Here is a 56,590-nt window from a genome sequence, read left to right as displayed (position 1 = left end):
GACCTCCGTTGTCTGGCGTGACGAGTGCGGCGCGGCATGGCGCCGACAACCCTGAGAATGGGCACCGACGCACCGTCTTTCAAGGGGTCTGGCACCGTCTCGCAAGGCCTTCTTGATCAGGGACAAATGACCACGGGCCGCTCCGCAGGCCGAGCGCCGCGGCATGATGGCGCCATGACCTCCTTTGCCCTCACCCCCGATGGCACCCAACTGGCTTTCGACGACACCGGCGGCCCGGGCGAGCCCGTGCTGCTCGTGTGCGGCCAGGGCCAGGACCGCCACTTCTGGCGAGGCTTCGCGCAGGCCCTGACGGACACGGCCCCCGGTCGCTGGCGCCCGATCGCGCTCGACCCACGCGGCATCGGCGACAGCGACGCGCTGCCGCCCGCCGACGCCGGCCCCTGGCAGACCCGCGACATGGCACACGACCTGGTCGCGGTGCTGGACGCTCTCGGCCTGCCACGGGCCCATCTGATCGGGTTCTCGCTCGGAGGCCGCGTGGCACAGTGGTTTGCCGTCGACCATGGCGACCGGCTGGGGGCCCTGGTGCTGGCTGGCACCACACCGGGCAACGCGCACGGCGTGGCCCGCGACCCGGCCGTGAGCGCGCTGCTGGCGCGGGGCGACCTGAGCGCGCTGGCCGCCACCATGGTGCCGCCCGACTGGGCCGCCGCCCATGCCGATGCCCTGCCCGGCCTGATGCGCAGCCGCACCATCGCCCAGCCCGTGCTGCGCCGTTACTTCGAGGCCAGCGAGGCGCACGACGCCTGGGCCGGTCTGGCCTGCGTACAGGCGCCGAGCCTGGTGCTGCACGGCACCCGGGACCCGGTGAACGTTCCCGACAACGCGCGGCGCCTGGCCGAGCGCCTGCCCCATGCCGAACTGGCCTGGATCGAGGGCGCCCACCACGCGCCGTTCTGGAGCCATCTGCCCGACACCGTGCAGGCCGTGTCCGCCTTCCTGGCCCGGCACCCCCTGCCCCGCTGAGGACCCCGCCATGACCCTCGACGCCCTGCCCCTGTTCCCCCTCCACACCGTGCTGTTTCCCGGCGGGCTGCTGCCACTGCAGATCTTCGAGGTGCGCTACCTCGACCTGATGCGGCGCTGCGAGGCCAGCGGGGAACCGTTCGGGGTCGTGAGCCTGGTGCGGGGTCACGAGGTGCGGCGTGCGCCGCAGCCTGGCGAGACCGCGTCGCCCGCAGAAGCGCTGGCCGACGTGGGCACATTGGCCACGCTGGAGCAGGTCGAGCACCCCCAGCCTGGTCTGATGCTGGTGCGCTGCCGTGGCGGCCAGCGCTTTCGGCTCGGCGCCCATGCCCAGCAAGCCCACGGACTGTGGACCGGACAGGCCACGCTCTTGCCCGACGACCCGCCGGTTCCCGTCCCCGACGAGCTCGCCAGCCTGGCGCCCCGGCTGCAGGACGCCCTGCGGGCCCTCGGCGAAGACCTGCCGGCCGCCATCGTGCGCGCCACCGACCCACGCTGGCAGGACGCCGGCTGGCTGGCCAACCGCTGGAGCGAGCTGCTGCCCATCCCCGCCGAGGCCCGCCAGCGGCTGATGACGCTCGACAACCCCGTGTGGCGCCTCGAGCTGGTGTCCGAATGGCTGGAGCGCCTGGGCCGGCAGGCGGACGCCGCGCGCTGATCCCGGGTTTTGCCGAGGGTCGGAAGCTGCCCAACCCCACCCGAAATGCCTACACTGGTCAGCCCGATGCGCCGCCAGCCGCTTGAGCCCGGGCCGCGCCGACACCACACGAGTCCAGGTGCTGTACCGACCACGGACCCCGATCCGAGGAGCAGGCCATGCCAGAGCCGACGGGCAACGAATCCGGCGCCCCCCCCTTAGCCGCCACCGACCTGGGCGAAGCCCCCACCTGGCGTCCCGTGAACCGCCGATCCCTGCCGGCCGGCATCTCGCCATCGATGGCCGATGATGCCGATCGGCTTCTCGAAGAACTGCACCAGCGCCAGGACGCCTTCGAGCAACAGGGTCAGATGCTGCGCCAGCTCCAGGCGGCGCTGGCCCGGGCGCAGGCGACCAACCAGGAGCTCGCCCTCGTGGCGGATCGCGTCACGGACGCCATCGTCATCTGTGACGCGCGCCGCTGCATCACCTGGGTCAACCCGGCCTTCACGCGGCTGACCGGCTTCAGCCTGACCGAGAGCCACGGCCAGCAGCCGGAAGAGCTGCTGAGCGGCCCGCACACCGACACCGCCACCATCACCCGCATCAACCAGATGCTGGCGCAGGGCGCGACCGTCGAGCGGCTGGAGGTGTGCCACCACCGCAAGGACGGCGAACCCTTCTGGGTCAGCCGCTCGGTGCAGCCCCTGCACGGACCGGACGGCCAGGTGAACCGCTACATCGAGGTGCTGCACGACGTCAGCGAGCACCGCCGTGCCGAGAACGAGCACAACCGCCGCCTGGAAGCCGAGGTCGCGCTGGCCACCAAAGCCGAGTTCCTGAGCCGCATGAGCCACAGCATGCGCTCGCCGCTGAACGCCATCCTGGGCTTCACGCAGCTGCTCGACATGCACGACACCGGCCACCTGCCCGAGGCCCAGCGCCGGCAGATCGGCCACATCCACACGGCCGGACAGCAACTGCTGTCACTGCTGGACCAGGCGCTGGAATACGCCCGGCTGGAGGAGCGCCCGCTGGGCATCCGCCCGCAGCGCGTGGACATGAGCATGATGCTGCGCGAGGTCCGCGCCGCGCTCGAAGACGAGGCCCGGGCGCAGGACGTGACCGTGGTGGTGGACAGCCAGTGCCCGCCGCTGTGGGCCGACCCGCAGCACACCCGCTCCATCCTGCTCAACCTGATGAGCAACGCCATCAAGTTCAGCCCGCGCGGGGCCACCGTCTGGCTGCAGGGGCGCGTGGCGCAGGACGAGCGCGTGGGCATCGTCGAGGTGCGCGACCAGGGCTTCGGCATCGAACAGCACGACCTGCCCAGGCTGTTCCAGCCCTTTACGCGGCTGGACACCGCACCGGGCAAGCCGACCGGTAATGGCCTGGGCCTGGCCGTCTCCCAGCGTCTGGCCGAGCTGATGCACGGCCACATCGCCGTCAGCTCGACCCTGGGCAAGGGCAGCACCTTCAGCCTGCACCTGCCTCTGGCAGAAGGTCCGGGTGCCCTGCGCTCCAGCCAGTTGCGCAATGCCGGCGAGCCGGCCGTGATGCTGCCACCTCTGCGCGTCGTCCACATCGAGGACAACGCCCTGAACCGCAGCCTGGTCGAGGCCTTGTTCTCGCCCTACCCTCAGGTGCGGCTGTACTCGGCCGAAACCGCGGCCGAGGGGCTGGCGAGCATCGAGGCCACCCACCCGGACGTGGCCCTGGTCGACATCAACCTGCCGGACGGCAGCGGCCTGGACCTGTGCCGCCGCGTGCGGGGGCAGGCTGCGTTCAAGAAGCTCCCGCTGATCGCACTGAGCGCCGACGCCCTTCCCGAACACATCGCCCGCGCCTTGCAGACCGGGTTCAACCACTACCTGGTCAAGCCGCTGCAGATCAACAGGCTGCTGACCATCCTGTCGCAGCTGCCCAGCACCCAGGCCGCACCGCCGCAGTGATCCACAGCGCCCTCATGAGTCGGCCGGCAGTGCCGCACACTGGCCCATGAGGGCCTGACGGATCAAGGGAGCCACCAGCGCGATCTTCGGCGACATCTGGTCGCAGGGAACCGCGGCGTACGACAGGATCAACCCGCTGGACGGGTTGCCCACGCAGTACACCGACAGGGGCATCAGCGTCACCCCGAGACAGGCCGTGGCACGCGAGATGCCACGGTCGTCCACGCCAGGCGGCAACAGCAGGGTCAGATGCATGCCCATGGCGCCGCCCGACATCGTGATGCGGCCGTCCGCCAGCTCAGGGCCCAGGTGCTCGCGCAGCGCGCTGAGCAGCGCCTCGCGTCGCAAACCGTACTCCCGCCGCGTCGCACGCACGTGCGCCGCGTAATGCCCCTCGCGGATGAAGTCGGCCAGCACGCGCTGCTGAACCACGTCACCGTCCCGATAGAAGTCGGACGAGGCCGTGGCAAAAACGTGCTGCAGGTGAGGCGGCACCACGAGGTAGGCCATGCGAATCCCCGGGTACAGCGTCTTGCTGAAGGTGCCCAGGTAGATCACCCGACCCGTGTCCTGCATGCCTTGCAGCGACGGGAACGGCTTGCCGGTGTAGCGGAACTCGCTGTCGTAATCGTCCTCCAGCAGGATGGCGTCGTGGGCTTCCGCATACCGCAACCAGGCCAGCCTGCGCGCCAGCGTCATCACATGCCCCATCGGGAACTGATGCGAAGGTGTGACATACACCAGGCGCGGCGGCCCTGGCAACTGACCGGGCTGGGGCACCGGCAGCCCTTCCGGGTCGACGTCGAGGGAGCAGGTCTGCAGCCCATGGTCGCCCAGCACATGGCTTGCGCCCCAGTAGCACGGGTTCTCCATCAGCGCGACATCGCCGGGGTCGGCCAGCAGGCGGGTCACCAGCTCAAGCGATTCGACGGTGCCGTCCGTCAGGATGACCTGCTCGGGCTGACAACGCACCCCTCGCATGGTGCGGATGTGGTCGGCAATCGCCCGGCGCAACGCCATGTCTCCGCCCGGCTCACCCTGCTCCAGACAGGCCGCACCGCCTTCGCTCAGATGCTTGCGCTGCAGCCGGTTCCACGTGGCCAACGGGAAGAGCTTGAGGTCGAGCTGGCCGGAGCAGAAAGCCTGCGGGCGCCAGAACTGGTGAACGGGATGGCGCTGATAGCTCAGGCCTCGCCGAGACAGCGACAGGGGCCGGACCGCCTGGCTGCCCGTCACAGCAGGCGCGTCGGCAGGCTCATTCGATGAGCCGGCCCCTGCCACATCGGCAAGGCCGCGGGTCTGCGCCACCAGGGCATCCTGCACACGGCAAACAAACGTACCCGATCCGTGGCCCGCCACCAGCATGCCCTCGCTCTTGAGCTGGTCGTAGATGGCCACGATGGTGTTGCGTGCCACCCCCAGTTCTCGAGCCAGTTCACGCGAAGAAGGCACCCTGACACCCGGAATCAGCACCCCCTCGAGCACGGCGCGGCGCACCAACTGGAGGATCAACGCCCCGGGCTGGAGCGCGCGGCCGGCCGGCTGGGCGCGTTGCAACTCCTGCTGGAGCCATTCGTGAAGAGCCGCTGTCTGCATAACGCGTGAGGACTGCAAAGCGCCGGGCACGAGCGCACCGACATGGGGATTCAGGGTTATCCCGCAGCAAATTCAAGCAAAAAGTGGACCACTGAAGTCGCGTCAAGTGGCCCTTCCCGCTGGTCCACTGCCCGGCTATCGTGGCGTCACATCGTCCCCACAGACAATCATGGTCTCCCCTGACGTCGCCCCGATCAACAGCCCGCTTCCACGCCACGCACCGCGGGTTCTGGTCCCGGCCTGCAACCGCCCCCTGGGCCACCACCCCTTCCACATGGTGGGCCAGAAGTACATCGACGCCGTGCGACTGGCAGGTTGCCTGCCGATCGTCGTGCCGGCTGCACACCCCGATGAACTGGCCGACTGGCTCGACCTGGCAGACGGGATTCTGCTCACCGGCTCACCTTCCAATGTGCACCCCCGGCACTTCGATGAAGACGTGCACGATCCCGGCCTGCCGCTCGACCCGCTGCGTGACCTGTGGACATTGCCGCTGATCCGTCAGGCCGTCGAGCGCGGTCTGCCGCTGCTGGCCATCTGCCGCGGCTTCCAGGAAACCAATGTCGCGCTGGGTGGCACGCTGCATCAGGCTGTTCACGAGCAGCAGGGGCTGGCCGACCATCGCGCCCCATCCGACGATGAGCCCGTCGAGAAACAGTATGGACTCGCTCACCCGGTGAGCGTCGTGCCTGGCGGCGTGCTGGCCTCGCTGCTCGACAAGGAAGAAGTCCTGGTCAACAGCCTGCATGGTCAGGGCGTGGCCCGCCTGGCGCCCGGCCTGCGCGTCGAAGCCACCGCACCCGATGGGCTGGTGGAAGCGTTTTCCGTCTCGCAAAGCACCGGCTTCAGCCTGTGCGTGCAATGGCACCCCGAGTGGCAGGCCGCCACCAACCCCGTCTCCATGGCGATCCTCCAGGCCTTCGGTGCGGCCTGCCAGTCGTGGCGCGACCTGCACCGCCCACCGGGCCGCTGACGCCGCCCGGATCACGCCTTCCGTTCTGGAAGGCGTGCCCTCCCCTGACAAACCCCTGACGCCCATGGGCCGCCCGAAGCGCCCATGCCCGGCCACGCCTGCGTCCGCCCGTGTTCCCGCGGTTGCGACCAGGACGAGGTCGTCCATCCGATCCCCGTATGAACGCGCAAACCGCCATCTCTTCCTTCTCAGAACTCGAACAGTGGTTCATCGACCAGCGTGTGACAGAAGTCGAATGCCTGGTTCCAGACCTGACCGGCGTGGCCCGCGGCAAGATCCTGCCACGCGACCGCTTCACCGAAGACCGTGGCATGCGGCTGCCCGAAATCGTCGTGGCCACCAGCGTCACCGGCGAACAGCCCGAAGCAGGCCCGTACTACGAGGTCATCAGCGCCACCGACCACGACATGCACCTGCGGCCCGACCCCACCACGGCCCGCATCGTGCCGTGGGCGACCGACCCCACCGCCCAGGTCATCCACGACTGCTACGACCGCCACGGTCGGTTGGTACCCTTTGCCCCCCGCTCGGTGCTCAAGCGCGTGTGCGAGCTGTTCGACGCCAAAGGCTGGAACCCGGTCGTCGCGCCCGAACTGGAGTTCTACCTGGTCGAGCGCAACCTCGACCCCGACCTGCCTCTCAAGCCGCCCAAGGGACGCAGCGGGCGCGCGGAGACCTCGCGCCAGGCTTACTCGATCGACGCGGTCAACGAGTTCGACCCGCTGTTCGAAGACATCTACGCCTACTGCGAGGCGATGCAGCTCAACGTCGACACGCTGATCCACGAGATCGGGGCCGGCCAGATGGAGATCAACTTCTTCCACGACCACCCGCTGCAGCTGGCCGACGAGGTGTTCTTCTTCAAGCGCACCGTGCGCGAGGCCGCCCTGCGCCACGACATGTACGCCACCTTCATGGCCAAGCCGATCGCGGGCGAACCGGGCAGCGCCATGCACGTTCACCAGAGCATCGTCGACAAGCTCACGGGGCGCAACCTCTTCAGCAACCCGGACGGCTCGGCCTCCGACGCCTTTCGCTGGTACATCGGCGGCCTGCAGCGCTACATCCCCTCCGCCATGGCGCTGCTCGCCCCCTATGTCAACAGCTACCGCCGCCTGGTCCGCGCCACAGCGGCGCCCATCAACATTCAGTGGGGCACGGACAACCGCACTGTGGGCTTCCGCTCACCGGTCGCGACGCCGGCGGCCCGCCGCATCGAGAACCGCGTGATCGGTGCCGACGCCAATCCCTACGTGGCGCTGGCAGCCACGCTGGCGTGCGGCTACCTCGGCATCGTCAAGCAGATCGAGCCCACCCCGGAGTGCAAGGGCGACGCCTATTTGGGCGACTACGGTCTGCCGCGCAGCCTGGGTGAAGCCATTGCCCTGCTGCGCGACGAGGCCGATCTGGCCGAGGTGCTGGGCCACGAGTTCGTCACGGTCTACACCGAGGTGAAGGAAGCGGAACACGCCGAGTTCATGAAAGTGATCTCGCCGTGGGAGCGCGAACACCTGCTGCTGCACGTCTGATCCGTCTTGAGAAGGAACCACCCCATGTCCCGATTCCGATCCCTGCGCTCGCTCCCCTCCCTGCTGGCCGCAACCACCCTGGCGCTGCTGTGTGCCGGCGCCGCCCACGCCGACGAAGAGAAGGTGCTCAACATCTACAACTGGTCGAACTACATCGCGCCGGACACGATTGCCAACTTCGAGAAGGAGACCGGCATCAAGGTCCGCTACGACGTGTTCGACAACAACGAGATCGTCCACGCCAAGCTGGTGGCCGGCAAGACGGGCTACGACGTCGTCGTGCCCTCGTCGTACTGGGCCAAGCTGCAGGCCGACGGTGGGCTGCTGCAGAAGATCGACAAGAGCAAGATCCCGAACTGGAAGAACATCGACCCGGCCATCCTGGGCCAGCTTGGCAAGCTCGATGCCGGCAACCAGTACATGGTGAACTGGCTGTGGGGTTACACCACGGTGGGCATCAACGTGGACAAGGTGAAGGCTGCGCTCGGCAGCACGCCCATGCCCGACAACGCCTGGGATCTGATCTTCAAGCCAGAGTACATCAGCAAGCTCAAGGGCTGCGGCGTGTCCTTCGTCGACTCGGCCACCGAAGTCATCCCCGCGGCATTGCACTACCTGGGCAAGCCCGCCTACAGCAAGAGCGTGGCCGACTACCAGGCCCTCACCCCGTTGCTGAAGTCGATCCGGCCGTACGTGACGCTGTTCAGTTCGAGCGGCTACATCAACGACCTGGCCAACGGGCAGATCTGCGTGGCCTTTGGTTACTCGGGCGACATCAACATCGCCAAGAACCGCGCCATCGAGAGCAAGACCGGCCAGAACGTGCAGACGCTGATCCCGCGGACCGGCGGCGTCATCTTCATGGATGCCATGGTGATCCCCGCAGATGCGCCGCACCCGGAAAACGCCCACAAGTGGATCAACTACATCCTGCGCCCCGAGGTGCATGCGGGCCTGAGCAACAAGGTGTTCTACGCCAACCCGAACCTGGCGTCGCGCAAGTTCATCAAGCCCGAGGTGGCGAACGACCCGGCGGTGTTCCCGCCGGAAGCGGACATGAAGCGCATGGCGCAGCCGGACGCGATCAACAACGACATCCGTCGCCAGATGACGCGCATCTACACCTCCTTCAAGACGGGGCTCTGAGATGAACGCTGCACGCAACCACGCGGCCGGTGGTGCACCGGCCTTCCTCCAGATCCAGAACGTCGTCAAGGACTTCGGCGGTGGCGCCGTGGCCGTCAACCATGTGAGTCTCGACATCGGGCGTGGCGAGATTTTCGCGCTGCTGGGCTCCAGCGGCTGTGGCAAGACCACGCTGCTGCGCATGCTGGCGGGTTTCGAGACGCCGACTTCAGGCCGCATCCTGCTCAATGGCCAGGACATCGTGGGCCTGCCGCCCTACCAGCGGCCCATCAACATGATGTTCCAGAGCTACGCGCTCTTCCCGCACCTGAGCGTGTGGGACAACATCGCCTTCGGCCTGCGCCGCGACGGCCTGCCCAAGGACCAGATCGCCGAGCGGGTGGACGCGATGCTGCGGCTGGTTCAACTGGCGAAATTCGCCCGGCGCAAGCCGCACCAGCTCTCGGGCGGGCAGCAGCAGCGCGTGGCGTTGGCCCGCAGCCTGGCCAAGAAGCCGCAGTTGCTGCTTCTGGACGAGCCGCTGGGCGCGCTCGACAAGAAGCTGCGCGAAGAGACCCAGATCGAACTGGTCAACATCCTGGGTGAAGTCGGCGTGACGTGCGTGATGGTGACGCATGACCAGGAAGAGGCCATGACCATGGCCAGCCGCATCGCCGTCATGAGCGAGGGCCGCATCCTGCAGGTCGGCGCGCCCCACGAGATCTACGAGACACCCGCCACCCGCTTTGTGGCGGACTTCATCGGCAACGTCAACCTGATGGACGGCACGCTGGTACAGGATGCACCGGATCATGTGGTGATCCAGTGCGACGACTGTCAACACCTGGTTGGCCATGGCATCACGGGCACCGAAGGCATGCCGGTGTCGGTGGCCGTGCGCCCCGAGAAGATCCGTCTGGTGCGCCAGCAACCCGAGAGCCTGTACAACCGGGTCAACGCCGTCGTGCGCGACCTGGCCTACTTCGGCAGCTACACGGTCTACCACCTCCAGCTTAAAAGCGGCGCGACGATGAAGGTATCGATGGCCAACACCGCGCGCCACAGCGACGAGGCGCTGGAGGCCGGCGATGCCGTCTGGGCGCAGTGGGACAGCACGGCGCAGGTCGTGCTCACGCAGTGAGGAGACGGCCATGAGCTTCACCCTCCAACCCGGTCGCCGTGTGGTCATCGGCATTCCCTATGCGTGGCTGCTGGTTTGCTTCCTGCTGCCCTTCCTGATCGTGATGAAGATCAGCGTGTCCGAGATGGACATCGTGGCCTTCAAGGACCTGCTCACCTGGTCCGATGGTGTGCTGAAGCTGCAGGTCAAGCTGAGCAACTACCTGTTCATCACGCAGGACGACCTGTACTTCAAGACCTACCTCAACAGCCTGAAGTACGCCGCCGTCACGACCGCACTGTGTTTGCTGATCGGCTACCCCTTCGCCTACTTCATGGCGCGTGCCAGCAAGTCCGCCCAGCCTGGCCTGGTGATGCTCGTCATGCTGCCGTTCTGGACGAGCTTCCTGCTGCGGGTGTATGCGTGGAAGGGGCTGCTGAGCGAAGGCGGCTGGGTGGCCCAGGCCCTGCAGGCATCGGGCATCGAACCTCTGCTGGCGCAGGTCGGGCTCATCCCGGCACCCGGGCAGCTCATGAACACGCCGTTCTCGCTCGTGATCGGCATGGTCTACACCTACCTGCCCTTCATGGTGCTGCCGCTGTACGCCAACCTGTCGAAGATGGACCTGCGCCTGCTGGAAGCCGCGTCGGATCTGGGTGCCACGCCGTGGGTGGCGTTCTGGCGGGTGACGGTGCCGCTGTCGCGCCCCGGCATCCTGGCCGGCGCCATGCTCGTGTTCATCCCGTGCGTGGGCGAGTTCGTGATCCCCGAACTGCTGGGTGGCCCCTCCACGCTGATGATCGGCCGCGTGCTGTGGGACGAGTTCTTCGCCAACAACGACTGGCCCATGGCGTCGAGTGTGGCCGTCGTGATGATCCTGCTGATCATCGTGCCGCTGGCGCTCTTCAACAAGGCGCAGGCCGACAACCAGGAGCGCGCACGATGAGCCGCATTCCGAGCACCCCGTTCACGCCGACCTTCAACCGAGGGCTGGGCCGCGCCTGGCTGGCGGGCGGCTATCTCTTCCTCTACCTGCCGATCGTGGCGCTGATCCTGTATTCGTTCAGCGCATCCGACCTGCCAAACACCTGGAGCGGCTTCACGTTCAAATGGTATGCGGCGCTGGCACAGGATCAGGAGCTGCTCGACGGTCTGGGTCTGTCGCTCAAGATCGCGCTGGCCACCGCATGCGGGTCGGTCATCCTCGGCATGCTGGCCGCCTTCACGCTGGTCAAGTACCCGCGCTTCAAAGGCCGCACGCTGTTTTCCGGCATGGTCAATGCGCCCCTGGTGATGCCCGAGGTCATCGTCGGACTGTCACTGCTGCTGATGCTGGTGTCCATGCAGCGCTGGCTCGGTTTCCCGGAGCGCGGCGCCGTCACGATCTGGCTGGGCCACCTGCTGCTAGGCCTGGCCTACGCGACCGTGGTACTGCAGGCGCGCCTGAAAGAGATCAACCCACAGCTTGAAGAGGCGGCGATGGACCTCGGCGCCCGCCCGGCGCAGGTCTTCTTTCTGGTGACGCTGCCCAGCATGGCGCCTTCGCTGCTGTCGGCCTGGCTGCTGACCTTCACCGTCTCGCTCGACGACGTGGTGCTGTCGGCCTTCCTGTCCGGGCCGGGCTCCACCACGCTGCCTCTGGCGATCTTCTCCCGGGCGCGCCTGGGGCTCAGTCCAAGCATCAACGCCGTCGCGACCGTGATCATCACCGTGGTCGCGGTGGGGGTGCTTGTGGCGAGCTACGTCGTCGCGCGCCGTGAACGCCGCCTGGCCGCCGAGATGGCCGCCGCACAACGCCCCTGAATTCCAGAAGGACCCCACCATGAAACGACACCTCCCACTCGCCACCCTGAGCCTGGCGCTCGCCGCCATCTACCCCGCCACGGTGTGTGCGGCGGGCGCCAACGATGCCCTCCTCAAGGAACTGCAGGAGCTCAAGGCGCGCATGGCCGAACTCGAAAAGCGGCTCGACAGCGAGCCTGCTGCCCCGGCCGCGCCATCGGGCATGACGCCCGAGCAGCTTCAGGACTTCAATCGCATCGCCGTGAAGACCGAAGCGATGGAAGACTCCCGTGATGCGCTGGGCTTCAAGGGCCTGAAGATCAGCGGCTACATGGATCCGACCTGGATCTACAACCAGCGCCAGCATCGCGCCGGTTTCCAGTTCCTCAACGCCGTGGACAACGGCGGCTACTTCTACGACACCTCCTACATCGGCACGGCGGTGATCGACTTCACCAAAGAGACCGACTCCGGTGCGCGCTGGCGCCTGACCTTGTCGCCGCAGCGCGGCACGCAGGCGGTGGCAGAGGGCTCGAACTCGCCCGTGCACGAGGCCTCGGTCTCCGTGCCCCTGACCGACCTGCAGACCCGCTTCATCGCCGGCCACCTGCCCGACTGGTCGGGCTACGAATACCTGCAGCCGACGCTCAACAAGCTCATCACCCACAACCTGCTGTTCGACACCACGCTGCCGGCCGCCTACACCGGCGCTGGCATGGAGTTGACACGGGACAAGTGGATCATCAAGGCCCTGGTCGGCAACATGAACGCGAGCAAGCGCCAGTCCGGCGAGAAGACCCCGGTCGTGGCCTACCGCGTGGACTACGCCAAGGGAGAGTTCCAGGGGTTTGGCTTTGCGGGCGTGCATGGCAAGGCTCCCAACGCCAGTCAGAACCTGCTGGACGGGGACGGCAACCCCATTGCCCAGCGAGATTCTCGCGTCGACCTGTTCGAGATCGACAGCTACTTCATCCGGGGCGACCTGACGGCACAAGCGCAATTCAGCATCGGGCGGCAGCGCAAGGCCTCCATCAGCCCGGACCCCTTGACGGGAGAACTGCGCGATGCGCACTGGACCGGTCTGTCGGCGCTGATGGCCTACAAGTTCGAGCCCTGGCTGGAAGGCATCGCCCGACTGGACCACATCTGGAACCGCAAGAACGGCGGCGGCCTCCTGACCTACACCGCTGCGGACGACCGAAATGGCATCGGGCCTGCCGCAGGCGGCGATCCCAACCGGGGCGTGGACCGCTCGGCCCTCACGCTGGGCCTGGGCTACAACTTCAATCTGAACACCGTGTTCAAGGCGGAGTACCGCATCGACCGGGCCAGCGGCGCCGTGTTCCGCGACACGCGCGACGGCGGGTTCAAGAAGACCAACCAGCTGCTGGCCACGTCGGTCGTGGTGAGCTTCTGAAGGGAGGCCCCATGACCAGCACCGCATGGCACGATCGTGCCGCCGGCCTGACCTTCGATGGCCGCAGCGTGATCGATGGGCAACGCTGCGCCACCCTGAGCGGCCAGACGTTTGCCAAGTGCTCCCCCGTCCACGGCCGACTGCTGGGTCCGGTGGCCCGGGGGCAGCCCGAAGACATCGACCGGGCCGTTCGCTCCGCCCGGGCGGCGTTTGCCGATGGCCGCTGGTCGCGGCAAGCCCCCGCGGCTCGAAAGGCCGTGCTGCAACGCTGGGCTGAGCTCATCACCGCGCACCGCGATGAACTGGCACTGCTGGAGACCCTGGACATGGGCAAGCCCATCCAGTTCAGCCGCACGGTGGACGTGCCGGCCACCGCCCGCTGCATTGCCTGGTATGGCGAAGCGATCGACAAGCTGTACGACGAGGTTGCGCCCACCGGCGTACACGCCCTGGCCCTCATCACGCGCGAACCGATGGGCGTGATCGGCGCCATCGTGCCCTGGAACTACCCGATGATCATGGCGGCCTGGAAGCTCGGCCCGGCGCTGGCATCGGGCAACAGCGTCGTGCTGAAGCCCTCGGAGAAGTCGCCCTACACGGCACTTCGGCTGGCCGAACTGGCACTCCAGGCCGGTCTGCCGGAAGGCGTACTCAATGTCGTGCCCGGTTTCGGTCACGAAGCCGGCGAGGCCCTGGCGCGACACGCAGAGGTCGATGCCATCGGCTTCACGGGCTCCACCCGGGTCGGAAGGCGGATGCTCAACTACGCCGCGGAGTCCAACCTCAAGCGCGTCTACAACGAGCTGGGCGGCAAATCCGCGTTCATCGTCTTCGATGACGTCAAAGACCTCGAGAAGGCCGCCCGGACAGCGGCGGCGTGCGTGTTCTTCAACCAGGGCGAGTCTTGCAACGCGCCGACCCGGGTGCTGGTGCATGAGAGCCTGATGGACGACGCGCTCGCCTGCATGCAGCAGGAGGCCGGGGGCTGGCAGGCCGGCGACCCGCTGGACGAACGCACCCGACTGGGCGCCATGGTGGATGAAGGGCAACTGCATACCGTGCTGCGCTATGTCGACCAGGGGCTCGGCGAGGGCGCCACGCTCGCCCACGGCGGCCGCCAGACACGTGCCGACACCGGGGGCCATTACGTCGAGCCCACCATCCTGAGCAACGCCCACAACGGCATGAAGGTGGCACGCGAAGAGATCTTCGGGCCGGTCCTGACACTCATCCCCTTCCGCACCGAAGCCGAGGCCATTGCCCTGGCCAACGACAGCCCCTATGGTCTGCAGGCCAGCATCTGGAGCGGCCAGATCGACCGCGTCCACCGCGTGGCGCGGGCGTTGCAGGCCGGCACCGTGCACGTCAACCAGTATGACGAAGACGACATCACCGTGCCTTTCGGCGGGGTGAAGCAATCCGGCAACGGACGTGACAAGTCCCTGCACGCCTTCGACAAGTACACCGAACTGAAAACCACCTGGTTGCGGATCGAAGCATGACTTGCGCCATGCCCCCACCGCATGCCACTCTACGCAACGAGGAAACCGACATGTCGACCCAAGCCACATCCTTCACCGCCTCGCGTGCCGCCCCGGCCGGCCTCGGTCAGCCAGGATCGACGACGCACGCGCCCTCCTACTACGCTGCCACCGGCCTGTCACAGCCCGATCGCCCCGCGCTCAAGGGAACGACACAAGCCGACGTCTGCATCATCGGGGCCGGCTACACCGGCCTGTCATCGGCCCTGCATCTGGCCGAGCAAGGCTACAAGGTCGTGGTGCTCGAAGCGGCCCGCGTGGGCTGGGGCGCATCCGGCCGCAATGGCGGGCAGCTGGTGCACAGCTACTCGCGCGACATCGACGTGATCGAGGCCCGCTACGGCAAGGCAGCGGCCACGGCGCTTGGCAGCATGGCCTTCGAAGGGGCCAGGATCATCAAGGAGCGCATCGCGCGCTACCAGATCGATTGCCACTTCCGGCCTGGCGGCATGTTCACGGCGCTGAGCGACAAGCAGGTGCGCCAGCTTGAGCACCACAAGGCACTGTGGGAGCGGTACGGGCACACCGAGCTGGACATGCTCGACGCCCGCGCCACCGAACAGGCCGTCGGCACGCGCCGCTACAAGGCGGCACTGCTGGATCACAGCACCGGGCACGTCCACCCCCTGCGCCTGGCACAGGGCGAAGCCGCGGCCTTCGAGTCGCTCGGTGGCGTCATCCATGAGTTGTCGGCCGTCACCCGGATCGAACGGGGTGAGCGCGCCACGGTGCACACCGCCCACGGCCAGGTCCAGGCCCGGTTCGTGATCGTGGCCTGCAATGCCTACATCGGTGACCTCGAGCCCCAGCTGGCGGCGCGGTCGATGCCGTGCGGCACGCAGGTGATCGCCACGGAGCCGCTGGGTGATCGGTTCAAGGAGATCCTGCCCACCGAGTACTGCGCGGAAGACTGCAACTTCCTGCTCGACTACTTCCGACTGTCGGCCGACCGGCGTCTGGTGTATGGGGGCGGCGTGATCTACGGCGCGCGCGACCCCGCCCACATCGAGTCCATCATCCGCCCCAAGATGCTCAAGACCTTTCCGCAACTGAAGGACGTGCGCGTGGACTATGGCTGGACCGGCAACTTCCTGCTGACGCTGACGCGCCTGCCGGAAGTCGGCCGCCTGGCACCCAACATCTACTACTCGCAGGGCTGCTCGGGCCACGGCGTGACCTTCACCCACCTCATCGGCCGGGTGCTCAGCGAGGTGATCCAGGGCCAGGCCGAACGCTTCGACGCGTTCGCCAGCCTGCCACATTACCCCTTCCCCGGCGGGCGGCTTTTCCGGGTGCCGTTCACGGCACTCGGTGCGGCTTACTACGATCTGCGAGACAAGCTCGGCATCTGAGCCTGCCCGCAGCAAGAAGGCCCTTCAGCGCGTGGCGCGGCGGGCCATCTGCCCCGCCAGATAGGTCCACACAAAGGTGGCCGCCGCGCTGGCAGTCAGCTCGGCATGGTCGTAGGCCGGTGCCACTTCCACACAGTCCATGCCGACAAAGTTGAGATCGTGCAGCTCTTCCAGCAGCGTCAGCACCTGTGCCGAGGTCATGCCACCGGGCTCCGGTGTGCCGGTTCCCGGCGCAAAGGCGGGGTCGAGGCAATCGATGTCGAGGCTCAGGTACACCGGCGGATGACCGTGGGCGGCCAGGCGCTCCCGGATGGCCTGCATGACACCCTGCAACTGCACCGGGCTTTCCATGCCACGCAGATCGCGGGCCGTGAATATCTGGCCGCCTCGTGTCCTCACGTACTCACGCGCCGCTCGCTCGCCCGAGGAGCGGATGCCAATCTGCGTGAAGCACGGGTCCACGACCAGCCCCTCCTGCATCGCTTCGTACACCCAGGTTCCGTGCCCGCTGGGCTCGCCGAAGTGATCCTGCCAGGTGTCGCAATGCGCATCGAAGTGGATCACCGCCAGGGGGCGGCCCAGGTGGGCCCGCAGCGCGCGCAGCACCGGCAGGGTGATGGAATGGTCGCCGCCCAGCCAGACCATGTGCTGACGCGCCAGCATGGCGGGCAGGACCTCGCCGAACGCCGCACGCATCGCATCCAGGCTCGTGTTGGGCAGCGCCAGATCACCATGGTCGTCAAGCTGACCGACCGGGGTGGTGTCGAACAGCGGGTGCAGCCCATCGCACAGCATGTGGCTGGCCTCGCGGATGGCGCGCGGCCCGAAGCGGGCACCCGGTCTGTTCGTGGTCGAGCCGTCCCAGGTGACACCCGCCACACCAAAGGGAAGCGGCTGATCCTCAGACGGACGCGTCTTGAACAGCGTGGAGTCGGACAGGTAAGCGAACTGGGTCATGGTGGGCCGGTGCAAGTGGAGGCGCCAGCCTAATGAGCCCCGGCCACACCACGCAATGGCCGGCACTGCAAGTTCACTTGATCGGTTCTGCACGCAAGCCGGCGCGCTTCATGCACACTGCCCCGATCCCATCTGCATCACCGCTGTCTCCGGATGCCCACCACACCAGCCCGCACCGCGCCTGTGCATGTGACCCGCGATCAGCACGGCCTCGACCCGCGGCTGGTTCACACCTTTCTCGCGGTGGTGCGCGCCGGCGGGCTATCGGCCGCGACGCTCGAGTTGCAGACGGACCTTTCCACGGTCAGCCGCCAGTTCAAGGAGCTCGAGACCCGCATCGGCAAGCGCCTGGCTTCACGCGGTCGAGCGGGCTTCAGGCTGACGCCGGAGGGAGACCGGTTTCTTGGCATGGCGCAGCGGTGGATGGATGCACATGCGCGCTTTCAGACCGAACTTGACGCCCTTGGCGCCGCGCCCCCGCCCACGCTGCGCCTGGGCATCGTCGACGCGCTGCTGACGGCCTTGCCCGGACATGCCTCGCGCCTGGCCTGCGCCATCCGCCAGTGCTGCGAAGCAAGCCAAGGCAGGCGTTTTCGCTGTCGACCCTGCGCCCCGTCGAGATCGAGCGACGCATCCTCTCGGGTGAACTCGACGCCGGCATCGTGGCCGCCCACACGCCGCCGGCAGGGCTCGAACAGCACACGCTCTACACCGAGCCGAACAGCCTGTTCATCGGGCCCGGTCACCCGTGGTACGACGAGGCAGACCAGGCGCGCAGTGACGCCGAACTGTCCAGCCTGGCGTGCGTGGTCGATCCTTACGCCGGCGACCTCCCCCTGCCCGGGCTGGGCACCATGCTGTTGACCGGCCCCACCCGGGCTGACAGCATCGAGGGCGTGGCGCTGCTGGTGTGCAGCGGTCGTTTCGCCGGCTTTCTTCCTGACCACCTCGTCGCATCGACGGCATCGCTGTCGGCGCTGCGTCGCGTGTGGCCGGCCCGCCTGAGCCACACGCAGGACATCGTGCTCACCTGCCGCAAGGGCAAGGGCAGCCAGCCGGTGAGGCAGTTGCTGCGGGCATTGGCGCAGCGGGCCTGAGTCCACTTCAGCCCCGCTGGGCGGCCCGCTGCAGCATGCGCGCGTGCTCCCGCTCGATCACGCTGGCCAGCGTGTGCACCGCCGGGCGGATGCGCGCTTCCGGCACCGCGGCAAAGCCCAGGTTGAGCCCCGGTTGCCGGCGCGACTGGTCGATGTAGTACATCGACAGCGGCCGGCACACCACGCCTTCGGCCAGCGATTGCGCCACCACCATGGTGTCGTCCACCGGCTGGTTGAAGCGATAGACGATCTGCAGTCCGGCATGGCCATCGGAGGGCGAGACCAGGTCGCCCAGGCAGGCCTTCATCTCGTCGAGCAGCACCGCGCGGCGCTCGCTGTAGACGCCACGCATGCGCTTGATGTGGCCGGTGAAGTGGCCTTCTTCGATGAACTCGGCCAGCGCGGCCTGCTCGGCCAGGCGCCCGCCGCGGTACAGCTCGGCATTGCCGATCACGAAGGCATCGACCAGGTCTTCCGGCACCACCAGGTAGGCCAGGCGGATGCCCGGGAACATCACCTTGCTCAGCGTGCCCAGGTAGATCACGCGCTGGCGGTTGGCCAGACCGAACAGCGAGGCCAGCGGCCGCCCCGAATAGTGCAGCTCGTTGTCGTAGTCGTCCTCGATGATCCACGAGCCCGCTTCGTCGGCGCGCTCCAGCAGCGCCAGGCGGCGGTCCAGCGACAGCATCGTGCCCGTGGGGTACTGACTGGAAGGCGACACGAAGATCAGCCGCGGCGGCCGGCCCCAGTCCTCGGCCGTCGGCGCGATGCCCTTGTCGTCGAGCGGAATGGGCTGAACCTGCAGGCCCGCCGCACTCAGCACATTGCGCGCGCCCCAGTAGCCGGGGTCCTCGATCCAGGCCCGGTCGCCGTGGTCGGCCAGCAGCCGCGCGCACAGGTCGATGGCCTGGTGCGAGCCGTTGATGACGATGATCTGCTTGGGATCGACCGGCATCATGCGCGTGACGCGCAGGTAGCTCGCCAGCGTCTTGCGCAAGGGGCCATAGCCCGCATACGCGTACTGCAGCAGGTGCGACTGGTCCTGGTCGATGTACTTGGCCACCAGCTTGCGCCACACCGCAAACGGGAACAGCTCCACCTCCGGCACGCCCGGCGTGAACGCGCCGCGCTGCGCGATCGAACTGCCCGCGTGCGCCGCAATGGCGCCGCCCCGCCGCGACAGCCCTTCGCGCCGCGCGCCCAGCAGCCGCTTGGGTGCCTCGGCCTTCGGTCCCCGCGCCACCGCGTCCGAGACATAGCTGCCATCGCCCACGCGGCCCTCGATGTAGCCCTCGACCGTGAGCTGTTCGTAAACGCGCACGATGGTGTTGCGGCCCACGTCCATGTCTTCGGCCAGGGTGCGCGTGGGCGGCAGCTTGGTGCCCGGCGGCAGCCGGCCTTCGAGGATGGCGCCGCGCAGCGCCATGTAGACCTTGATGCGCAGCTTCACGTTCTCGGGCTGGCGATCGAGATGCTGCATCAGCAGCTCCGAGATCAGGCGTGGTTCCATGGCTTGGTGTTCGCGGACGGCATAGACAAGAGGGCTATCCCTATATTGGTTCCCTTCAATCCGCGTAAATTGGCTCTACTTTAAACCAATGACACTTCTATGATCCCCCCAACCCGCGCCATTCCGGTGACACAGGACAGGCTCACGCCCGCTGCGAAGCTGTCCCGCCGGCTGTCACACCTGTTCGAGCCTGGAGCCCCCGATGCGTCCACTGCCCCCCCCGCCCCGACGCGCCGCACGTGTCCTTCCGCAACGTGCAGAAGACCTACGACGGTGAAAAGCTCATCGTCCGTGACCTGAACCTCGACATCCGTCGCGGCGAGTTCCTGACCCTGCTCGGCCCCTCGGGCTCCGGCAAGACCACCTGCCTGATGATGCTGGCCGGCTTCGAGACCCCGACCTCGGGCGAGATCCGCCTGGGCGAGCGCGTCATCAACACCGTGCCCCCGCACAAGCGCAACATCGGCATGGTGTTCCAGAACTACGCGCTGTTCCCGCACATGACGGTGGCCGAGAACCTGCGCTTTCCGCTGGCCGTGCGCAAGCTGCCCGGCGCCGAGATCGACGCCAAGGTCAAGAAGGCGCTGGGCATGGTGCGGCTGGAGCCGTTCGCCAGCCGCTATCCGCAGCAGCTCTCGGGCGGCCAGCAGCAGCGCATCGCCCTGGCCCGCGCGCTGGTGTTCGATCCCGAACTGGTGCTGATGGACGAGCCGCTGGGCGCGCTCGACAAGCAGCTGCGCGAGCACATGCAGCTCGAGATCAAGCACATCCACCAGAACCTCGGCGTCACCGTCGTCTTCGTCACGCACGACCAGGCCGAGGCCCTGACGATGTCCGACCGCATCGCCGTGTTCGACAAGGGCGTGATCCAGCAGATCGACTCGGCCGAGGCGCTGTACGAGCGCCCCGCCAACGCCTTCGTCGCCAGCTTCATCGGCGAGAACAACGCGCTCAAGGGCACGATCAGCGCCGTGCAGGGCGAGCAGTGCACCGTGACGCTGGACGGCGGCGCGCAGGTCGAGGCCCGTGTCGGCAACGTGCGCGAAACCGGCGCACGCACGCTGGTGTCCGTGCGCCCCGAACGCGCCTACCTGGTCGACGACGGCCAGCCGGCCGGCCCCAACCAGTTCTCGGCCCAGGTCAAGGAAATCATCTACCTCGGCGACCACGTGCGCGTGTGCATGGCCCTGCCCGGCCAGCCCGACATCGCCGTCAAGACCCCGATCTCGCAACTCAACCGCAGCCTGCAGGCCGGTGAGTCCGTCCGCGTGGCCCTGCCGCCCGAGCACCTGCGTGCACTCGATGTGGCCGAAGCCGCCTGACCCCCGTTCTTTTCCTCCACCCGCAACCCACCCCGCTCCCGGAGTCCGTCCATGTCCGTCTCTTCCCGTGCGTTTTCTGCCCTGGCGATCGCTGCCGGCCTGGTTGCCGCCGGCACCTCGCAGGCGCAGTCCAGCCTGACCGTCATCTCGTTCGGTGGCGTCAACCAGCAGGCCCAGATCAAGGCCTTCTACGAGCCCTTCACCAAGTCCACCCAGATCCAGCTGGTCAAGGGCGAATACAACGGTGAGCAGGCCAAGGTGAAGGCCATGGTCGAGGCCAAACAGGTCAGCTGGGACGTCGTCGAGGTCGAATCGCCCGAGCTGGCCCGCGGCTGCGAAGAAGGCGTCTACGAGAAGCTGGACTACAGCAAGATCGGCAACAAGAAGGACTTCCTGCCCGCGGCCGTGACAGAGTGCGGCTTCGGCTTCTTCGTGTGGTCGACCGTGATGGCCTACAACGCCGACAAGCTCAAGACCGCCCCGGTGACCTGGGCCGATTTCTGGGACGTCAAGAAGTTCCCGGGCAAGCGCGGCATGCGCAAGGGCGCCAAGTACACGCTGGAGTTCGCGCTGATGGCCGACGGCGTGGCCCCGAACGATGTCTACAAGGTGCTGGGCACCAAGGCCGGCGTGGACCGCGCCTTCAAGAAGCTCGACCAGCTCAAGGCCAACATCCAGTGGTGGGAAGCCGGTGCACAGCCGCCGCAGCTGCTGGCCTCGGGCGACGTCGTGATGAGCACGGCCTTCAACGGCCGCATCGCCGGCGCCCAGAAGGAAGGCAAGAACCTCAAGATCGTCTGGACCGGCAACATCTACGACATCGAGGCCTATGCCATCCCGAAGGGCGCGCCCAAGCGTGACCTGTCGTACAAGTTCCTGGCGGCCCTGGCCAAGCCCGAGAACCAGAAGGTCTTCTCCGGCGAGATCCCCTACGGCCCGACGCACCTGAAGGCCATGGGCCAGATCGAGCCGACGCTGGCCGCCACACTGCCCACGGCCCCGGCCAACATGAAGACTGCCATCGCCACCAACACCGCCTTCTGGGTGGAACACGGTGAAGACCTGGAACAGCGCTTCCACGCCTGGGCCGCGAAGTAACCCCCCACCCCGGAGCCGGTCCTGCGCGGTGCAGGGCCGGCGTCTGACGAGGACATTCCCATGAGCTCGATCGCGATGGCCGACACCCCGCCCCCCGCCCTGCCGGTGCAGACCACGTCGCTCAAGGCGCAGCTGCGGCGCGCCGAACGGCTGAAGAAACTGCGCTACGGTGCCCTGATCGCCCCGCTGGCGCTGTTCCTGATCTTCACCTTTCTGTGGCCCATCATCGGGCTGCTGAACAAGGCGGTCGACAACCCCGAGGTGCACACCGCGCTGCCGGCCACCGCCAAGGCCCTGGCCGGCTGGTCGCAGCACGGCCTGCCCGACGAGGCCGCCTTCGCCGCGCTGCAGGCCGACCTGATCCAGGCCAAGGGCAGCGAGGAGCTGGCCGCCGCGGCCAAGCGCCTGAACATGGAGCGCACCGGCATGCGCTCGCTGATCATGAACAGCGCGCGCAAGCTGGCCGCCGAGCCCCCCACGGGTCCGGCCAAGGCCGCGCTGATCGAGATGGACGCCCGCTGGGGCGAGAGCGACACCTGGCAACTGGTGGCGCGCAATGCCCGCCCCCACACCGACCACTACCTGCTGACGGCGCTCGACCTGCGCCGCGATGAGGCGGGGAACATCGTCGGCGCACCGGAAGGCGAAGGCGTCTTCCTCGACGTGTTCGGCCGCACGCTGTGGATCAGCTTCGTCGTCACGCTGTGCTGCTGCGTGCTCGGCTTTCCGGTGGCCTACCTGCTGGCCCGCCTGCCTGCCCGCACCTCCAACCTGCTGATGATCTGCGTGCTGCTGCCGTTCTGGACCTCGATCCTGGTGCGCGTGGCCGCCTGGATCGTCATCCTGCAGGACGGTGGCCTGGTCAACCAGGCGCTGATGGCGCTCGGTGTGATCGACCAGCCGCTGCACCTCGTGTTCAACCGCATCGGCGTCTACATCTCGATGGTGCACATCCTGCTGCCCTTCATGATCCTGCCGCTCTACAGCGTGATGAAGGGCATCTCGCCGGTCTACCTGCGCGCGGCCGTGTCGCTGGGTTGCCCGCCGTTCAAGAGCTTCTGGAAGGTCTACTTCCCGATGACGGTGCCGGGCCTGGCGGCCGGCGGCATCCTGGTCTTCATCCTGTCCATCGGCTACTACATCACCCCGGCGCTGCTGGGCGGGCCGAAGGAGCAGATGGTGAGCTACTTCGTCGCCTTCTACACGAACGAGACCATCAACTGGGGCATGGCCGCGGCGCTGTCCGCCCTGCTGCTGGTGGCCATCTCGGTGCTCTACACCGTCTACAACCGGCTGGTCGGCAACACCACGTTTGCCGCCAAGTCCCGCTGACCCGAAAGGCCCACACCATGCTGCCTGCCTACGCCTCCCGCGTCGAACAACTGTGGCACGTGACCCTGCGGGTGATCGTGGCCGCCGTGCTGCTCTTCCTCGTGGCCCCGCTGCTCGTCATCGTGCCGTTGTCCTTCAACGCCGATTCCTTCCTGCTCTACCCCATGACCGGCTTCTCGCTGCGCTGGTATGAAGAGCTGATGACCTCGGGCACCTGGACGCACGCCTTCCGCAACAGCCTGATCGTCGCCCCGCTGGCCACGCTGCTGGCCATGGTGCTGGGCACGATGGCCGCCATCGGCCTGACGCGCATCGACTTCCCCGGCAAGTCCGTGCTCACGGCCATCCTGATCTCGCCGATGGTGGTGCCGGTGGTCATCGTCGGCGTGGCCACCTACCTGTTCTTCGCCCCCATCGGCCTGACAGGCAACTTCTTCGGCCTGGTCATCGTGCATGCGGCACTCGGCGTGCCCTTCGTGGTCACCACGGTGAGCGCCACGCTCCAGGGCTTCGACATGAACCTGGTGCGCGCCGCGGCCAGCCTGGGCGCCAGCCCGCTCTACACCTTCTTCAAAGTGACCCTGCCGCTGGTGGCCCCGGGCGTGATCTCGGGCGGGCTGTTCGCCTTCGGCACCTCGTTCGACGAGGTGGTGGTGACGCTGTTCCTGGCCAGCCCCGAGCAGACCACGCTGCCGCGCCAGATGTTTGCCGGCATCCGCGAAAACATCAGCCCGGCCATTGCCGCCGTGGCGACCATCCTCACGGTGATGTCCGTGCTGATGCTGCTCACTCTCGAGTGGCTGCGCGGCCGCAACGCCGCCGCACGCGGCACCTGAGCCCCCGCCCCCTCTGAAAAGAAAACAAGGCAGCCGACGGTCCGGTCGACTGCCTTGAAGCAGCACGCCTGTCGGCGCCAACCGGCAGGCGTGTCGGTGAAACGCACCCATCCCAGACCTTGCCGGGCGCACGGTGGGTGCCTTGTTCTGGAGCAACCATGAAGCATACACGTCTGGCTGCCGCGCTCGCGCTGGCGGTCCCCTTCTCCCTGCCTGCCCATGCCGACGAGCTGTCGGACCTGCGCGCCACCGTCCAGAAGCTGCTGGCCAAGGTCGAGCAGCTCGAGGCTCAACAGATGAGCCAGAAGGCCGCCGCCCCTGCGCCCGTGGCTGCGGCACCCGCCTACACCGGCGCGCCCGCCCCGGCCGGTTTCATCCCCGTGCCCGGCACCTCGACCGCGGTCAAGCTGGGCGGCTATGTGTAGCTCGACGGCGCCCTCGACATCAAGGGTGACCAGGGCCGTGGCGTGAGCCTGTCCGACCTGCCGCTGGACGGCAGCGCCGGGGCCAGCCGCCGCAACACCAGCACGCCGAGCGCGCGCACCACCCGCCTGAACGTGCAGACCGTGACCGACACGGCTGGCGGCCCGCTCAAGACCCGCATCGAATACGACTTCTTCACCAGCGACGGCTCGGAAACCTACACGAACTCGGCACGCCCCCGCCTGCGCCACGCCTTCGGTGAGTACGGCCGCTGGCTGGCCGGCCAGACCTGGTCCACCTTCATGGACCTCGATTCGGTTGGCGACACGCTCGAGTTCAACGGCCCGACCGGCCAGTCCTTCATCCGCCAGGCCCAACTGCGCTACACGCTGCCGCTGGCCACAGGCAACCTGGCCCTGGCCATCGAGAACCCGCAGGCCGACGTGCGCGACGCCAGCGGCAACGCCGTGGCGCAGGACCGCCTGCCCGACCTGATCGCCCGCTGGACGCAGACCGGCCCCTGGGGCCACGTGGCCGTGCGCGGCCTGGCCCGCGACCTGCGCGCCGAAGACGGCACCGGCCACCGCCAGGCCGACACACTGGGCTGGGGCCTGGGCCTGTCGGGCAGCCTGAAGCTGGGCGCGGCCACCACGGGCCTGTACCAGCTGAACGTCGGCAAGGGCATCGGCCGTTACATCCAGGACGCCAACGCCGCCGTCGCCTACGACGCCACCCGCGTGAAACTCTCGGCCGAGAAGGCCGTGGGCGGCGTCATCGGCGTGCAGCACGCCTGGAACGACGCGCTGCGCAGCCACCTGATGTGGGGCTTCACGCGCATGGACAACGGCGCCGGCTTCGGCGACGTGGCCAGCCTGAACACGCGCACCAACCAGGCCTACGCCAACCTGATCTGGACCGCCACGAAGGGCCTGGACCTGGGCGTGGAGTACGGCTGGGGCAACCGCCGCACCGAAGCCGGTGACAAGGGCGACATGAGCCGCCTGCAAGGCTCGGTGCGCTACAGCTTCTGACCGGAGCCCCCCTGTGCGCCCCGTCTCATCCCCCCAGCCGGGCGGCCACCTGCCGCGCCAGCACCGCGAAGGCGGGCGGGATGGCCTCGGGGCGCACGCAGGCATAGCCCAGCAGCAGCCCGCGGGGCGCACGGGCCGGGTCGGCGTGGTAACGGCTCAAGGGCCGCACCGCCACGCCGGCCGCCAGCGCATCCCGGGCCAGGGCCACATCGTCCACATGGTCGGGCAGCGCCAGCACCAGGTGCAGCCCGGCATCGTCCCCGCGCACGGCCAGCGTGTCGCCGAAGTGCTGGCGGATGGCCTCGAGCAGCGCCTGCCGACGCTCGTGATAGAGCCCGCGCATGCGCCGGATGTGCGAACCCAGGTGCCCCTGCTCGATGAAATCGGCGAGCGTCGCCTGCTGCCACGCCTGCCCTTCGCGGTACAGCGCGGCCGAGCCCAGTGCAAAGCGTTCGGCCAGCGCCGGCGGCACCACCAGGTACCCGAGCCGCAGCCCCGGAAACAGCACCTTGCTGAGGCTGCCCACATAGATCACCCGGCCCGCGTCGTCGAGACCCTGCAGGGCCGGCAACGGACGGGTGCCATAGCGGAACTCGCTGTCGTAGTCGTCTTCGATGATCCAGCTGCCATGCGTGCGCGCGTAGGCCAGCAGGGCCTGCCGGCGCGCCAGGCTCATCACCATGCCCAGCGGATACTGGTGCGACGGCGTGACCAGGATGGCGCGCGGCACCGGATGCGGCCCGCCGTCCTGCCAGGCCAGCCCCTCGGCGTCCACCGGCACGGGCACGATGCGCGCCTCCAGCGAGGCCAGGCTGCTGCGCAGGCCCCAGTAGCACGGGTCTTCCAGCCACACGTGCTCGCCGGGCGAGGCCAGCAGCCGCAGCGTCAGGTCGATGGACTGGTGGCTGCCGGTGGTGAGGATCAGCTGCTCGGGCTCGCACACCACCGAACGCGCGGTGCGCAGGTGCGCGGCCAGGGCCTCGCGCAGGCGTGGCAGCCCGCCGCCCGGCGCATAGCTCAGCAGCTCGGGCTCGGGGTGGCGCCAGCGCCGGTTCTCCAGCCGCATCCAGGTGCGCGCCGGAAACTCCGTCACATCGGGCACACCGGGCATGAAGGCGCCCCACTGCCGGGTGGACACGCTGGCCGCGGCCAGCAGGGCCTCGCCGCGGGGCGACAACTGAGCGGCGCCGTGCGCATCGGCCACCTCGGCCCCGGCTGCCACCCCGGGCTCGGCACCGGCACCCCGGCCCCGCGCAGACCGTGCCCGGCTGGGCGCCGGCAGGCGCTCGGCCGACAGGTCGGCCACCACCGTGCCGCTGCCCTGGCGGCTCACCACACAGCCCTCCACCGCGAGCTGCTCGTACACGTCGATCACGGTGTTGCGGGCAATGCCCAGCTCCTGCGCCAGCAGGCGCGACGACGGCAGGCGCGTGTGCGCCGGCAGCTCGCCACTGATCACCGCCTGCCTCAGCAGCTGCTGCAGCTGGCGGTAGACCGGCTCAGACCCATCGCGACGCAGACGCTGCTGCAGCCAGTCGGACAAGGCCGTCGTCTTCATCGCAAAGTGGCTCCATCAAAAACACAAAAGTGGACCTTAATCATAGATCCATAACACCCTAACCTTCACACCACTCCCTCTTCATCTGTCACACCATGTCCAGCACGAACTTCCAGCTCCAGCCCGCTTTCTTTGACGGCCCCAACGCCGACTGGGTCGCCCGCAAGAACGCCGCCACGCCGCGTGGTGTGGCCGTGGCCCAGACCTTCTACGCCGCCCGTGCACGCAACGCCGAGCTGTGGGACATCGAAGGCCGCCGCTATATCGACTTCGGCAGCGGCATCGCCGTGCTCAACACCGGCCACTGCCATCCCAAGATCGTCGAGGCCGTCAAGCAGCAGCTCGACCGCTTCACGCACACCGCCTTCCAGGTCGTGCCCTATCCCAGCTACGTGGCCCTCGCTGAAGAGATCAACCGCCGCACGCCGGGCAACTTCGCCAAGAAGACCACCTTCTTCACGACCGGCGCTGAAGCCGTCGAGAACGCCATCAAGATCGCCCGCGCCTCGACCGGCCGCCCGGGCGTGATCGCCTTCAACGGCGGCTTCCACGGCCGCACCTTCCTGGGCATGGCGCTGACCGGCAAGGTCGTGCCCTACAAGCGCGGCTTCGGCCCCTTCCCGGGCGAGGTCTACCACGCGCCCTTCCCCTACCCGCTGCACGGCATCACCACCGCCGATGCGCTGAAGACCGTCGAAGCCCTGTTCAAGGCCGACATCGACCCGAAGCGCGTGGCGGCCTTCATCTTCGAGCCCGTGCAGGGTGAAGGCGGCTTCGTGCCTGCCCCGGCCGACTTCGTCGCCGGCCTGCGTCGCATCGCCGACGAACACGGCATCCTGCTGATCGCCGACGAGATCCAGACGGGCTTTGCCCGCACCGGCACGCTGTTCGCCACGCACCAGTACGACACCCCGGTCGACCTGACCACCTTCGCCAAGAGCCTCGCCGGCGGCCTGCCGCTGTCGGGCGTGTGCGGCCGTGCCGAGGTGATGGACGCCGCCGAGCCGGGCGGCCTGGGCGGCACCTACGCCGGCAACCCGCTGGCCGTGGCCGCAGCCCATGCCGTGCTCGACATCATCGACAGCGAAGGCCTGAACGCCCGCGCCACCGTGCTGGGCGATCGCCTCAAGCAGCGCCTGAGCCAGCTGCAGCCCGACGCCCCGCAGATCGCCGAAGTGCGCGGCCCGGGCTCGATGGTGGCCGTCGAGTTCCACAACCCCGCTACCGGCGAGCCGGATGCCGCCTTCACCAAGCGCGTGCAGACCGAGGCCCTGGCCCGCGGCCTGATGCTGCTGGTGTGCGGCGTCTACGGCAACGTCATCCGCTTCCTGCACCCGCTGACGATCGAGGACACCGTGTTCAACGAAGGCCTCGACATCCTGCAAAGCGCCATCCTGGCCGCCAAGGCCTGATCGCACCCACGCCACGCACACACAGGATCACCGCATGAGCTTCCTGAAAGACCCGAGCCTGCTGCGCGACCGCGCCTGGCTGAATGGCCAGTGGGCGGCCGCCGACAACGGCGAGACCTTCCCCGTGGACAACCCGGCCACCGGCGAGCACGTCGGCGTGGTGCCCCGCATGGGCGCCGCCGAAACCGAACGTGCCATCGACGCGGCCAACGCCGCCTGGCCCGCCTGGCGTGCGCTCACGGCCAAGGCCCGCGCGGCGCTGCTGCAGGCCTGGCTGCAGCAGATCCAGCAGCATGCCGAAGACCTCGCCGTGCTGATGACGGTCGAGCAGGGCAAGCCCCTGGCCGAAGCCCGCGGCGAAGTGGCGTATGCCGCCTCGTTCATCGAGTGGTTTGCCGAAGAGGCCAAGCGCCTGTACGGCGAGACCATCCCGAGTCCGCTGGCCGACCGCCGCCTGCTCGTGCTGCGTGAGCCCATCGGCGTGTGCGCCGCGATCACGCCGTGGAACTTCCCGCTGGCCATGATCACCCGCAAGGTGGCTCCGGCCCTGGCCGCCGGTTGCCCCATCATCGTCAAGCCGGCCGAGTCGACCCCGCTGTCGGCGCTGGCCCTGGCCGTGCTGGCCGAACGCGCCGGCATCCCCGGTGGCGTGCTGCAGGTGCTGACGGGCGACCCGCGCGCCATCGGCGGCGCGCTCACCACCAGCCCGGTGGTGCGCAAGCTCAGCTTCACCGGCTCGACCGAAGTGGGCCGCCTGCTCTATGCCCAATCGGCCCCGACGATCAAGAAGCTGTCGCTGGAACTCGGTGGCAACGCGCCCTTCATCGTGTTCGACGACGCCGACCTCGACGCCGCCGTGCAGGGCGCCATGGCCTCGAAGTTCCGCAACGCCGGCCAGACCTGCGTGTGCGCCAACCGTCTGTATGTGCACGACAAGGTCTATGACGCCTTCACCGCCAAGCTGGTCGAGGCCGTCCAGAGCCTGAAGGTCGGCAACGGCCTGGAGCCCGGCGTGACGCAGGGCCCGCTGATCGACCGCGCCGCGCTGGCCAAGGTCGAGGACCACATCGACGACGCCGTGACCCGCGGCGCCCGCGTGCTGACCGGCGGCCGCCGTGCCGACCTGGGCAAGACCTTCTTCGAGCCCACGGTGCTGGCCGATGTGCCGGCCGACGCCAAGGTGGCCCGCGAAGAGACCTTCGGCCCGCTGGCCCCCGTCTTCCGCTTCCACACCGATGAGGAAGTGATCGCCCTGGCCAACAACACCGAGTTTGGCCTGGCCAGCTACTTCTTCAGCCGCGACGTCGGCCGCATCTTCCGCGTGGCCGAGGCCCTGGAGTACGGCATGGTCGGGGTCAACACCGGCATGATTTCCAACGAGGTCGCGCCCTTCGGCGGCGTGAAGCAATCGGGCCTGGGCCGCGAAGGCTCGCGCCACGGCATCGAAGACTACCTGGTGACGAAGTACGTGGCGCTGGCCGGCCTGTGAGGATCACACCATGAGCGACCTCTCCTACGTCAACCCCGGGCCGGAAAGCGCCTGGGGCACCTACCTGGCTCAGGTGGACCGCGTGCTGCCCTACCTCGGCTCGCTGTCGCGCTGGGCCGAGACCCTCAAGCGCCCGAAGCGCGCGCTGATCGTCGACGTGCCCATCGAGATGGACGACGGCACGGTGCGCCACTTCGAGGGCTACCGCGTGCAGCACAACCTCAGCCGTGGCCCCGGCAAGGGCGGCGTGCGCTACCACCCCGACGTCACCCTGGAAGAGGTGATGGCGCTGTCGGCCTGGATGACGGTGAAGAACGCCGCCGTCAACCTGCCGTATGGCGGCGCCAAGGGCGGCATCCGCGTCGATCCGCGCTCGCTGACCCGCAAGGAACTCGAGCGCGTCACCCGCCGCTACACCAGCGAGATCGGCATCATCATCGGCCCGCAGCAGGACATCCCGGCGCCCGACGTGAACACCAACAGCCAGGTCATGGCGTGGATGATGGACACCTACTCGGTGAACGTCGGCGCCACGTCGACCGGCGTGGTGACCGGCAAGCCGCTGGACCTGGGTGGCTCGCTGGGCCGCGTGAAGGCCACGGGCCGTGGCGTGTTCGTCACCGGGCGAGAGGCCGCCCGCCGGCTGGGCCTGCCGCTCGAAGGCGCGCGCATCGCCGTGCAGGGCTTCGGCAACGTCGGCAGCGTGGCCGCCGAGCTGTTTGCCCAGGCCGGCGCGCGCGTCGTGGCGGTGCAGGACCACAGCGGCACGGTGTACGCACCGGGTGGGCTGGACGTGGGCGCACTGCAGGCGCACGTGCGCCACACCGGCGGCGTGGCCGGCTGGCACGGTGCCGAGCCGCTGCCCGCCGAGCAGTTCTGGGACGTGCCCTGCGACATCCTGATCCCCGCTGCGCTGGAAGGCCAGATCACCGCCGAGCGTGCCAACCGCCTGCAAGCCCGCCTGGTGCTCGAAGGCGCCAACGGCCCCACGGTGCCGGCGGCCGACGACGTGCTGCGCGAGCGCAATGTGCTGGTCGTGCCCGACGTGATCTGCAACGCCGGCGGCGTGACGGTGTCCTACTTCGAGTGGGTGCAGGACTTCTCGAGCTTCTTCTGGACGGAAGACGAAATCAACGCCCGCCTCGACAAGATCGTCGGCGACGCGCTGGCGACCATCTGGGACCGCGCCGATCTGCACGGCATCCCGCTGCGCACCGCGGCCTTCGCGGTGGCCTGCGAGCGCATCCTCAGCGCCCGGCAGGAGCGGGGCCTTTACCCCTGAGCCGCCAGGGCGCTCCAGGGCTCAATCGGCGCCCAGCCGCTCGGCCGTCCAGCGCAGCAGGTCCAGCCACATCTGCCGCACCTCCGCGTCCTGCGGGGTGCGCAGCGCGCTGGGCAGCTCGATGGTCACCACCGGCACCTTCTTGTGCACGCCGCCGTAGTTGCCCAGGCTGCCCGGGAAGATGCCGACCTGATCCAGGTACAGCCGCCCCAGGCGCTTGGGCGGCACGGTCGGCCCGTCGAAATCCAGCACACCATACGGCGCATGCACGGACACGATCAGGTCCGGCTTCCAGCGCGCCATCTCGTCGTGCACCCAGCGGCTTTCCGGCTCGGACAGCGGGGCGCGACCGGGGAAGCGACGCGGGTCCTTGCCCGTGCGCTTCTGCCAGTAGTGCGGCGCTTCCTTGTCCCACCCTGGCGTCGGGAAGTTGCGGTTCAGGTCGACTCCGTTCGCGTTGGTGCGCGTCGGTTCAGCCTTCAGCATGCCGTCCGGGTTCACCAGTGGCACGAAGCGCCAGTGGATGTTCGAAGGCGTCTCCTGCGCAGACCGGATCCAGTGCAGCACCAAGGCGCTGGAAGAAGGCTCGTCTCCGTGAATGCCGCCGATGACCAGCACCCGCAGGCGCGCGTGGGGTGACACCACATCCCGCTGCAGCAGCGCGCTGCCGCGCACGGACCGGCCCGTGCTGGTCGTCAGTTCGGCGGCCTCGCACAAGGCCAGGGTGACGCTGGGCAAGCGCTTGACGGCCATCGCGCAGAAGTTGCGCACCGTCAGCACGCCGGACGGAGACGGGTTCGGCGCCGCGAAGGCCGGCACGACAGAGGCCCCCAGCAGGGACACCCCCACCACCACGCCCGCCACACCACGGCGCCATGCCCGTTGCCATGCGCCAGCGGGCCCGTGCCCGGCGCCCAAACCGACTCGCTTGCTCACCATGCCGGGAATCATGCCCGCAAACCGAAGGACCATGTCCGCACCCGGTCAACGCGCCAGCGACTTCAGCGCCAACTTGATGCCCTCGCTCACCGACACGTCGGCCGGGAGCTGCTTGAGCGCAGCCTGCGCCTCCTTATCGGAGTAGCCGAGCGCGATCAGCGCCTGCAGGATGTCCCCCTGCGTGTCGCCCGGCGCGGTCCAGCCCGGGGTGGTCAACACCGGCGCCAGCTTGCCCTTGAGCTCCAGCAGCAGGCGCTCGGCCGTCTTCTTGCCCACACCGGGCACCTTGACGAGGCGGCTGGCGTCCTGGGCCGCCACGGCGCTGGCCAGCTCCTCGGTGTTCAGGCCGGACAACAGCGCCAGGGCAATGCGCGGGCCCACGCCGCTGATCTTGATCAGCTCGCGGAAGGACTCCCGCTCGCCGGCCGTCAGGAAGCCGAACAGCAGCTGCGCATCTTCGCGCACGATGAACTGCGTCAGCAACGTGACCTTGGCGCCCAGCTCCGGCAGGTTGTAGAAGGTGCTCATCGGCACCTGCACTTCGTAGCCCACACCATGCACGTCGACCAGGACATAGGGGGGGGACTTGCCGGCGAGTTCACCAACGAGGCGGGCAATCATGGGCAGAGTGGTTCTGTGAAGGCCCGCGCAAGGCCGGCCGGAAAGACAAAGCGGCGCCAGCCCATCGGGCCGCGCCGCCGGTGAAGGGCTCCGATCGAATCAGCGTCGGAACAGGCCCAGTCGCTGGGCTTCCAGCGCGGCCTCGGCACGCGACGACACGTTGAGCTTGCGGTAGATCTGCTTGACGTAGTCGGCAATGGTGTGGCGCGACAGGTTGAGCTGCTGGCCGATCTCGGGCAGCGTGAAGCCCTTGGCCACGCGCAGCAGCACCTCGTTCTCGCGCTCGGTGAGCTGCACGTGCGGGGTGACGGTGTCGATCGGGTGCGCGGGCTGCAGGCGGGCCTGCGCCGTGAAGTACTGGATCACGCGGCGCGCGATCGACGGGGACAGCGGCGGCTCGCCCTGGCTGATGCGGTGCAGCTGCTCGGCCAGTTGCTCGCGCGACTGCTCCTTCAACAGGTAGCCGAAGGCACCGGCCTGCAGCGCCGGGAACAGGTGGTCGTCGTCGTCGTGGATGGTGACGACCACCGACTGGGCATCGGGCTGCTTTTCCCGCAGCGCCTGCACCACCTCGACGCCGGAGCCATCGGGCAGGCCGAGGTCGATCATGGCCACATCGAAACGCACGGCGTTGACCAGCTCCAGCGCGTCATGGATGCGGGCGCTCTCATTGATCTGTGCGCCGGGGAACACCTGAAGCGCCAGGGTCTTGAGCCAGGCGCGGATCTCGGGCAGGTCTTCCAGCAGAAGGATTTGCTTCATGGCGACGGTCCTCACTTGGGATCGAATGGGGGGCGCTCAATGCGAACTCGCATTGCTGCGCATGCTAGCAGCGCTGCCGGGCATGGTCATGCCCGCGGCGCGAACTTGTTGCAGGGTGGCCATTTCCAGCGGCAAAGTGAGACGTATCACCGTGCCGAAGCCGGGGCCGGACTCGACCAGGCACTGGCCGCTGAGCTGCTTGGCGCGGTGCTTCATGCTCGTCATGCCGTGGCCGCGGTCCAGCCGGCCATCGAGCTCGAGCGGAATGCCCTTGCCGTTGTCCTGAATCACCAGCTGGAACTCGCGGTGGGCCAGCAGTACCTCGGCGGCGATCACGACGTGCGAGGCCGCACTGTGCTTGATGACGTTGCTGACGGCCTCGCGCAGGATGCGGGTGGTCTGCACGTAGGTGCGCGACGACAACGGCTCCTCGATGATCTCGTTGGGGTTGCGCCATTCGCACTCGATGCCGGCCTGTCCGAGGCGGGACACCACCTCGGCGCGCCAGTCGGCCAGGGCATCGGACAGCACCATCGGACGCCCGGTCAGTCCGCGCACCGACAGGCGCATTTCCTCCAGCGCCTCGCGCGCCAGGGTGGAAATGCGGTCGTTGTCCGAGGTGTGGACAATGGTCAGCAGCTTGGCGCCCAGGTCGTCGTGCAGGTCGGAGGCAATGCGCTTGCGCTCCTTTTCGGCAATCTGTTCCACCCGCAGTTCGGCAATCTGGTTGAAATTGCGCTCGATCTCGACGCTGATTTCATGCACGCGCTTTTCGAGCTGCTGTCGGGCCCCTTCGGCCGTCTGCAGGGCGCGGGCGTAGACCTGGATCAGCCGCACCGCCACGGCCGCATACAGCAGGGGCATCACGAAGTGGGTGACATGAATGCCCCACAGGCGCAGCAACCCGGCCTGATAGGACAGCTCGATGCCCAGCACTGCGGCCACGACACCCAGTGCCACGCACATCAGCCAGAACTCGGCACGGCGACCCTTACCGGCCTCCCAGAGGAAATAGGCGATGGCCGCGAAGATCTCCAGCGAAAACACCACGTACCAGATGCGGGCCCCCAGGAAGAGGTGGTTGCTGCCCAGCAGCAGCAGGCTGGCCGGCATCAGCACGCACTGGGCCCACAGGACGGCGTTGACCCGCCCGCCGTTCAGCACCCCGGCCGACCGCACGCCATGCCCCGCATAGCCCAGCAGGAACTTCACGGCAAAGGCCGCCATCGGCGCGAAGAACAGCGCGATCAGAACCTCCTGGGCCGCGTTCGGCATGGGCACGTCCAGCGGAAACAGGCGCCCTGTCATCAGGGCCCAGCCCAGGGTGAGCAGGCCAAAGTGCACCAGGTAGCCCAGCTTGCGCACCCACGCCAGCCCCAGTGCGAACAGCCCGAGCACCGCCAGCAGCCCGCCCAGCACCTGGGCCAGCGTGCTCGACCAGAAAGTCTGCTGGTCGGACAGCGCCCGGATCTCCTGCAGCGGCCCGATGCGCACGGCAGCCAGGCCGCCCGCGCGCTGGCGCGCTGTCACCCGCTCGACGGGGTAGCCCACCACCTTGATGTCCAGCAGGTTGTCCGCCGACTTGAGCAGGCCTTGCGGCAACGGCACCAGATGCGAGCGATAGCAGTTGCGCGTGTAGGGGTCGCTCATGCGTCCCCCACGCCAGATGAGCTCGCCGTTGAGGTGCACCTCGACGTTGGAGCAGGCCCGCTCGATGTAGACCGCCTGCAGCGGGTCGACGGCCGACGGCACGTGTTCGAAATGGAAGCGGTACCAGACCCCGCCCTGGTATCCGGGCCGGCTGGCCGCCCATTCATCCGGCAGGGCCTGGATGTGCCCGGGCAGCATGGCGGGGAACTGCGCGGCATTGCTGGCCACGGCCCAGGCTTCATCCAGGCTGCGTACCCCATCCTTGACCAAGACGACGGCAGGGTGACTGATGCGCACGGCTTCGCGGTTGAGCGCCAGCATGGCGTAAGCTGCCACCGACGCCAGGGCCAGGCCGACCAGCCCCAGCCAGACAAGGCGCCGCCGTGACAGCCCGTGCGTGGTCGACGCCGCCGGCATGCCACCGGTGTGCGACGCGTCTGTTTCTGCGAGGTCGGCCTGCGCCGCCGGGCCTGCCTGGCGGCCACGGGCCCAGGACTGCCACCACCGATGCAACGTGCTCAAGGACAACTCCAAAGCCCCGCCGACTCCCCCTGGAGACGGCACGAAGGGTGATTTTCGCAAGATAAGTCACACCTGAAGCACACCATCAGGTGACAATTTGCGGCCTTTCTCTGGAATCCTGCGCATTCATGCAACTGCGACACAGCTTCTCTCCACCGGACAACGCCCGCCTGGCCCACCTGTGTGGCCCGTTGGACGAGCACCTTCGCAGCATCGAGGCCGCATTCGGGGTGACGATCCACCGCCGCGCGGAACAGTTCCGCATCGAGGGCGCCAAAGGCACGCCCCAGGTCGTGGCCGATCTGCTGGACGCCTTGTACGCGCGGGCCGACCGGGCGCTGGGTCCCGAGCTGGTGCAATTGGCCATTACCTCGAGCCTCTCACAAGTACAGCGTGCCAAGCACCCCCGTAAGGGCGATTCCCCGACGGAGGAAGCGGGTGCCACGCTGCCCGACGAGTCACCGGACGGCCCCGTGCTGCACACCCGTCGCGCCGATCTGCAGGGGCGCACACCCAACCAGGTGAGCTACCTGCGCCGCATCCTGTCGCACGACCTGAGCTTCGGCATCGGGCCGGCGGGCACCGGCAAGACCTTTCTCGCCGTCGCCTGTGCGGTGGATGCGCTGGAACGCAGCGCCGTGCAGCGCATCATCCTGACCCGCCCGGCGGTCGAGGCCGGCGAACGCCTGGGCTTTCTGCCCGGCGATCTGACCCAGAAGGTCGACCCCTACCTGCGCCCGCTGTACGACGCGCTGTACGACCTGATGGGCTTCGACCGCGTCGGCAAGGCCTTCGAGAAGGGCCTGATCGAGATCGCCCCGCTGGCCTTCATGCGCGGCCGCACGCTGAACCACGCCTTCATCATCCTGGACGAAGCGCAGAACACCACGCCCGAGCAGATGAAGATGTTCCTGACGCGCATCGGCTTCGGCTCGCGCGCGGTCGTCACCGGCGATGTCAGCCAGATCGACCTGCCGCGCGGCGCGAAAAGCGGCCTGATCGAGGCCGAGCGCATCCTCAAGCCCGTGCGGGGCGTGTCGTTCACGCGCTTCACTGCCGGCGACGTCGTGCGCCATCCGCTCGTGGCCCGCATCGTCGAGGCCTATGAGGCGGCGCAGTCCAGCAAGCCGGTGCCGCCCGCCGAGCCGCCGGCCGCGGAGCCGCCCCGCTGACCCCCCCGTCGCGTCCCCGAACGCCCCCTGCTGTCCCCCTGTTTTCTCCGCATGAAGCCCTCCCTGAGCCTGAGCCTGCAGTTCGCCGACAAGCGCCACCGCGACCTTCTTCCCCGCCACAAGGTGGCCCGCTGGCTCAAGGCCGCGCTCGAGGCCGATGCCGAGCTCACGGTGCGCATCGTGGATGCCGAGGAAGGCCAGACGCTGAACCGCGACTACCGACAGCGCGACTACGCCACCAACGTGCTGACCTTCGATTACGCCCAGGAGCCGGTCGTCATGGCCGACCTGATCCTGTGCGCACCGGTCATCGAGCGCGAGGCGGCCGAGCAGGGCAAGACGATCGATGCCCATTACGCGCACATGCTGGTGCATGGCGCGCTGCACGCACAGGGCTGGGACCACATCGAAGACGACGAAGCCCAGGCGATGGAAGCCCGCGAACGCGAGGTGATGTCGCGCCTGGGTTTTGCCGACCCGTACGGGCAAGAAGCCTGAACCGCCGGAGACCCGAATGGGAGAGTTGTACGAAGACATGTTCGAGCTGGCGCCGGTGTCGCTCTGGCTCGAGGACTACAGCGCGCTGAAGCAGCTGTTCGAGGCCTGGCGCGCCGAGGGCGTGCGCGACCTGCGTGAGCACCTGGAAGGCCATCCGGAGCGCGCCGCGCAGTGCGCTGCCGCGATCCGTCTGCTGCGCGTGAACCGGCACACGCTGGACCTGTACGGTGCCGAAGACCTGGCCGAGCTGTCGGCCAACCTGCACCGGGTGTTCCGCGACGACATGCTGAACAACTTCGTGTGGGAACTGGAGCAGCTGTGGTCGGGCCAGACCCATTTCCGCAGCCAGACGGTGAACTACACACTGCACGGCGAGCGCCTGGCCATCACGCTGCGGGCCAACGTGCTGCCCGGGCATGAAGACACCTGGGACCGCGTGCTGCTGGCCATCGAGGACGTGACCGAGCGCACGCGCGGCGAGCAGGCCCTGCGGCGCAGCGAGCTGTACGCCAAGGGACTGTTCGAGCACTCGCCTGTGTCGCTGTGGGTGGAAGACTTCAGCGGCCTGCGCAAACTGTTCGACGAGGTCCGCCGGCAGGACATCGAGGACTTCCGCGTGTTCCTGGACGTGCACCCCGATTTCGTGGTGCGCTGCATGCAGGAGATCCGCGTGCTGGACGTGAACCGCCAGACGCTGGAGATGTTCCGTGCGCCGGACAAGACCACGCTGCTGGGCCGGCTTGACGAGGTGTTCCGCGACGACATGCGCCCGCACTTTGCGGAACAGCTGATCGACCTGTGGCACGGGCGACTGTTCCAGCAGCGCGAGGTGGTGAACTACGCGCTGGATGGCGAAAAGCTGCATGTGTACCTGCAGTTCTCGGTGCTGCCCGGCCACGAAGACAGCTGGGACCAGGTGCTGGTGTCGCTGACCGACATCAGCGCCCGCAAGAAGGCCGAAGCCTACCTGGAGTACCTGGGCCAGCACGACGCGCTGACCGGCCTGCGCAACCGCGCCTTCTTCATGGACGAGTTGGCGCGCATTGAACGGCGCGGGCCCTGGCCCGTGAGCGTCATCGTGCTCGACCTCAACGACCTGAAGCACACGAACGACGAGTTCGGCCACGCCGGGGGCGATGCCCTGCTGCGCCGGCTGGGCGAGGTGCTGCGCAAGGCCGTGGAGCGTCCTGCCACGGCATCACGGCTGGGCGGAGACGAATTCGCCATCCTGCTGCCGGGCACCGACACCCGCCAGGCCGAGTTCATCGTGGAGCAGATCCACGAACTGCTGGCCTTGAACAACCAGTACCACGCGGGGCACGCACTGAGCGTGTCGATCGGGTGCGCCACCAGCCACGATGGCGAGCGCATGGAGGCCATGCTGCACCGCGCCGACCAGGCGATGTACGCGGCCAAGCGCCGGCACTATGTGCGGCTGGGTCACGACCGGCGCACAACCGCGCGTCAGCCCGACTGACCCCGGCCCGGCTCCCTCCTGCCGTCAGGCCGCCTTCAAGCCACTCAGAAAGCCAGTGGCGCCGCCATCGTGCAGGCAGCGGGGTTTCCATTGGCCCACGCGCTTGGCGATCTCGGCGATGTGGTCGGGCGTCGTGCCGCAGCAGCCGCCAGCGATGTTGAGGAAGCCGGCCTTCGCAAACTCTTCGACCAGGCCGCCCGTGATCTCGGGCGTCTCGTCGAAACCCGTGTCGCTCATGGGGTTGGGCAGGCCGGCGTTCGGGTAGCAGCTCACATACGTGTCACCGGCGATCTTGGCCAGTTCCTCGATGTAGGGGCGCATCAGGGTGGCGCCCAGCGCGCAGTTCAGGCCGATGGCCAGCGGATGGGCATGGCGCACCGAGTGCCAGAAGGCGCTGACCGTCTGCCCCGACAGGATGCGGCCGGAGGCATCGGTCACGGTGCCCGAGATGATGATGGGCAGGCGCTCGCCGGTGTCCTCGAACAGCTCGTCGATCGCGAAGATGGCCGCCTTGGCGTTGAGCGTGTCGAAGATGGTTTCGACGAGGAAGACGTCGCAGCCGCCTTCCATCAGGGCCTTGGCCTGCTCGTAATAGGCCTGGCGCAGCGTGTCGAAATCGACGTTGCGGGCGCCCGGGTCGTTCACGTCGGGGCTGATGCTGGCGGTCTTGGGTGTGGGGCCGATGGCGCCGGCCACGAAGCGCGGCTTGTCGGGCGTGCTGTACTTGTCGCAGGCCTCGCGCGCCATGCGGGCGGCCACGAGGCTCATCTCGTAGGCCAGCTCGGGCAGCTCGTAGTCCTCCTGGGCCACGGTGGTAGCGCCGAAGGTGTTGGTCTCGATCAGGTCGGCACCGGCGGCCAGGTACTGCTCGTGGATCTCGCGGATGACCTCGGGCTTGGTCAGCTGCAGCAGCTCGTTGTTGCCCTTGAGGTCCTTGCCGTGCTCGGCAAAGCGGGTGCCGCGGTAGTCGGCCTCGGTCAGCTTGTAGCGCTGGATCATGGTGCCCATGGCGCCGTCGAGCACCACGATGCGCTGGCGCATGATCTCGGGCAGCTGCGCGGCGCGGGTGTAGGGGCGGCGTTCAACCGGCACGGTCGGGCCGACCGGGGCGGCGGGGGCGGGCGTGTTCATGCCAGTATTTTAGAGAGTTGCGGCCCGGCTTGCCCTGCCACCGGTTTCGGGTGGCCCGGCCCGGCGCACAATGCCGCCCATGGAGACGAACCTCGGTAAACCGCTGGAAGGCTGGCGCCTTCGCCTCTACACCATCATCTTCGAGGCCGACACGCTGGCCGGCCGCCGCTTCGACCAGGCGCTGATCGCGCTCATTCTGCTGAGCGTGCTGGTGGTCGTGCTCGACAGCGTGGCGGCGGTCGAGGCCCGCGTCGGCCTGACGCTGGACGTGCTGGAGTGGTGCTTCACGCTCACGTTCACCGTGGAGTACGTGCTGCGGCTTCTGTGCGTGCGCCGCCCGCTGGCCTACGCCCTGAGCTTCTATGGCCTGATCGACCTGATTTCGGTGTTGCCCACCTACCTGGCGATGCTGGTGCCGGAAGCGCACTTCTTCATCGACGTGCGCATCCTCAGGCTCATGCGGGTGTTCCGGATCTTCAAGCTGACGGGCTTCGTGTCGGAATACAACGCGCTGGGCCGCGCGCTGGTGGCGAGCCGGCGCAAGATCCTGGTCTTCCTGTCCTTCGTGCTGATGGTGGTGCTCATCATGGGCACGGTGATGTACGTGGTGGAAGGTCCGGCCAATGGCTACACCAGCATTCCCACATCGATGTACTGGGCGATCACGACGATGACCACGGTGGGCTTTGGCGACATCACGCCGAAAACGGACCTGGGGCGCCTGATCTCCTCGATGATGATGATCCTGGGCTGGGGCGTACTGGCCGTGCCCACCGGCATCGTCACGACGGAACTGGCCTTGCAGCGCCCCACCCTCGGACGGCCGACCACCCGCACCTGCCAGGCATGCCTGAGCGAGGGCCATGCGCCCGAGGCCAACTTCTGCAACCGCTGTGGTGCCGCCCTGCCCCCCTGGCAGCACGACTGAGCCGCCCGTCAGTGCCGGCTGTGGCGCGCCGAGAGCGCGTGACAGGGCGGGTCGATCTCGTCGGCGCTGAACAGAGAATCGCGGAAAGTGGGCCGGTTGGCGGGCACGTCGTCACTCAGGGCCCAGAGCTCGAGGTGCTGGGCCGGCATGGGCCGGGCAAAGAGAAAGCCCTGCATCTGGTCGCAGCCCAGGGTCTTGAGGATGTCTTGCTGGGCCACCGTCTCCACCCCTTCGGCCACGACCTCGAGGCCGAGCGCGTGGGAGAGCTTGATCACCGCCTTGATGATGGCGCGGGCGTCCGCCTGGTTGCCCAGGTCCTGGACGAAGCTGCGGTCGATCTTGATCTGGCTGGCCGGCAGTTTGCGCAGGTAACTGAGGCTGGAGTAGCCGGTGCCGAAGTCGTCGATGGACAGCGACACGCCGGTCAGGGCCAGGCGCTCGAAGATACGCAGCGTGGCGACCGGGTCTTCCATCGCCGCGCTTTCGGTCAGCTCGAAGGTGACCCGGTCGGCGGGCACGCCATGGCGGTTCAGGATCTCGGCCACACGCTCGGGCAGATCAGGCTGGCGCAGCTGGTGGGCCGACAGGTTGATCGCCACCCGCATGCCCAGCCCCACCGCGCGCCAGGCCTGCAGTTGACGCACGGCCTCGTCGATCACCCACTGGCCCAGCGTGCCCATGAGCCCGAAGCGTTCGGCCACAGGGATGAAGACCGCCGGGCTGACCGCACCGCGCTGCGGATGCTGCCAGCGCAGCAGGGCTTCAACCCCGGCAATCTGGCCGCTCGCGCTGTCGATCTTGGGCTGGTAATGCAGCGACAGGCCCTGCCCACTCTCCAGCGCCATGCGCAGGTCGCGCTGCAGCTCGACGGCGGACTCTGCATCATGGTCCATGCCGGCCTCGTAGAAGCAGTGCATGTTGCCGCCTGCTCGCTTGGCCGCGAGCATGGCCGCGTCGGCGCGGGCAATCAGGCGGCCGCGCGGGCCGTGGTCAGGAAACAGGGCGATGCCCACCGAGCATGACAGGCGCACCTCGCGGCCATCGACGCTGTAGGGCTTCTCAAGGCTGGTGCGCACCCGTTCGGCGACGAGCGCGGCCGCACTGGCATCCGGATCGCCGTCTAGCAGCATCAGGAACTCGTCGCCCCCAAGCCGGGCCACGGTGTCCGTGCTGCGCCCCTGCTCGTCGAGCCGGCGCCCCACCTCGCGCAGCAGGGTGTCACCCGCGCCATGCCCGAAGGAGTCGTTGACCGGCTTGAATCCGTCAAGGTCGATGTAGAGCAAGGCCACCCGCCGGCGCCGGGCTTCGGCCCGCAGCACGGCCGAGGCCAGCTGGTCCTCGAGCATCAGCCGGGTGCACAGGCCCGTGAGCGGGTCGGTGAGGCGCGCGCGCTGAGCGGCTTCGGCCACGGGTTGCAGCGCAGCGTCGGGCTCGGCCGCCCGAGGCACCCCGGGGGCCGGTGACGGCGGCGCGCCAGGGCGCCGCGGCGCACGGGCTTCCAGGGCCACCATGTGCTGCCACCAGCGCAGGCCGCCGACCAGCACCAGCGTGCCGAGGATGCCGGCCAGCAGCCACCACCACGGCGAAACGTTCTGGAGTTCGCTCCACATCATCCAACGCGCTCCAGCGAGGACCACGCACTGGGCGGGTCGTCTTGAGAATTGTCACCCTGCTCGGGCCGCAAGGTCGCCGTTCGTGCAGGCGGCGGCCCCATCCACGTCAGCAGCGCCGCCCCGCTCATCGGTCGGGCGAAGAGAAAGCCCTGCAGCTCGTCGCACGCGAGCTCGCGGAGGATGGCCGCCTGGGGCTCGGTCTCGACCCCTTCGGCCACCACCGTCATGCCCAGCGCATGCGCCAGCCGCACCACCGCTCCCACGATGGCCTGAGCGTCCGGGCTGCAGGCCAGGTCGCGCACAAAGCTGCGATCGACCTTGAGCTGGCGGGCCGGCAGGCGACGCAGGTAGCTCAGACTGGAATAGCCCGTGCCGAAGTCGTCGATCGACAGTTGCACGCCGATGTCGTCGAGCATGTCGAACACCCGGATCGAGGCATCCACATCGTCCATCGCCACCGACTCGGTGATCTCCAGAATCAGCATGCGCGCGGGCACGCGGTGACGGCGCAGTGCCTCACGCACGCAGGCCTCCAGGTCGTGCTGCCGCAGCTGGTGGGCCGAGAGGTTGACGGCGACCGGCACGTCGGCACCGGCCTCGTGCCACAGGCGGACCTGGCGGCAGGCCTCGTCGAGCACCCACAGGCCGAGTTCGCCGATCAGGCCGAAGCGCTCGGCCACCGGAATGAAGACGGCCGGGCTGACGTCGCCGCGTTCCGGGTGGCGCCAGCGCAGCAAGGCCTCCACGCCGGCCAGGGCTCCGGTGTCGGCTCGCAGCTTGGGCTGGAAGACCAGTGCCAGCTGACCCCGTGCGATGGCATGCCGCAGATCGCGCTGAAGCGCCACCTGGTCGCCGCCTTCCCGGTCCATGCCGTGACGGTACAGGCAGTAGGCGTTGCCCCCCGCGCGCCGCACCGTCCGCATGGCGTCCAGGGCCTGCGTCATCAGCTGTGTGACCGTGGCCCCATCGGGGTGGCGGGCCACGCCCAGCGAGGCGCTGACATGCACCGTTTCGCCCTCGACCTGGCAGGGCGCTCGCAGAGCGTCGACCAGCCTCAGGGCCATCTGGGTCAGCTGCACCTCGTCATGCCAGCCGCGGCACAGCAGCAGGAACTCGTCGGCATCGCTGCGGGCCAGCACATCGCCTTCGCGGACCAGGCCTTGCAATCGCCGCCCGACCTGCCGCAGCAGGGCATCGCCGAACGCATCGCCATAGCGTTCCACCAGGGCGCGGAAGCCGTCCAGGCCGACTCGCAGGACGGCTGGCCGGTCCGTCACCAGCGCGGCATCGTCCAGCGTGGCCTGCAAACGGCGCTCGAAGGCCTGCCGGTTGTACAGCCCGGTGATGGCGTCGCGCTGCATCGCCTGGTCCAGCGCCGCACTGGTGTGGGCCAGATCGCGGTGAAGGGCCTCGCGCTGGCGCTGAGCCCGCGCATCGAGCGAAGCGGCCAGGTGCACCAGCACCGAGAGGACGGACACCACCGCCGGCAGCAGCCACAGCATGGTGTCGCCCGAAAGCTGCCCCACGCTCGTGCAGCGGGCATCGACCGGGACGCCCGCGGCGGCCACCATCAAGGCCTGGCCACCGCGGAAAGCGGTGCCGAGCACGGCGGCCACCGCGATGTCCGCCAGGCGATCCGGCAGGCGCGCCAGCCGTCCGCGCAACCGTGGCGCCACCAGCGCCCCCGTGAACAAGGTCAGCGCAACCGACAGGCCCACCAGCGCCGGGGACCAGATCAGCTGCGGCTCCATCAGCCGGGATTCGACCGCGGTGGCGGCCACCGCCGTGAGCCCCACGGCCACCAGCAGCCCGCCCAGGGGCCGCATCCACGGGCGCGGCATGCGCCGCGCGTACAGGGTGATGGTCAGGGCACTGACCGTGACCGCCGGCAGCCAGGACACGAGCACAAGCACCGGCACGTAGCCCACCTCGATCGGCAGGCGGGCGGCCAGCAGCCCGAGCAGACTGACGGCCCAGATGCCCGTGCCAGCGGCCAAGGCCCCGACCGTGCCCCACACCAGGGCGGCATCGCGGTCGGCCGCCCGCACGCGGGCCACCACCTGCATCTGGAGGTAGATGACGTACACGGCCAGCAACCAGGCCGCCAGATGGGCCTGGCTGTCGTGGTGAACCGCCATCAGGGTGGGTGACATGGGCCTGGTGCGCCGGCGGCCCTCCGGGATGAAAGGACTCCTGCGCCGTGCGAGCGGTGCGCAAGCGCGCCCGTGATCGTTTATCGGTCCGCGTCACGGCGACTTGAGTGGGGGCGCCGCCACCCCAGGGTAAACACCGACGTCAGTGCATGACGACCGGCTGCTGCGCCATCCCGGCGTAGCGTTCCAGATAGGCGTCGAATTCTTCGACGCTGGGCGCATTCTGGATCAGGGCCTCGACGCCCTCCTTGAAGGATTCGGCGAGGGCGCCCTCGATGAAGATCTCCTTGCGGGCGAACTTGTCCACGATCTCGAAGCCACCGCGCGTGAGCACCGCGGTCTCCGCGGGCACATCGTCCGCACCGGGCAGCTCGATCTGCACCACGGCATAGCTGTCAGAGTTGTAAAGCATGTGCATGGTCGGGTACTCCAATGGCCCCAGGGCCTTGCTGCGACAGGTGGGGTCACTTGTCCAGACCGCAAGGCCATCATTGAAGTGAGCATCGGCAGCGTCACTCCCCGACTTGAGGGCTGCGCCTCGCCTGCTCGGCGGCGCCGTGAGCGAATGCACGGGGGTGTCGCGCTCAGCCGCGCATGGCCCGCCGTTTCAGCCAGCGCATCAGGCTGCCCAGCACCGGCAGCTTCTCGTACAGCTCCTCGGCCGCATCCCAGTAGTCGCGGTGGTCGGCAATCAGCCCCTGGGCATCGAAGCGCAGGTGGGTGGCGCCGCGGACCGTCTGCCACACCGTGTCGCCCTTGAAGCGGAAGCGGAAGTCCCACGTCAGAAAGGCCTGGCTGCCCTGTGCCAGCCGGTCACGCACCAGAAAGTGCGGGTTGTCGAGCGCGCGGAACATGTGCGCGAACACGGCCTCGATCTCCAGCAGCCCCTCAACCTCGTTGAACGGGTCCTTGAAGCCGGCATCGACGGCATAGATCCGGTCGAGGTGGCCGATGTCATGGGCCTTGAGGCCCTCATAAAAGGCGATCACCCGGGGCAGGGCCTGCTGGGCCACGCTGCCGGGCGGTGTGGGCAGAGGGGTCACGCTCATGTCGTCAGGGCCAGGGGGCTGCATGGAGATGTGGGCATTGTGCGCCGGGCGTGCCTGCCGATCACACCCCGGTGCCCCGCTTGACAAGCGGGAAATACCAACCATGCGGCAGGTGCCGCAGCAGCTTGAGCCACAGTGTGAAGCGCCAGGGAAAGTGGATCTCGAAGCGACCTTTCTGCCATCCCGCGATGATGGCGTCGGCAGCCTGAGCCGGCGTCAGCAGCGCCGGCATGGTGAAGTCGTTGACGGCGGTCATCGGGGTCTGCACGAAACCCGGGTTGACCACCGACACACCGATGCCCATCGGCGCGAGATCCAGGTAGAGCACCTCTGCCAGATTCTGCAGTGCCGCCTTGGTGGGACCATAGGCGAGCGCCTTGGGCAGCCCGCGGTAGCCGGCCACGCTCGCCACCAGACTGAGGTGGCCCGTCCCTTGCGCGCGCAGGGTAGGCAGCACCGCGTCCAGCAGGCGCAGCGCCCCTTCGTAGTTGACCTGCTGGTGGCGCAGCGCGCTGTCGAGGTGGAAATCCTGCGCGCGCATGGGCTGGTAGTGGCCTGCACAGTAGGCGACGAGGTCCAGGCGCCCCGTGGGTGACCAGGCGAGCAGGCGGTCGCGCGCCGCGTGCAGGGCCCCCGGGGCAGCCGCATCCAGCGGCAAGGCCAGACTGCCCGGATGCGCCTGCACGAAAGCATCCAGCGCAGTGGCCTGGCGGCCGGAAACGGCCACGTGCGCGCCCAGCGCGTGCAACCGCGAGGCGGTGGCCTGACCGATGCCGCTGGAAGCGCCGACCAGCCATACCGTGCGACCGCGCCAGTCGTGCAACGGGGGATTGAGCGACATGGGTCCTCCTGCTGTCCGGCGCGTCGGGCGCCTCAAGGCTTGTGAAAGGACAGCGTGACTTCGCCCAGCGTGATGCCGAACTTGCTCATCACCGCCTTGTTGAGCAGCACGCGGTCGTCCATGAGGAACATCCAGTCGTCGAACTGCACGTGGTAGACCCGGCCATCGACGGGCAGGCTCATCGTGTAGCGCCAGTTCAGTGCGTTGCCGGCGGACTGCCCGGTGGCTTCGCCGACCACGTCGTCGGCCTCCCCGCGCCAGCGCCCCTGCCCCAGGTCGGTGAGACGCCAGACACGGCGCTGGGTCGTGCCGTCGCTGTAGACGAAGTCTTCCTCGAGCACCCCCTTGGGGCCGTCCCAGCGGCCGACCAGCTTCACCGTGAAGCGCTTGACCACCCGGCCGGAGCGGTCCGTGAAGATGCCGTGTGCGGTCAGCGGCCCGTTGAAGTAGCTGCGCAGGTCGAACACGGGCTGTTCGGCGGCGTAGTCGGCCGGGGTGGGGGCCGAGGCGCATCCTGCAAGGCCCGCGCACAGTGCGACACCGGCCACGGCAGAGACAAGGAAACGGGTGAGCAGCTTCATGGTGACCATCCGAGCAACAGAAGGGCGCGCCAGCCGATCAGGCCAGCGCAGGATGCCGACGCCAGCGCCAGCACAGCGCCAGGGCCATCAGCTTGAACAGGCAGGGCAGCCCGCCGTAGACCAGGCCGAGGGCAAGGAGCGCCTCCGCATCCCGGGCACCCGGGGTGTAGCCCAGTGCCTCGAGCAGGGGCAGCGCCACCCCTGCGGCCAGAGCCAGGTTCAGCTTGGTGGCCCACTGCCACCAGCCGGCAAAGGCCCCTTCGGCCTGCCCTGCTTCGCCCGAGCGTTGCACCACCCCGGTGAGCAGCGTGCCGGGCGCCGTCAGGTCGGCGCCCAGGGCCCAGCCCGCTGCCAGGCAGACCACCAGGTAGGGCGCGGTGTCGCCCGGGCCCAGCAGGTTCACGCCGGCAAACGCCGCGGTGGCCAGGCCCATGCCCAGTGCCCAGGCGCGCATCGGCCCCTTGCGCGCCAGCACCCGCAGCCACCACGGCACACTGAGCGCGGCCATCAGGAAGTAGGCCCCCAGGCAAAGTGGTGCCCATTCGGGTGCCTGGAGCCGATCGTGGATGAAGAACAGCACGAGGGTGGCCGGCACGGCGCTGGCAATCCCATTGAGCAGAAACAGGGTCATCAGTCGACGGAAGCCCTCGCCACGCCAGGGACGCCACAGGGTGGACGACTCGGACGCGGAGGCAACCGCCCTGTCCTGTACGAAGGAAGCGTCGGCCCCAGGGCTGGGCCCGCGCCACAAGGCCAGCACGCCCAGCACCAGGGTGAGGGCCAGCACCGCCGCCGTCCAGCCCGGACCGGCCTGGGTCGCCAGCACATTGGCCAGGAGCACACCCACCAGCGCGAACCCCTCACGCCAGGCCACCAGCCGGGCGCGCTGCAAGGGCGCCCCCCCCAGCCGCGTGCCCCAGGCCAGGTGAGCCACGCTGGCCAGGCTGTAGGCGCCGAAGGTGAACACCAGCGTCACGGCACACCAGCCAAGCAGCGCATGGGTGCCCCGCACTGGCGGAAAGAACAGCGCCACGAAGGCCAGCACCAGCAGCACCGCGCACAAGGCCACCGCGACGCGCACCCGGGCTGGCTGCCCCAGCAAGCGGTCCACCCGCCCCCCCAGCCACGGGTCGATGACCGCATCGCCCAGCCGGGTGAGCAGCAGCACAGCGCCCAGCAGACCGAGAGGCACCCCCAGCGTCTGCCCGTAGTGCTGCGGCAGCACCACGTACAACGGCACCGCCACAAAGGCCAGCGGCATGCCCAGCAGACCGTAGCGGGCGCTGGCGGCGTGGGGCAGGATCGGGGCGGCGTTCATGGCGGATCAGGTCGATTCAGCCGGGCTTGCGCAGCGTGTACTGCACGACGTTGGTGTTGCCCATGTCGAAGGCCGCCTCGCAATAGGCCAGGTAGAACTCCCAGATGCGCTGGAAGCGCTCGTCGAAGCCCAGGCGCTGCACCTGGTGGATGTGGCGATGGAACTCGGCACGCCAGCGGCGCAGCGTCTCGGCGTAGTCCGGCCCGAAGGCCAGGCTGCGAACCACCTCCAGACCGGCCTTGCGCGCCTCGGCCCGGAAGGCCGCATCCGAGGGCAACAGGCCGCCGGGGAAGATGTACTGCTGGATGAAATCGGTGGACTTCACATAGCGGTCGAACAGGTCGTCCCGGATGGTGATGGTCTGCAGACAGGCGCGGCCACCGGGCTTGAGGCAACGGTGCAGGGTCGAGAAGTAGCTGCCCCAGTACTCCTGCCCCACGGCCTCGAACATCTCGATGGACACGATGGCGTCGAAGGGCTCGTCGCGGATGTCGCGGTAGTCCTGCAGGCGCAGGTCGGCCTGACCGGCCAGCCCCGCCTTGTCCATGCGGTCGCGCGCCCACTGCAGCTGCTCGGTCGACAGCGTCACGCCGGTGACATGGGCGCCGCGCTCACGAGCAGCGATCTCGGCGAGCCCGCCCCAGCCGCAGCCGATCTCCAGCACGCGCTGGGACGCGTCCCCACGGTGCACGCCCGCCTCGTCCAGCGCGCGGCGCACCTTGGCATGCTGGGCGTCGGCCATGGGCTGGTCGAAGTTGCCCTCGAACCAGGCGCTCGAGTAGCTCATCGTCTGATCCAGCCACAGACGGTAGAAGTCGTTGCCCAAGTCGTAATGCGCGTGGATGTTGCGCCGGCTGTTGGCGCGGGTGTTGCGATTGAGCAAATGGCGGATGCGGTAGGCCAGCCGGCCGATCCAGCTGCCGTAGACCGCGGTCTCGATCTGCTCGCGGTTGGCGATCAGCAGGCGCAACAGCGCCGTCAGGTCCGGCGTGCTCCAGTCTCCGGCGATGTAGGACTCGGCAAAGCCGATGTCCCCCGATTTCAGGGCGGCGCGGCACACGTCCCAGTTGTGCAGGCGAAAGGCCGCGCGCGGCGCGTCGGCGCCCGCCTGGGCCTGCCCGAAATGCGCGGTGCTGCCATCGGGCAGCTGCACATCGAGCACGCCCACCTGCAGCCGGGCCAGCAGGCGCCAGACCATTCGGGCCGCGGCGGGCGCGTCGTCCGGCAGGGCGCGGGGATCGTGAGGGGCGGTGCGGGCGGATCCGGTCGACGCGGAAGGCGCCATGGTGGTGGTGCGGTTCATGGTGTGCGCGGTCCTTGGGGGCTCGGTGCAAGCGGGCTCGGGGTCAACGGGCCGGAGACGAAGTCGGCGGGCGGCTGCTGCGGCTTGCTGTGGAAGGGCACGCGCTTGAGCCACAGCTTCAAGGCCTGCCAGTGGATGCGGGCGATCACGCCCCAGGTCATCAGCGGCCAGCGCCAGATCGCGCGGCGCACGGCCTGGTGCGTGAGCGGCTCGAGGGCCCCGCTCAGCGCCGTCTGGATCAGGGGGCCGGCCTCGTCGTCGTGGTCGACGCGGGCGATCAGGCGCGTGGCGGTGCGCATGAAGCGAAAGCGGTAGCCGCCCTGCAGCGCACAGAACGGCGAGACGTGGAAGACCTTGACCGCGCGCTGCTCACGCCCCCAGCCAAGCTCGGTGCCATGCAGCAGGTAGCAGTGACGCTCGCCGAAGGTGTTGTTGACTTCGGCCACGATGGCATGCAGGGCGCCGTCGGCGCGGTGCGCATACCAGAAGCTCACTGGCTTGAAGGCATAGCCGAGCACGCGCGGGTAGGTCTGCAGCCAGACCTCGCCCTGGGCCAGTGCCTCGTCCCACAAGCCGGCCTCGCGCAGCAGCGCATCGACCCACGCGAGGGCGTCGTCGCGGCCATCGCCGTGGTCGCGATCGTGGAAGCTGAGCCAACCTGGGGCGTTGCGCCGCACGGCAGGATCGGGTTGCCGAGCCAGCGCGCGCAGCGGCAACATCCAGAAGTAGTTCGGGTAGGCAAAGGCATGGCGCGCCGGACGCAGGCGGGTGTGGCGCACCTGCCCGAAGCCAATCAGCGGGCGCACCATGCCGACGACGTCACCGACCTGGCCAGCGGACATCATGCCGCCCGCTCCCGCGAGGCGGGCTGCCCCGACCCGGCAAGATAGGCTGCCGCCAGGGCGCTGGCTGCCAGAGGGTCGGTCAGGCCCTCGCGCGCCAGCAGACTGGCCGCCGCATGCATCCCGGCCTTCAGGCCATCCTCATGGAAGCCATAGCCGGCCCATGCGCCGGCGAACCACAGGCTGCGCCGGCCCTGGATACCCGGCAGGGCGGCCTGCGCATCGATGGCGGCCTGATCGAAGACGGGATGGGCGTAATCGAACTCGGCCAGCACATGTGCCGGATCCGGCTCGCGCAAGGGGTTGAGCGACACGATGACCGGCTGGCTCCAGGGCAGCGGCTGCAGGCGGTTGATCAGGTAGTGCAGACACACGCCGCGGTCTTCGTCTGCGAGGGTGGCCGCCCGCTCGTAGTTCCACGCCGCCCAGGCTTTGCGCTCGCGCGGCAGCATCCGGGTGTCGGTGTGCAGCACGGCCCGGTTGCGGTGGTAGCCGATGGCACCCAGTACGGCGCGCTCTTCCGGTGTGGCCCCCGCGCCGAGCAGCGCCAGCGCCTGATCCGAATGGCAGGCCAGCACCACCTCGTCGAATCGCTCGCTGCCCGTGGCGGAATGCACCATCACGCCTGCCGCGCCGTTCTCACCCAGCGGGGTGACGCGCTCCACCGGCGTGGCCAGGCGCGCATCGCCCAGGCCTTCGAGGATGCGCTGGACATACTGCCGCGATCCGCCTTTGACCGTGAACCACTGAGGCCGGTTCACCACCTGCAGCAAGCCGTGGTTGTGGCAGAAGCGGATCAGCGTGGCAATGGGGAACTGCATCATCTGCTGCACCGGGCATGACCAGATGCAGGCCACCATGGGCAACAGGTAGCCTTCGCGGAAAGCAGGGCCGAAACGGTTCTCGTCCAGGAACGCCCCGATGGGCTGGCGCAACGCCGCTTCGGAGCCCTGCAGCGCCAGCGCGGTCGTGAGCCGGTTGAAGCGCAACAGGTCGGACAGCATGCGCCAGAAGGCCGGGGACACGAGGTTGCGCCGCTGCGCGAACACCGTGTCGAGCGACGAACCGCACCACGCCAGACCGGGACGCAGGCCCGCCAGGCCCTGCGCAGCCTCGGGCACCTGCACCGAGAACGACATGTCGGAGGGCGCGGTCTCCACCTTCAGCTCGCCAAACAACCGGATCAGGTTGAGGTAGGTGCGCTCGTTGAAGACGAGAAAACCGGTGTCCACCCCATGGGTGACCGGGCGGCCCGCAGTGTCCGGCAGCGTCACATCGACCGTGTTGGCATGACCACCGAAGTGGCGCCCCGCCTCGAACAGCGTGATGTGGCGCGCCCCGGGCGCCTGGGAGAGGCGGTGGGCAGCGCCCAGGCCGGCGATGCCGGCACCCACGATGGCGATGCGTTTCATGAGGATCCTTGTGTGGCGTTGGACACGGGGAAACGACCCCTCGCTCCGGCGATTAAATTACCAATTGGTCGTACTATAACTGATTGGTATATTTTGTGCGCACTACTGGCGTGGCGGCCTTGCGGGAGCGGGGCTGCGTCAGCGCTCCTGACTCAGCAGGCGCTCGATGTCCTGGACAAAACCCTTGTCCTCGGGAGACGTCATGCTGCTGTAGGCGGTCACGGTGCGCCCGTCGCGTCCCACGAGGTACTTGTAGAAGTTCCACTTGGGCGTCGTTCCGCTCAGGGCAATCAGTTCCTTGTGCAACGGATTGGCCTCGCTGCCCCGCACATGGCTCTTGGCGAACATCGGGAACTTCACACCGTACGTATTGGTGCAGAACTCGGCGATGTCCTTCGACGAGCCCGGCTCCTGGTTGCCGAAATCGTTGGACGGAAAGCCAAGCACCACCAGGCCGCGGTCCTTGTAGCGGCTGTACAGGGCCTCGAGTCCCTTGTACTGCGACGTGAAGCCGCAGTAACTCGCCGTGTTGACCACCATCACGACCCGGCCGGCGTACTGGCACAGGGACTGCGGCTTCTCGTCTTGCAGGCGCGGGAAGGTCTTGTCCAGCAGGGCGGGACAGGCGGGCGCCGCCGAAGCACCGGGCTGCACGACGCCTGTCGCGCGTGCAGGCAGGGCCGCCGTGAGGCAGACCCCGATCCACAGCATGGGCAGAAAAGCACGTGGCGTCATGTTGTCGTCCTTTTTGTCTTGGTCAAAATGACCGCTTCGGCCTATATTAGCCGTGCGACCAACCCCCGGCAACCCGCTGTCCAGCCCCGCTGAGCACTGCACACGGTTTGTCGAGCCTTGGATGTCCTGTTTGTACGCCGCCTGACCGGAACTGGATGCAGCCCTCATGAACCGCCCCCTGATGATGTCGATCGCGGCCGTTGAACGCGACACCGGTCTGAGCAAGGACACGCTGCGCATCTGGGAGCGCCGCTACGGCTTCCCCGACCCGGTGCGCGATGGCCAGGGTGAACGCTGCTACCCCATGGACCAGATTGAGCGGCTGCGGCTGATCAAGCGGCTGCTGGACGTGGGGCACCGCCCCGGGCGCATCGTGACTTTGCCCACCGATGATCTGCAGGTGCTGGCCGACCGCAGCGCAGACGCCCAGGGCCTCACCCGGCCGTCTGCCCCCCACCCCGCTGCCCCCTCGCCGGATGCGGCGGTGCGCTGGCTGCCCGGCGTGACTTCGGGCCATGGCCCGAGACAGGACGCCTGGCTGACCGTGGCGCTGAACAAGGTGGACCGCCATGACCACGTCGGCCTGCGCCACCACCTGCGGCACGGCCTGACGACCGCCGGCCTGCTGGCCTTCGTGACGGACATGGCGACCCCTTTGATGGAGCATGTCGGAGAAGGCTGGCTGCGCGGCCGCTTTCAGATTGCTCAGGAGCACTGGGTCAGCCAGCTGGTTCAGCAGGCGCTGCAGGGCGGCCTGATGGCGCTGCCGGAGCCCTCGCCGGCCGCCACGCCCCGCGTGCTGCTGAGCACCCTGCCGGGCGAACTGCATGCGCTGGGGTTGCTGACGGTGGAGGCCGCCTTGAGCGCCTGGCAGGCACAGCCCATCAACCTCGGTGCGCAAACACCGTTGTGGGACCTCGTGCACTCGACGGCTTCCCACCGCGCCGATGTGGTGGCCCTGGGTTTCAGTCCGGCCGCGCCCGCCGCACTGATTCAGGATCTGCTGCCTGAACTGCGCGCCAAGCTGCCGGCCTCGGTCGCCCTGTGGGCGGGAGGACGCCACCCCCTGCTGGCGCGCCGCCCCATCCCCGGTGTGACGGTGGTGAACGACCTCCCGACCCTGGCCGGGACGCTGGAAGCGTGGCGCCAGGCACGCCGGGTCGGCTGAACGAAAAAATGCCTGCCACGAAACGAGTCCGTGGCAGGCCAGTCACCATCCCATCGCCAACCTGCCTCAGGCCCGCGCGAGATGATGGTTTGGGCGCGCGCCCGCCGATGCTTTAGCAGGCACGCACCCAGGCTCTGGTTGTGCGGGGGGCGTCAGACCGATGCGTTGTCCGTCACGCGGCGGCGCTTGAACAGCGCCACGCCGACCAGACCCAGGCCGCCGAGGGCCATGGCCAGCGACTCGGGTTCCGGCACCGGTGCAGCGGTGATTTCCATCGAGTACGAACCCAGCACGCCCGGTCCCTTGCCCACGGCGTAGCCTTCGATCGTCAGATAGAAGTGCGAGGTCGGGGTGTAGAAGGTGTCGACGCTCAGACCGTCGGCCGGGCCGGCACCCGGAGTGGGCGTACCGGACCACAGCAGGGCGCCGGTGTGCGAGTAGAAGTTGACCGCAGCATGGCCCAGGTTCGTCAGCACCGACGCGAAGTCGATGTCCTTGACGTCCTTGAACTTCAGCTCGGTGAACGCCCAACCCACATCGGCCTGCTGGTCCGGAAAGGTCACCGGATCGAGGTAGTAGTCGTAACGCTGCATGAAGTAGCCCGGATTCGTGAACGTGGCGCTTGCCTTGTTCACTTCATAGGCCACGAGGGTGTCGGCCGAGGCGGCCACAGCAGTCAGGGACAGGATGGCGGCCGCAGCCAAGGAAGACAGTTTCATAAAGACTCCCGGTTTAGGAAAAGGTTGAAGGTCAACGCCATGCGACCGGTGACAGATCGCACGTTTTGATGCTGCGGTGCACCCTGTTCCATGTCATTGCGAATCCGCAACCGCGACCTCGCCCCCCCGGGAATGAAGGGCCGGCAACCGTGTCACAGGGGATGCAAAACGACGGCCCGATGTGACGATTTGGTCGAGCACGTAACGGCGTGAAAGACCTTCGTTCGCGCACCGATTTCATGGCCCACTACGGCCCGAGAGGTCCGATGCCATCGGCCTCGACCCGCCTCACAGGAGCCCCCATCGTGACCGCCTTGCCGCCGTCTCTGCGCGCGCTGCCCAGCGCCCTGCGTGACCCGATGCCGGGCTGCGCGACCTGCGCAAACCGGCCGACCTGCCTGTTCACCCGCCTGGGCGACAGCCCCACGGCCGCCACCGTGCGCGCCGCTGTGGTCCACCGCCCGCTGCCGCAGGGGACGCTGGCCACCCGACAAGGACAACCGGGGTTGCGGGTGCAGGTGGTGCGGCACGGCACGGTGAAGCTGCAAAGGCAGCATCCGAATGGTCACGTCCGCATCATGCGGCTGCTGGGGCCGGGTCAGGTGTTCGGGCTCGAGTCGCTGCTGAACGAACCCTACAGCCACGATGCCGCGGCCGTGGGCCATGCGGCCCTGTGCTCGGCCCCCAGCCAGGCGCTGCTGCGCTGGGCGGATCACGATCCCCAGGCCTACGCCAGCCTGATGCACCACTGGAAGGCCAGCGTGGACCAGGCCGACTTCGTCATCGACAGCCTGTCGACGGGCACCGCGCGCGAACGCGTGCTACGGCTGCTGCAGCACCTCGCGCGCCACCGTCCCGACGGCGGATTCATGGCGCCATCGCGTGCCGACATGGGGGCCTTGCTGGGGCTGACCACCGAGACGGCGAGCCGCACCATGGCTGCGTTCGCCCGAGAAGGACTGCTGCTGGAACGCCAGGGCGTGATGTACCTGCGCACCCCGCATCCCGCCGACGCCGACGCGGCCTGAGCGCGGCCCCGCCCGCCGCCCCGCGTGTCAGCGGACAGAACGCCAGATCGCGCTCGACGCTCCCGCCAGCGCAGGGTGGGAGTTGGCTTCATCCAACGTCAGCACGGGCGTGACGCAAGCGTCGGCCTGCTCGAAACGCGCGCACCAGTGGGCCAGCGTGTGCGCCCCGATCAGGTCAGCGACCTCCGCGCGCAAGGCCGAGCAATCGGGCGATCCCGGGAAGGCGCCGCGCTGCCAGTGGCGATCGACCCAGTCGGGCCGCTCGAACACATCGCAGGCGACCCGCCAGAACTTGTGCTCCAACGCACCGACGGCCAGGTGCCGCCCATCGGCGGTGGCGTAGACGTGGTAGCAAGGCAGGCCTCCATTGAGCAGGTCCTCGCCCGGTCCCGGGCGGCGACCCAGGCCGGGAGCAAGCAGCGTGCCGGTCGCCCGTGGCATCACGAGGTGTGCATGCAGCGCATGCGTCATGCTGACGTCGACGTGCCGCCCCCGGCCGCTGCGGCCCGCAGCCCAGACCGCCGCCAGCACCGCCACGACGGCCATTGACGCACCGCCCGCCAGATCCCCCCATTGCACATTGGGCTGCGCGAGCTCACCGGTGGGAGCGCGTGTCTGATCCAGCACGCCGGACAGCGCCATGAAGTTGAGGTCGTGTCCCGCCTTGCCCGCCCAGGGCCCGTCCTGCCCGTACCCGGTGATGGACACCATCACCAGCCGCGGATTCCGCGCGTGCAGCGTGGCCGCGTCCAGCCCCATGCCGGCCAGCA

51 protein-coding genes and 1 pseudogene (1 of these 52 cut by a window edge) are annotated in these 56,590 nt (G+C 68.5%); 29 read left to right on the top strand and 23 right to left on the bottom strand.

Translation table 11 applies throughout. The annotated features are described in order from the left end of the window. Positions 1-174: 174 nt before the first annotated feature. From QZ709_RS20175 to QZ709_RS20165, 3 genes are all read left to right on the top strand, one after another. Positions 175-987: an alpha/beta hydrolase gene (locus QZ709_RS20175; RefSeq protein WP_294639331.1), complete on the top strand. Its 813-nt coding sequence runs from the start codon at positions 175-177 to the stop codon at positions 985-987. 10 nt (positions 988-997) lie between these two features. Continuing rightward, positions 998-1,645, top strand: a complete 648-nt coding sequence (locus QZ709_RS20170) for an LON peptidase substrate-binding domain-containing protein (protein WP_294639330.1) — start codon at positions 998-1,000, stop codon at positions 1,643-1,645. Positions 1,646-1,803: 158 nt separating this feature from the next. Then, positions 1,804-3,576 (top strand): ATP-binding protein, encoded by a 1,773-nt coding sequence (locus QZ709_RS20165; RefSeq protein WP_294639329.1) that lies wholly within the window; start codon positions 1,804-1,806, stop codon positions 3,574-3,576. Between the two features lie 12 nt (positions 3,577-3,588). On the opposite strand, the gene QZ709_RS20160 is transcribed toward QZ709_RS20165, so the two are convergent. Then, positions 3,589-5,172: a PLP-dependent aminotransferase family protein gene (locus QZ709_RS20160; RefSeq protein ID WP_294639328.1), complete on the bottom strand. Its 1,584-nt coding sequence runs from the start codon at positions 5,170-5,172 to the stop codon at positions 3,589-3,591. 169 nt (positions 5,173-5,341) lie between these two features. Here QZ709_RS20160 and QZ709_RS20155 point away from each other — a divergent pair, with 169 nt between their 5' ends. The 9 genes from QZ709_RS20155 to QZ709_RS20115 all read left to right on the top strand — a co-directional run bounded on the left by QZ709_RS20155 (position 5,342) and on the right by QZ709_RS20115 (position 16,011). Continuing rightward, positions 5,342-6,145, top strand: coding sequence for a gamma-glutamyl-gamma-aminobutyrate hydrolase family protein (locus QZ709_RS20155; RefSeq protein WP_294639327.1), 804 nt, complete (start codon positions 5,342-5,344; stop codon positions 6,143-6,145). Positions 6,146-6,303: 158 nt separating this feature from the next. After that, positions 6,304-7,674: a glutamine synthetase family protein gene (locus tag QZ709_RS20150; RefSeq protein WP_294639326.1), complete on the top strand. Its 1,371-nt coding sequence runs from the start codon at positions 6,304-6,306 to the stop codon at positions 7,672-7,674. A 24-nt stretch (positions 7,675-7,698) separates the two neighbouring features. After that, on the top strand, positions 7,699-8,820 hold the full coding sequence (locus QZ709_RS20145; protein WP_294639325.1) for a polyamine ABC transporter substrate-binding protein: 1,122 nt from the start codon (positions 7,699-7,701) through the stop codon (positions 8,818-8,820). 1 nt (position 8,821) lies between these two features. Further along, positions 8,822-9,940, top strand: coding sequence for a polyamine ABC transporter ATP-binding protein (potA, locus tag QZ709_RS20140; protein WP_294639324.1), 1,119 nt, complete (start codon positions 8,822-8,824; stop codon positions 9,938-9,940). A 10-nt stretch (positions 9,941-9,950) separates the two neighbouring features. Then, on the top strand, positions 9,951-10,865 hold the full coding sequence (locus QZ709_RS20135) for an ABC transporter permease (RefSeq protein WP_294639323.1): 915 nt from the start codon (positions 9,951-9,953) through the stop codon (positions 10,863-10,865). Further along, on the top strand, positions 10,862-11,722 hold the full coding sequence (locus tag QZ709_RS20130; RefSeq protein WP_294639322.1) for an ABC transporter permease: 861 nt from the start codon (positions 10,862-10,864) through the stop codon (positions 11,720-11,722). Before QZ709_RS20135 ends, QZ709_RS20130 begins: the two co-directional genes overlap by 4 nt. Positions 11,723-11,741: 19 nt before the next feature. Further along, entirely contained in the window at positions 11,742-13,118 is a 1,377-nt protein-coding gene (locus QZ709_RS20125) for a DUF3138 family protein (protein ID WP_294639321.1), read from the top strand. Between the two features lie 11 nt (positions 13,119-13,129). Next, on the top strand, positions 13,130-14,620 hold the full coding sequence (locus QZ709_RS20120; RefSeq protein ID WP_294639320.1) for an aldehyde dehydrogenase: 1,491 nt from the start codon (positions 13,130-13,132) through the stop codon (positions 14,618-14,620). 50 nt (positions 14,621-14,670) lie between these two features. Beyond that, positions 14,671-16,011 (top strand): FAD-dependent oxidoreductase, encoded by a 1,341-nt coding sequence (locus tag QZ709_RS20115; protein WP_294639319.1) that lies wholly within the window; start codon positions 14,671-14,673, stop codon positions 16,009-16,011. Between the two features lie 24 nt (positions 16,012-16,035). Here QZ709_RS20115 and speB read toward each other — a convergent pair whose 3' ends face one another. After that, positions 16,036-16,968 carry an agmatinase gene (gene speB / locus QZ709_RS20110; RefSeq protein WP_294639318.1) on the bottom strand — a complete coding sequence of 311 codons (933 nt, stop codon included), beginning with the start codon at positions 16,966-16,968 and terminating at the stop codon, positions 16,036-16,038. Positions 16,969-17,121: 153 nt separating this feature from the next. Between speB and QZ709_RS21345 the strand changes: the two are divergent. Next, a pseudogene (locus tag QZ709_RS21345) lies at positions 17,122-17,301 on the top strand (LysR family transcriptional regulator); the annotation flags it as partial. A 21-nt stretch (positions 17,302-17,322) separates the two neighbouring features. On the opposite strand, the gene QZ709_RS20105 reads toward QZ709_RS21345, so the two are convergent. Then, on the bottom strand, positions 17,323-17,502 hold the full coding sequence (locus QZ709_RS20105) for a hypothetical protein (RefSeq protein ID WP_294639317.1): 180 nt from the start codon (positions 17,500-17,502) through the stop codon (positions 17,323-17,325). 29 nt (positions 17,503-17,531) lie between these two features. Between QZ709_RS20105 and QZ709_RS20100 the strand changes: the two genes are divergently transcribed. Beyond that, entirely contained in the window at positions 17,532-18,065 is a 534-nt protein-coding gene (locus QZ709_RS20100) for a LysR substrate-binding domain-containing protein (RefSeq protein ID WP_294639316.1), read from the top strand. A gap of 7 nt (positions 18,066-18,072) precedes the next feature. Here QZ709_RS20100 and QZ709_RS20095 read toward each other — a convergent pair whose 3' ends face one another. Further along, positions 18,073-19,575, bottom strand: a complete 1,503-nt coding sequence (locus QZ709_RS20095; RefSeq protein WP_294639315.1) for a PLP-dependent aminotransferase family protein — start codon at positions 19,573-19,575, stop codon at positions 18,073-18,075. Between the two features lie 239 nt (positions 19,576-19,814). Here QZ709_RS20095 and QZ709_RS20090 point away from each other — a divergent pair, with 239 nt between their 5' ends. From QZ709_RS20090 to QZ709_RS20065, 6 genes are all read left to right on the top strand, one after another. Further along, complete coding sequence (locus QZ709_RS20090; RefSeq protein ID WP_294639314.1) at positions 19,815-20,897, top strand: ABC transporter ATP-binding protein; 1,083 nt, start codon at positions 19,815-19,817, stop codon at positions 20,895-20,897. Between the two features lie 51 nt (positions 20,898-20,948). Next, entirely contained in the window at positions 20,949-21,995 is a 1,047-nt protein-coding gene (locus QZ709_RS20085) for an ABC transporter substrate-binding protein (RefSeq protein ID WP_294639313.1), read from the top strand. A gap of 60 nt (positions 21,996-22,055) precedes the next feature. Beyond that, the gene (locus tag QZ709_RS20080) at positions 22,056-23,327 is read left to right on the top strand and encodes an ABC transporter permease (RefSeq protein ID WP_294639312.1); all 1,272 of its coding nucleotides are present in this window, start codon (positions 22,056-22,058) and stop codon (positions 23,325-23,327) included. 17 nt (positions 23,328-23,344) lie between these two features. After that, the gene (locus tag QZ709_RS20075; protein ID WP_109037914.1) at positions 23,345-24,163 is read left to right on the top strand and encodes an ABC transporter permease; all 819 of its coding nucleotides are present in this window, start codon (positions 23,345-23,347) and stop codon (positions 24,161-24,163) included. 158 nt (positions 24,164-24,321) lie between these two features. After that, positions 24,322-24,588 (top strand): hypothetical protein, encoded by a 267-nt coding sequence (locus QZ709_RS20070; RefSeq protein WP_294639311.1) that lies wholly within the window; start codon positions 24,322-24,324, stop codon positions 24,586-24,588. A gap of 42 nt (positions 24,589-24,630) precedes the next feature. Continuing rightward, positions 24,631-25,617, top strand: a complete 987-nt coding sequence (locus tag QZ709_RS20065; RefSeq protein ID WP_294639310.1) for a DcaP family trimeric outer membrane transporter — start codon at positions 24,631-24,633, stop codon at positions 25,615-25,617. 25 nt (positions 25,618-25,642) lie between these two features. On the opposite strand, the gene QZ709_RS20060 is transcribed toward QZ709_RS20065, so the two are convergent. Continuing rightward, the gene (locus QZ709_RS20060; RefSeq protein ID WP_294639309.1) at positions 25,643-27,175 is read right to left on the bottom strand and encodes a PLP-dependent aminotransferase family protein; all 1,533 of its coding nucleotides are present in this window, start codon (positions 27,173-27,175) and stop codon (positions 25,643-25,645) included. Positions 27,176-27,270: 95 nt separating this feature from the next. On the opposite strand from QZ709_RS20060, the gene gabT reads away from it, so the two are divergent. The 3 genes from gabT to QZ709_RS20045 are packed head-to-tail and all read left to right on the top strand — an operon-like array spanning position 27,271 to position 31,358. After that, on the top strand, positions 27,271-28,587 hold the full coding sequence (gabT, locus tag QZ709_RS20055) for a 4-aminobutyrate--2-oxoglutarate transaminase (protein WP_294639308.1): 1,317 nt from the start codon (positions 27,271-27,273) through the stop codon (positions 28,585-28,587). Positions 28,588-28,621: 34 nt separating this feature from the next. Continuing rightward, the gene (locus QZ709_RS20050; RefSeq protein WP_294639307.1) at positions 28,622-30,076 is read left to right on the top strand and encodes an NAD-dependent succinate-semialdehyde dehydrogenase; all 1,455 of its coding nucleotides are present in this window, start codon (positions 28,622-28,624) and stop codon (positions 30,074-30,076) included. A gap of 10 nt (positions 30,077-30,086) precedes the next feature. After that, on the top strand, positions 30,087-31,358 hold the full coding sequence (locus QZ709_RS20045; protein WP_294639306.1) for a Glu/Leu/Phe/Val dehydrogenase: 1,272 nt from the start codon (positions 30,087-30,089) through the stop codon (positions 31,356-31,358). Positions 31,359-31,379: 21 nt separating this feature from the next. Here the strand turns inward: QZ709_RS20045 and QZ709_RS20040 are convergent, their stop codons facing one another. From QZ709_RS20040 to QZ709_RS20025, 4 genes are all read right to left on the bottom strand, one after another. Continuing rightward, positions 31,380-32,297 carry a DUF2817 domain-containing protein gene (locus tag QZ709_RS20040; protein WP_294639305.1) on the bottom strand — a complete coding sequence of 306 codons (918 nt, stop codon included), beginning with the start codon at positions 32,295-32,297 and terminating at the stop codon, positions 31,380-31,382. Between the two features lie 45 nt (positions 32,298-32,342). Continuing rightward, positions 32,343-32,918: a Holliday junction branch migration protein RuvA gene (ruvA, locus tag QZ709_RS20035; RefSeq protein ID WP_294639304.1), complete on the bottom strand. Its 576-nt coding sequence runs from the start codon at positions 32,916-32,918 to the stop codon at positions 32,343-32,345. Between the two features lie 99 nt (positions 32,919-33,017). Further along, complete coding sequence (locus tag QZ709_RS20030) at positions 33,018-33,680, bottom strand: response regulator transcription factor (protein WP_294639303.1); 663 nt, start codon at positions 33,678-33,680, stop codon at positions 33,018-33,020. Positions 33,681-33,716: 36 nt separating this feature from the next. Beyond that, positions 33,717-35,852: an ATP-binding protein gene (locus QZ709_RS20025; protein ID WP_294639302.1), complete on the bottom strand. Its 2,136-nt coding sequence runs from the start codon at positions 35,850-35,852 to the stop codon at positions 33,717-33,719. A 128-nt stretch (positions 35,853-35,980) separates the two neighbouring features. Here QZ709_RS20025 and QZ709_RS20020 point away from each other — a divergent pair, with 128 nt between their 5' ends. From QZ709_RS20020 to QZ709_RS20010, 3 genes are read left to right on the top strand one after another with little or no spacing between them, the layout of a single operon-like run. After that, on the top strand, positions 35,981-37,024 hold the full coding sequence (locus QZ709_RS20020; protein ID WP_294639301.1) for a PhoH family protein: 1,044 nt from the start codon (positions 35,981-35,983) through the stop codon (positions 37,022-37,024). 51 nt (positions 37,025-37,075) lie between these two features. After that, the gene (gene ybeY / locus QZ709_RS20015) at positions 37,076-37,522 is read left to right on the top strand and encodes an rRNA maturation RNase YbeY (protein ID WP_294639300.1); all 447 of its coding nucleotides are present in this window, start codon (positions 37,076-37,078) and stop codon (positions 37,520-37,522) included. Positions 37,523-37,538: 16 nt separating this feature from the next. After that, positions 37,539-38,999 carry a GGDEF domain-containing protein gene (locus QZ709_RS20010; protein ID WP_294639299.1) on the top strand — a complete coding sequence of 487 codons (1,461 nt, stop codon included), beginning with the start codon at positions 37,539-37,541 and terminating at the stop codon, positions 38,997-38,999. Between the two features lie 24 nt (positions 39,000-39,023). Here QZ709_RS20010 and QZ709_RS20005 read toward each other — a convergent pair whose 3' ends face one another. Continuing rightward, complete coding sequence (locus QZ709_RS20005) at positions 39,024-40,130, bottom strand: homocysteine S-methyltransferase family protein (protein ID WP_294639298.1); 1,107 nt, start codon at positions 40,128-40,130, stop codon at positions 39,024-39,026. 79 nt (positions 40,131-40,209) lie between these two features. Here QZ709_RS20005 and QZ709_RS20000 point away from each other — a divergent pair, with 79 nt between their 5' ends. Beyond that, positions 40,210-41,058 (top strand): ion transporter, encoded by an 849-nt coding sequence (locus tag QZ709_RS20000; protein ID WP_294639297.1) that lies wholly within the window; start codon positions 40,210-40,212, stop codon positions 41,056-41,058. 8 nt (positions 41,059-41,066) lie between these two features. Here the strand turns inward: QZ709_RS20000 and QZ709_RS19995 are convergent, their stop codons facing one another. From QZ709_RS19995 to QZ709_RS19945, 11 genes are all read right to left on the bottom strand, one after another. Beyond that, positions 41,067-42,671 carry a bifunctional diguanylate cyclase/phosphodiesterase gene (locus QZ709_RS19995; RefSeq protein WP_294639296.1) on the bottom strand — a complete coding sequence of 535 codons (1,605 nt, stop codon included), beginning with the start codon at positions 42,669-42,671 and terminating at the stop codon, positions 41,067-41,069. Then, a complete protein-coding gene (locus QZ709_RS19990; protein ID WP_294639295.1) occupies positions 42,668-44,824 on the bottom strand; it encodes an EAL domain-containing protein in 2,157 nt (718 codons plus the stop codon). Before QZ709_RS19990 ends, QZ709_RS19995 begins: the two co-directional genes overlap by 4 nt. Before the next feature lie 142 nt (positions 44,825-44,966). Then, a complete protein-coding gene (locus tag QZ709_RS19985) occupies positions 44,967-45,242 on the bottom strand; it encodes a DUF3567 domain-containing protein (protein WP_294639294.1) in 276 nt (91 codons plus the stop codon). Between the two features lie 166 nt (positions 45,243-45,408). Further along, the gene (locus QZ709_RS19980; RefSeq protein ID WP_294639293.1) at positions 45,409-45,873 is read right to left on the bottom strand and encodes a nuclear transport factor 2 family protein; all 465 of its coding nucleotides are present in this window, start codon (positions 45,871-45,873) and stop codon (positions 45,409-45,411) included. 61 nt (positions 45,874-45,934) lie between these two features. After that, positions 45,935-46,714, bottom strand: coding sequence for an SDR family NAD(P)-dependent oxidoreductase (locus QZ709_RS19975; RefSeq protein WP_294639292.1), 780 nt, complete (start codon positions 46,712-46,714; stop codon positions 45,935-45,937). Positions 46,715-46,746: 32 nt separating this feature from the next. Beyond that, entirely contained in the window at positions 46,747-47,295 is a 549-nt protein-coding gene (locus QZ709_RS19970; protein ID WP_294639291.1) for a DUF3833 domain-containing protein, read from the bottom strand. Between the two features lie 37 nt (positions 47,296-47,332). Next, a complete protein-coding gene (locus QZ709_RS19965; protein ID WP_294639290.1) occupies positions 47,333-48,613 on the bottom strand; it encodes an MFS transporter in 1,281 nt (426 codons plus the stop codon). Between the two features lie 16 nt (positions 48,614-48,629). After that, positions 48,630-49,811 (bottom strand): cyclopropane-fatty-acyl-phospholipid synthase family protein, encoded by a 1,182-nt coding sequence (locus tag QZ709_RS19960; RefSeq protein ID WP_294639414.1) that lies wholly within the window; start codon positions 49,809-49,811, stop codon positions 48,630-48,632. Between the two features lie 101 nt (positions 49,812-49,912). Further along, a complete protein-coding gene (locus QZ709_RS19955) occupies positions 49,913-50,758 on the bottom strand; it encodes a DUF1365 domain-containing protein (RefSeq protein ID WP_294639413.1) in 846 nt (281 codons plus the stop codon). Beyond that, positions 50,758-52,170: an NAD(P)-binding protein gene (locus QZ709_RS19950; protein WP_294639289.1), complete on the bottom strand. Its 1,413-nt coding sequence runs from the start codon at positions 52,168-52,170 to the stop codon at positions 50,758-50,760. Before QZ709_RS19950 ends, QZ709_RS19955 begins: the two co-directional genes overlap by 1 nt. A 138-nt stretch (positions 52,171-52,308) precedes the next feature. Further along, positions 52,309-52,881, bottom strand: a complete 573-nt coding sequence (locus QZ709_RS19945) for a glutathione peroxidase (protein WP_294639412.1) — start codon at positions 52,879-52,881, stop codon at positions 52,309-52,311. A gap of 190 nt (positions 52,882-53,071) precedes the next feature. On the opposite strand from QZ709_RS19945, the gene QZ709_RS19940 reads away from it, so the two are divergent. Next, on the top strand, positions 53,072-54,073 hold the full coding sequence (locus tag QZ709_RS19940) for a MerR family transcriptional regulator (RefSeq protein ID WP_294639288.1): 1,002 nt from the start codon (positions 53,072-53,074) through the stop codon (positions 54,071-54,073). 152 nt (positions 54,074-54,225) lie between these two features. On the opposite strand, the gene QZ709_RS19935 is transcribed toward QZ709_RS19940, so the two are convergent. Next, a complete protein-coding gene (locus QZ709_RS19935) occupies positions 54,226-54,792 on the bottom strand; it encodes an FxDxF family PEP-CTERM protein (RefSeq protein ID WP_294639287.1) in 567 nt (188 codons plus the stop codon). A gap of 209 nt (positions 54,793-55,001) precedes the next feature. On the opposite strand from QZ709_RS19935, the gene QZ709_RS19930 reads away from it, so the two are divergent. After that, a complete protein-coding gene (locus tag QZ709_RS19930) occupies positions 55,002-55,820 on the top strand; it encodes a Crp/Fnr family transcriptional regulator (protein WP_294639286.1) in 819 nt (272 codons plus the stop codon). Between the two features lie 27 nt (positions 55,821-55,847). Here the strand turns inward: QZ709_RS19930 and QZ709_RS19925 are convergent, their stop codons facing one another. Then, positions 55,848-56,590: the 3' portion of a CaiB/BaiF CoA-transferase family protein gene (locus QZ709_RS19925; protein ID WP_294639285.1), read on the bottom strand. It continues 298 nt past the right edge of the window; the window shows 743 of its 1,041 coding nt (coding positions 299-1,041); its start codon lies beyond the right edge, outside the window; the stop codon is at positions 55,848-55,850.

The sequence above is a fragment of the uncultured Aquabacterium sp. genome (genome assembly GCF_913773725.1).
Lineage (GTDB): Bacteria > Pseudomonadota > Gammaproteobacteria > Burkholderiales > Burkholderiaceae_C > Aquabacterium.
Note: the sequence above shows the minus strand (reverse complement) of the source record. Positions and strands in the feature narration are given on the sequence as shown.

What these genes read in the sequence shown, in the direction of transcription:
- QZ709_RS20175 (WP_294639331.1), top strand. Translation starts at nt 175, where the DNA reads ATGACCTCCTTTGCCCTCACCCCCGATGGCACCCAACTGGCTTTCGAC.
- QZ709_RS20170 (WP_294639330.1), top strand. Translation starts at nt 998, where the DNA reads ATGACCCTCGACGCCCTGCCCCTGTTCCCCCTCCACACCGTGCTGTTT.
- QZ709_RS20165 (WP_294639329.1), top strand. Translation starts at nt 1,804, where the DNA reads ATGCCAGAGCCGACGGGCAACGAATCCGGCGCCCCCCCCTTAGCCGCC.
- QZ709_RS20160 (WP_294639328.1), bottom strand. Translation starts at nt 5,172, where the DNA reads ATGCAGACAGCGGCTCTTCACGAATGGCTCCAGCAGGAGTTGCAACGC.
- QZ709_RS20155 (WP_294639327.1), top strand. Translation starts at nt 5,342, where the DNA reads ATGGTCTCCCCTGACGTCGCCCCGATCAACAGCCCGCTTCCACGCCAC.
- QZ709_RS20150 (WP_294639326.1), top strand. Translation starts at nt 6,304, where the DNA reads ATGAACGCGCAAACCGCCATCTCTTCCTTCTCAGAACTCGAACAGTGG.
- QZ709_RS20145 (WP_294639325.1), top strand. Translation starts at nt 7,699, where the DNA reads ATGTCCCGATTCCGATCCCTGCGCTCGCTCCCCTCCCTGCTGGCCGCA.
- potA (WP_294639324.1), top strand. Translation starts at nt 8,822, where the DNA reads ATGAACGCTGCACGCAACCACGCGGCCGGTGGTGCACCGGCCTTCCTC.
- QZ709_RS20135 (WP_294639323.1), top strand. Translation starts at nt 9,951, where the DNA reads ATGAGCTTCACCCTCCAACCCGGTCGCCGTGTGGTCATCGGCATTCCC.
- QZ709_RS20130 (WP_294639322.1), top strand. Translation starts at nt 10,862, where the DNA reads ATGAGCCGCATTCCGAGCACCCCGTTCACGCCGACCTTCAACCGAGGG.
- QZ709_RS20125 (WP_294639321.1), top strand. Translation starts at nt 11,742, where the DNA reads ATGAAACGACACCTCCCACTCGCCACCCTGAGCCTGGCGCTCGCCGCC.
- QZ709_RS20120 (WP_294639320.1), top strand. Translation starts at nt 13,130, where the DNA reads ATGACCAGCACCGCATGGCACGATCGTGCCGCCGGCCTGACCTTCGAT.
- QZ709_RS20115 (WP_294639319.1), top strand. Translation starts at nt 14,671, where the DNA reads ATGTCGACCCAAGCCACATCCTTCACCGCCTCGCGTGCCGCCCCGGCC.
- speB (WP_294639318.1), bottom strand. Translation starts at nt 16,968, where the DNA reads ATGACCCAGTTCGCTTACCTGTCCGACTCCACGCTGTTCAAGACGCGT.
- QZ709_RS20105 (WP_294639317.1), bottom strand. Translation starts at nt 17,502, where the DNA reads ATGTCCGGGCAAGGCCGTCAGCAGCGCGTCGACGATGCCCAGGCGCAG.
- QZ709_RS20095 (WP_294639315.1), bottom strand. Translation starts at nt 19,575, where the DNA reads ATGGAACCACGCCTGATCTCGGAGCTGCTGATGCAGCATCTCGATCGC.
- QZ709_RS20085 (WP_294639313.1), top strand. Translation starts at nt 20,949, where the DNA reads ATGTCCGTCTCTTCCCGTGCGTTTTCTGCCCTGGCGATCGCTGCCGGC.
- QZ709_RS20080 (WP_294639312.1), top strand. Translation starts at nt 22,056, where the DNA reads ATGAGCTCGATCGCGATGGCCGACACCCCGCCCCCCGCCCTGCCGGTG.
- QZ709_RS20075 (WP_109037914.1), top strand. Translation starts at nt 23,345, where the DNA reads ATGCTGCCTGCCTACGCCTCCCGCGTCGAACAACTGTGGCACGTGACC.
- QZ709_RS20070 (WP_294639311.1), top strand. Translation starts at nt 24,322, where the DNA reads ATGAAGCATACACGTCTGGCTGCCGCGCTCGCGCTGGCGGTCCCCTTC.
- QZ709_RS20060 (WP_294639309.1), bottom strand. Translation starts at nt 27,175, where the DNA reads ATGAAGACGACGGCCTTGTCCGACTGGCTGCAGCAGCGTCTGCGTCGC.
- gabT (WP_294639308.1), top strand. Translation starts at nt 27,271, where the DNA reads ATGTCCAGCACGAACTTCCAGCTCCAGCCCGCTTTCTTTGACGGCCCC.
- QZ709_RS20050 (WP_294639307.1), top strand. Translation starts at nt 28,622, where the DNA reads ATGAGCTTCCTGAAAGACCCGAGCCTGCTGCGCGACCGCGCCTGGCTG.
- QZ709_RS20045 (WP_294639306.1), top strand. Translation starts at nt 30,087, where the DNA reads ATGAGCGACCTCTCCTACGTCAACCCCGGGCCGGAAAGCGCCTGGGGC.
- QZ709_RS20040 (WP_294639305.1), bottom strand. Translation starts at nt 32,297, where the DNA reads ATGGTGAGCAAGCGAGTCGGTTTGGGCGCCGGGCACGGGCCCGCTGGC.
- ruvA (WP_294639304.1), bottom strand. Translation starts at nt 32,918, where the DNA reads ATGATTGCCCGCCTCGTTGGTGAACTCGCCGGCAAGTCCCCCCCCTAT.
- QZ709_RS20030 (WP_294639303.1), bottom strand. Translation starts at nt 33,680, where the DNA reads ATGAAGCAAATCCTTCTGCTGGAAGACCTGCCCGAGATCCGCGCCTGG.
- QZ709_RS20020 (WP_294639301.1), top strand. Translation starts at nt 35,981, where the DNA reads ATGCAACTGCGACACAGCTTCTCTCCACCGGACAACGCCCGCCTGGCC.
- ybeY (WP_294639300.1), top strand. Translation starts at nt 37,076, where the DNA reads ATGAAGCCCTCCCTGAGCCTGAGCCTGCAGTTCGCCGACAAGCGCCAC.
- QZ709_RS20010 (WP_294639299.1), top strand. Translation starts at nt 37,539, where the DNA reads ATGGGAGAGTTGTACGAAGACATGTTCGAGCTGGCGCCGGTGTCGCTC.
- QZ709_RS20005 (WP_294639298.1), bottom strand. Translation starts at nt 40,130, where the DNA reads ATGAACACGCCCGCCCCCGCCGCCCCGGTCGGCCCGACCGTGCCGGTT.
- QZ709_RS20000 (WP_294639297.1), top strand. Translation starts at nt 40,210, where the DNA reads ATGGAGACGAACCTCGGTAAACCGCTGGAAGGCTGGCGCCTTCGCCTC.
- QZ709_RS19995 (WP_294639296.1), bottom strand. Translation starts at nt 42,671, where the DNA reads ATGATGTGGAGCGAACTCCAGAACGTTTCGCCGTGGTGGTGGCTGCTG.
- QZ709_RS19990 (WP_294639295.1), bottom strand. Translation starts at nt 44,824, where the DNA reads ATGTCACCCACCCTGATGGCGGTTCACCACGACAGCCAGGCCCATCTG.
- QZ709_RS19985 (WP_294639294.1), bottom strand. Translation starts at nt 45,242, where the DNA reads ATGCACATGCTTTACAACTCTGACAGCTATGCCGTGGTGCAGATCGAG.
- QZ709_RS19980 (WP_294639293.1), bottom strand. Translation starts at nt 45,873, where the DNA reads ATGAGCGTGACCCCTCTGCCCACACCGCCCGGCAGCGTGGCCCAGCAG.
- QZ709_RS19975 (WP_294639292.1), bottom strand. Translation starts at nt 46,714, where the DNA reads ATGTCGCTCAATCCCCCGTTGCACGACTGGCGCGGTCGCACGGTATGG.
- QZ709_RS19970 (WP_294639291.1), bottom strand. Translation starts at nt 47,295, where the DNA reads ATGAAGCTGCTCACCCGTTTCCTTGTCTCTGCCGTGGCCGGTGTCGCA.
- QZ709_RS19965 (WP_294639290.1), bottom strand. Translation starts at nt 48,613, where the DNA reads ATGAACGCCGCCCCGATCCTGCCCCACGCCGCCAGCGCCCGCTACGGT.
- QZ709_RS19960 (WP_294639414.1), bottom strand. Translation starts at nt 49,811, where the DNA reads ATGGTCTGGCGCCTGCTGGCCCGGCTGCAGGTGGGCGTGCTCGATGTG.
- QZ709_RS19955 (WP_294639413.1), bottom strand. Translation starts at nt 50,758, where the DNA reads ATGTCCGCTGGCCAGGTCGGTGACGTCGTCGGCATGGTGCGCCCGCTG.
- QZ709_RS19950 (WP_294639289.1), bottom strand. Translation starts at nt 52,170, where the DNA reads ATGAAACGCATCGCCATCGTGGGTGCCGGCATCGCCGGCCTGGGCGCT.
- QZ709_RS19945 (WP_294639412.1), bottom strand. Translation starts at nt 52,881, where the DNA reads ATGCTGTGGATCGGGGTCTGCCTCACGGCGGCCCTGCCTGCACGCGCG.
- QZ709_RS19940 (WP_294639288.1), top strand. Translation starts at nt 53,072, where the DNA reads ATGAACCGCCCCCTGATGATGTCGATCGCGGCCGTTGAACGCGACACC.
- QZ709_RS19935 (WP_294639287.1), bottom strand. Translation starts at nt 54,792, where the DNA reads ATGAAACTGTCTTCCTTGGCTGCGGCCGCCATCCTGTCCCTGACTGCT.